Source organism: Nostoc sp. UIC 10630, assembly GCF_010747425.1.
GTDB lineage: Bacteria > Cyanobacteriota > Cyanobacteriia > Cyanobacteriales > Nostocaceae > Nostoc.
Genome location: NZ_JAAGOG010000010.1, coordinates 1 through 57671 on the forward strand (window position 1 = coordinate 1; position 57671 = coordinate 57671).

Annotated in this window: 46 protein-coding genes, 1 other RNA gene and 1 pseudogene; 17 read left to right on the forward strand and 31 right to left on the reverse strand. The window is 41.1% G+C overall.

Going from position 1 to position 57671, the window contains the following annotated elements:
* Positions 1–172 precede the first annotated feature (172 nt).
* The 5 genes from G1O98_RS04715 to G1O98_RS04735 form a co-directional block, all read right to left on the reverse strand.
* Complete coding sequence (locus tag G1O98_RS04715; protein ID WP_163927514.1) at positions 173–2335, reverse strand: tetratricopeptide repeat protein; 2163 nt, start codon at positions 2333–2335, stop codon at positions 173–175.
* A gap of 510 nt (positions 2336–2845) precedes the next feature.
* Positions 2846–3025: a ssl1498 family light-harvesting-like protein gene (locus G1O98_RS04720; RefSeq protein WP_163927515.1), complete on the reverse strand. Its 180-nt coding sequence runs from the start codon at positions 3023–3025 to the stop codon at positions 2846–2848.
* A 327-nt stretch (positions 3026–3352) separates the two neighbouring features.
* Complete coding sequence (gene thiO, locus G1O98_RS04725) at positions 3353–5371, reverse strand: glycine oxidase ThiO (RefSeq protein ID WP_163927516.1); 2019 nt, start codon at positions 5369–5371, stop codon at positions 3353–3355.
* Between the two features lie 113 nt (positions 5372–5484).
* Positions 5485–5889, reverse strand: a complete 405-nt coding sequence (locus tag G1O98_RS04730) for a hypothetical protein (protein ID WP_163927517.1) — start codon at positions 5887–5889, stop codon at positions 5485–5487.
* A 16-nt stretch (positions 5890–5905) separates the two neighbouring features.
* Positions 5906–6244, reverse strand: coding sequence for a 2Fe-2S iron-sulfur cluster-binding protein (locus G1O98_RS04735; RefSeq protein ID WP_163927518.1), 339 nt, complete (start codon positions 6242–6244; stop codon positions 5906–5908).
* A 75-nt stretch (positions 6245–6319) separates the two neighbouring features.
* On the opposite strand from G1O98_RS04735, the gene cimA reads away from it, so the two are divergent.
* Both cimA and G1O98_RS04745 read left to right on the forward strand, forming a co-directional pair.
* On the forward strand, positions 6320–8011 hold the full coding sequence (cimA, locus tag G1O98_RS04740; protein ID WP_163927519.1) for a citramalate synthase: 1692 nt from the start codon (positions 6320–6322) through the stop codon (positions 8009–8011).
* Between the two features lie 128 nt (positions 8012–8139).
* The gene (locus tag G1O98_RS04745; protein ID WP_163927520.1) at positions 8140–8610 is read left to right on the forward strand and encodes a cobalamin biosynthesis protein; all 471 of its coding nucleotides are present in this window, start codon (positions 8140–8142) and stop codon (positions 8608–8610) included.
* Between the two features lie 5 nt (positions 8611–8615).
* Here the strand turns inward: G1O98_RS04745 and G1O98_RS04750 are convergent, their stop codons facing one another.
* The 9 genes from G1O98_RS04750 to G1O98_RS04785 form a co-directional block, all read right to left on the reverse strand.
* A complete protein-coding gene (locus tag G1O98_RS04750; RefSeq protein WP_163927521.1) occupies positions 8616–8969 on the reverse strand; it encodes a phage holin family protein in 354 nt (117 codons plus the stop codon).
* 29 nt (positions 8970–8998) lie between these two features.
* A complete protein-coding gene (locus G1O98_RS40595) occupies positions 8999–9121 on the reverse strand; it encodes a hypothetical protein (protein WP_265578516.1) in 123 nt (40 codons plus the stop codon).
* Between the two features lie 348 nt (positions 9122–9469).
* On the reverse strand, positions 9470–10555 hold the full coding sequence (locus G1O98_RS04755) for a peptidoglycan-binding domain-containing protein (protein WP_163927522.1): 1086 nt from the start codon (positions 10553–10555) through the stop codon (positions 9470–9472).
* 91 nt (positions 10556–10646) lie between these two features.
* Complete coding sequence (locus tag G1O98_RS04760; protein WP_163927567.1) at positions 10647–11918, reverse strand: pitrilysin family protein; 1272 nt, start codon at positions 11916–11918, stop codon at positions 10647–10649.
* Between the two features lie 82 nt (positions 11919–12000).
* On the reverse strand, positions 12001–13266 hold the full coding sequence (locus G1O98_RS04765) for a pitrilysin family protein (protein ID WP_243458343.1): 1266 nt from the start codon (positions 13264–13266) through the stop codon (positions 12001–12003).
* A gap of 310 nt (positions 13267–13576) precedes the next feature.
* A complete protein-coding gene (locus tag G1O98_RS04770; RefSeq protein ID WP_167306181.1) occupies positions 13577–18985 on the reverse strand; it encodes an ATP-binding sensor histidine kinase in 5409 nt (1802 codons plus the stop codon).
* A gap of 352 nt (positions 18986–19337) precedes the next feature.
* Positions 19338–19521: non-coding RNA, 6S RNA (ssrS, locus tag G1O98_RS04775), on the reverse strand.
* A gap of 60 nt (positions 19522–19581) precedes the next feature.
* Positions 19582–20736: a 5-(carboxyamino)imidazole ribonucleotide synthase gene (locus G1O98_RS04780; RefSeq protein WP_163927569.1), complete on the reverse strand. Its 1155-nt coding sequence runs from the start codon at positions 20734–20736 to the stop codon at positions 19582–19584.
* A complete protein-coding gene (locus G1O98_RS04785; RefSeq protein ID WP_163927570.1) occupies positions 20733–21224 on the reverse strand; it encodes a pentapeptide repeat-containing protein in 492 nt (163 codons plus the stop codon). Before G1O98_RS04785 ends, G1O98_RS04780 begins: the two co-directional genes overlap by 4 nt.
* A 762-nt stretch (positions 21225–21986) precedes the next feature.
* Here G1O98_RS04785 and G1O98_RS04790 point away from each other — a divergent pair.
* The 4 genes from G1O98_RS04790 to G1O98_RS04805 all read left to right on the forward strand — a co-directional run bounded on the left by G1O98_RS04790 (position 21987) and on the right by G1O98_RS04805 (position 25686).
* A complete protein-coding gene (locus tag G1O98_RS04790; RefSeq protein WP_012410419.1) occupies positions 21987–22310 on the forward strand; it encodes a hypothetical protein in 324 nt (107 codons plus the stop codon).
* Positions 22311–22867: 557 nt separating this feature from the next.
* Positions 22868–24922, forward strand: a complete 2055-nt coding sequence (locus G1O98_RS04795) for an FAD-dependent oxidoreductase (protein ID WP_163927524.1) — start codon at positions 22868–22870, stop codon at positions 24920–24922.
* A gap of 108 nt (positions 24923–25030) precedes the next feature.
* Positions 25031–25357 (forward strand): ATP-dependent Clp protease adapter ClpS, encoded by a 327-nt coding sequence (gene clpS, locus G1O98_RS04800; protein ID WP_114081844.1) that lies wholly within the window; start codon positions 25031–25033, stop codon positions 25355–25357.
* Positions 25358–25362: 5 nt separating this feature from the next.
* Positions 25363–25686 carry a DUF2103 domain-containing protein gene (locus tag G1O98_RS04805; protein ID WP_163927525.1) on the forward strand — a complete coding sequence of 108 codons (324 nt, stop codon included), beginning with the start codon at positions 25363–25365 and terminating at the stop codon, positions 25684–25686.
* Positions 25687–25706: 20 nt separating this feature from the next.
* On the opposite strand, the gene G1O98_RS04810 is transcribed toward G1O98_RS04805, so the two are convergent.
* A complete protein-coding gene (locus G1O98_RS04810) occupies positions 25707–26027 on the reverse strand; it encodes a hypothetical protein (RefSeq protein WP_163927526.1) in 321 nt (106 codons plus the stop codon).
* 225 nt (positions 26028–26252) lie between these two features.
* Positions 26253–26741: a molybdenum cofactor biosynthesis protein MoaE gene (locus G1O98_RS04815; protein WP_163927527.1), complete on the reverse strand. Its 489-nt coding sequence runs from the start codon at positions 26739–26741 to the stop codon at positions 26253–26255.
* Positions 26742–27004: 263 nt separating this feature from the next.
* Between G1O98_RS04815 and G1O98_RS04820 the strand changes: the two genes are divergently transcribed.
* Positions 27005–27202 (forward strand): GAF domain-containing protein, encoded by a 198-nt coding sequence (locus tag G1O98_RS04820; protein ID WP_163927528.1) that lies wholly within the window; start codon positions 27005–27007, stop codon positions 27200–27202.
* Here G1O98_RS04820 and G1O98_RS04825 read toward each other — a convergent pair.
* Positions 27199–27627: a KTSC domain-containing protein gene (locus G1O98_RS04825; protein ID WP_163927529.1), complete on the reverse strand. Its 429-nt coding sequence runs from the start codon at positions 27625–27627 to the stop codon at positions 27199–27201. The genes G1O98_RS04820 and G1O98_RS04825 overlap by 4 nt on opposite strands.
* A gap of 286 nt (positions 27628–27913) precedes the next feature.
* The gene (locus G1O98_RS04830) at positions 27914–29530 is read right to left on the reverse strand and encodes a 2-isopropylmalate synthase (RefSeq protein WP_345940525.1); all 1617 of its coding nucleotides are present in this window, start codon (positions 29528–29530) and stop codon (positions 27914–27916) included.
* Between the two features lie 95 nt (positions 29531–29625).
* On the opposite strand from G1O98_RS04830, the gene G1O98_RS04835 reads away from it, so the two are divergent.
* Both G1O98_RS04835 and G1O98_RS04840 read left to right on the forward strand, forming a co-directional pair.
* On the forward strand, positions 29626–30303 hold the full coding sequence (locus G1O98_RS04835) for a GntR family transcriptional regulator (RefSeq protein WP_163927531.1): 678 nt from the start codon (positions 29626–29628) through the stop codon (positions 30301–30303).
* A gap of 75 nt (positions 30304–30378) precedes the next feature.
* Positions 30379–30849 carry a (2Fe-2S) ferredoxin domain-containing protein gene (locus G1O98_RS04840; protein WP_163927532.1) on the forward strand — a complete coding sequence of 157 codons (471 nt, stop codon included), beginning with the start codon at positions 30379–30381 and terminating at the stop codon, positions 30847–30849.
* Positions 30850–30900: 51 nt separating this feature from the next.
* On the opposite strand, the gene G1O98_RS04845 is transcribed toward G1O98_RS04840, so the two are convergent.
* From G1O98_RS04845 to G1O98_RS04855, 3 genes are all read right to left on the reverse strand, one after another.
* Positions 30901–31563 (reverse strand): nuclear transport factor 2 family protein, encoded by a 663-nt coding sequence (locus G1O98_RS04845; RefSeq protein WP_163927533.1) that lies wholly within the window; start codon positions 31561–31563, stop codon positions 30901–30903.
* A gap of 422 nt (positions 31564–31985) precedes the next feature.
* Entirely contained in the window at positions 31986–37409 is a 5424-nt protein-coding gene (locus tag G1O98_RS04850) for an ATP-binding sensor histidine kinase (protein ID WP_163927534.1), read from the reverse strand.
* A gap of 172 nt (positions 37410–37581) precedes the next feature.
* On the reverse strand, positions 37582–38118 hold the full coding sequence (locus G1O98_RS04855) for a nucleotidyltransferase family protein (protein WP_163927535.1): 537 nt from the start codon (positions 38116–38118) through the stop codon (positions 37582–37584).
* Positions 38119–38313: 195 nt separating this feature from the next.
* Between G1O98_RS04855 and G1O98_RS04860 the strand changes: the two genes are divergently transcribed.
* The 3 genes from G1O98_RS04860 (at position 38314) to cobO (ending at position 41175) form a co-directional block, all read left to right on the forward strand.
* The gene (locus G1O98_RS04860; RefSeq protein ID WP_163927536.1) at positions 38314–39582 is read left to right on the forward strand and encodes a plasmid pRiA4b ORF-3 family protein; all 1269 of its coding nucleotides are present in this window, start codon (positions 38314–38316) and stop codon (positions 39580–39582) included.
* Between the two features lie 127 nt (positions 39583–39709).
* Entirely contained in the window at positions 39710–40162 is a 453-nt protein-coding gene (locus G1O98_RS04865) for a GFA family protein (protein WP_114081832.1), read from the forward strand.
* Positions 40163–40497: 335 nt separating this feature from the next.
* Entirely contained in the window at positions 40498–41175 is a 678-nt protein-coding gene (gene cobO / locus G1O98_RS04870; protein WP_012410434.1) for a cob(I)yrinic acid a,c-diamide adenosyltransferase, read from the forward strand.
* Between the two features lie 8 nt (positions 41176–41183).
* Here cobO and G1O98_RS04875 read toward each other — a convergent pair whose 3' ends face one another.
* The 4 genes from G1O98_RS04875 to G1O98_RS04890 all read right to left on the reverse strand — a co-directional run bounded on the left by G1O98_RS04875 (position 41184) and on the right by G1O98_RS04890 (position 46826).
* Positions 41184–41894 carry a hypothetical protein gene (locus tag G1O98_RS04875; RefSeq protein WP_163927537.1) on the reverse strand — a complete coding sequence of 237 codons (711 nt, stop codon included), beginning with the start codon at positions 41892–41894 and terminating at the stop codon, positions 41184–41186.
* Between the two features lie 671 nt (positions 41895–42565).
* Positions 42566–43549, reverse strand: a complete 984-nt coding sequence (locus G1O98_RS04880; RefSeq protein ID WP_163927538.1) for an RNA polymerase sigma factor, RpoD/SigA family — start codon at positions 43547–43549, stop codon at positions 42566–42568.
* A 598-nt stretch (positions 43550–44147) separates the two neighbouring features.
* Positions 44148–45878 (reverse strand): ATP-binding protein, encoded by a 1731-nt coding sequence (locus G1O98_RS04885; protein ID WP_114081999.1) that lies wholly within the window; start codon positions 45876–45878, stop codon positions 44148–44150.
* Between the two features lie 156 nt (positions 45879–46034).
* Positions 46035–46826 carry a glutathione S-transferase family protein gene (locus G1O98_RS04890; RefSeq protein WP_163927539.1) on the reverse strand — a complete coding sequence of 264 codons (792 nt, stop codon included), beginning with the start codon at positions 46824–46826 and terminating at the stop codon, positions 46035–46037.
* Between the two features lie 346 nt (positions 46827–47172).
* Here G1O98_RS04890 and G1O98_RS04895 point away from each other — a divergent pair, with 346 nt between their 5' ends.
* Complete coding sequence (locus G1O98_RS04895; RefSeq protein ID WP_163927540.1) at positions 47173–48003, forward strand: fasciclin domain-containing protein; 831 nt, start codon at positions 47173–47175, stop codon at positions 48001–48003.
* A 159-nt stretch (positions 48004–48162) separates the two neighbouring features.
* Here G1O98_RS04895 and G1O98_RS04900 read toward each other — a convergent pair whose 3' ends face one another.
* Both G1O98_RS04900 and hemL read right to left on the reverse strand, forming a co-directional pair.
* Positions 48163–49041, reverse strand: coding sequence for a polysaccharide deacetylase family protein (locus G1O98_RS04900; RefSeq protein ID WP_163927541.1), 879 nt, complete (start codon positions 49039–49041; stop codon positions 48163–48165).
* A 639-nt stretch (positions 49042–49680) separates the two neighbouring features.
* On the reverse strand, positions 49681–50979 hold the full coding sequence (hemL, locus tag G1O98_RS04905; RefSeq protein WP_163927542.1) for a glutamate-1-semialdehyde 2,1-aminomutase: 1299 nt from the start codon (positions 50977–50979) through the stop codon (positions 49681–49683).
* A gap of 106 nt (positions 50980–51085) precedes the next feature.
* Between hemL and G1O98_RS04910 the strand changes: the two genes are divergently transcribed.
* Positions 51086–51274 (forward strand): ChaB family protein, encoded by a 189-nt coding sequence (locus G1O98_RS04910; RefSeq protein ID WP_012410442.1) that lies wholly within the window; start codon positions 51086–51088, stop codon positions 51272–51274.
* Positions 51275–51375: 101 nt separating this feature from the next.
* Positions 51376–52026, forward strand: coding sequence for a bifunctional phosphoribosyl-AMP cyclohydrolase/phosphoribosyl-ATP diphosphatase HisIE (gene hisIE / locus G1O98_RS04915; RefSeq protein WP_163927543.1), 651 nt, complete (start codon positions 51376–51378; stop codon positions 52024–52026).
* Between the two features lie 27 nt (positions 52027–52053).
* On the opposite strand, the gene G1O98_RS04920 is transcribed toward hisIE, so the two are convergent.
* A complete protein-coding gene (locus tag G1O98_RS04920) occupies positions 52054–53325 on the reverse strand; it encodes an MFS transporter (RefSeq protein WP_163927544.1) in 1272 nt (423 codons plus the stop codon).
* Positions 53326–53468: 143 nt separating this feature from the next.
* On the reverse strand, positions 53469–53927 hold the full coding sequence (locus G1O98_RS04925) for a hypothetical protein (RefSeq protein WP_163927545.1): 459 nt from the start codon (positions 53925–53927) through the stop codon (positions 53469–53471).
* Between G1O98_RS04925 and G1O98_RS04930 the strand changes: the two are divergent.
* A pseudogene (locus G1O98_RS04930) lies at positions 53926–54117 on the forward strand (DUF2811 domain-containing protein); the annotation flags it as partial. The gene G1O98_RS04925 and the pseudogene G1O98_RS04930 sit on opposite strands and share 2 nt — an antisense overlap.
* A gap of 658 nt (positions 54118–54775) precedes the next feature.
* Here the strand turns inward: G1O98_RS04930 and G1O98_RS04935 are convergent.
* Complete coding sequence (locus G1O98_RS04935; protein ID WP_041565535.1) at positions 54776–55495, reverse strand: response regulator transcription factor; 720 nt, start codon at positions 55493–55495, stop codon at positions 54776–54778.
* Positions 55496–56117: 622 nt separating this feature from the next.
* On the opposite strand from G1O98_RS04935, the gene G1O98_RS04940 reads away from it, so the two are divergent.
* Positions 56118–56747, forward strand: coding sequence for a CPP1-like family protein (locus tag G1O98_RS04940; RefSeq protein WP_163927547.1), 630 nt, complete (start codon positions 56118–56120; stop codon positions 56745–56747).
* 147 nt (positions 56748–56894) lie between these two features.
* Here G1O98_RS04940 and G1O98_RS04945 read toward each other — a convergent pair whose 3' ends face one another.
* A complete protein-coding gene (locus G1O98_RS04945) occupies positions 56895–57587 on the reverse strand; it encodes an HAD family hydrolase (protein ID WP_163927548.1) in 693 nt (230 codons plus the stop codon).
* Positions 57588–57671: the final 84 nt, after the last annotated feature.

Below are 57671 nucleotides of genomic sequence, written 5' to 3' on the forward strand. Positions count from 1 at the left end.
GCCCCTAAAAGAAATTAGGTCACTTTCTCTTGCCTTCTATATCATTGCTACTAAATGCCAATTAGTCCAAACTCAAGTATGAAATAGAGATACCCGAAAAAGTGAGAACATCTACTTGGCCAGAAAACCTTAATTGATACTCTGAGTAATTATCAAGTTAATCCTCAATACCTTATAACTTTGACAAAATCTCTGGTAACAACTGACTAGGAACTTTAGACAAAGCTAGAGTTTGTCCCTGTATCCCTAATTCATTATGAAAAGCACGAATAGTTTTCACCACATAAGTGAAGGTTGTTTGATAAGCCTCTGATTGTTTGCTCAATCCGTTTAAGGCTTGCAAATGGTAGTCTAAAGCTACTTCTAAGTGTTGAGAATGTGTTGCTTTGTCACCATTAAACGACTTATCTATTACTAGCTGATAATGTGCTAGTGCCAAGTTATTATAAGAGGCAAGTAAATCAAAGCTTAAAGGAGTACCGCTAAGTGAGCGAGCCAAAGCTATAGCCTCTTCATAAGCGCTGATACATAGTTGCAAATACTTTTGACGTGCCTCTTTAGTTGTCTGAGAAAGGTTGGCTAAGTGCCAGTAGGCAGTACCTAGATTATTTTGTGTAGCGGCGCAGGCGCTGGGAACATTAGCTGGAGTGCGATACTTAAGAGCTTTGCTATAGACATTAATAGCTAGTAGGAGATTTTGGGCAGGTTGCTCATATTGTGCCAGATTCCAACAGGCAGTGCCGATGTTGTTTTGAATCATGCCATACTTGAGCGGTTCCTCTTCGGGGTTGTAGTATACGAGTGCTTCGTTGTAAGCTGCGATCGCTTTCTTTAAATGCACAATCGGTTGGTTGTATTGCCCTAGATGCCAGTAAGCAGTACCCAAATTATTCTGGCAAGCTGCATACTTTAATGAATCCATATCGGCTGTACGGTAGCTGAGTGCTTCGTTGTAAGCTAATATTGCCTGCTGCCAATTTTCAGATGGGTAAGAAAAACGAGCTAAATCACCATAAGCCGTCCCCAAATTATTTTGCACACGAGCGTAAGTTTCTCGATGCGTATGCGGTGAAATCATCTTTAACGCCAACTGATAAAATTCTATTGCCTGCTCTATATAAGTTTGTCCCTCCTCAGAATTGGGTGGTGTACGGTATAGCATCCAGTAGAGTGTACCCAAATCATTCAAGATATCTGGAAGTTGTGGTGAGCTTTCGTCATAGCTAATAGCCTCCTGATAGGCAATAATTGCCACCATCAGGTTTTCTAGGGTTGACTCTCCTTGCTCAATGCGAAGGCGGTATAAAGTGCCCAAGCGATGATAAGCTTCTGCCAGTACATCCCCTGAAGCTTGCTTTTCGTGTAATTCTTCAATCTCCAACAAAATCTGCTGCGGTTGTAAATAATTTTCAGTATTTTTATCACTACTTGCGTTAATTGTTGCGAGTACTAGCTCTGTTAACTCACTACTTACATAAGATAAAGACAACAGCGATTGATTATTTTTACCACTACCAGACCTATTAGTAGATTCCGGGGTTTTGTGTATGCCATTCCCTTGTATCTCTGCTGGGAAACCGGAATTATTCTCAAACTTGAACTCAGAAGTTGTGGTTTTGAGTTCTGCTTGGTTAACTGATTTATCTAAAACCGACTGCTCAATATTCCCTAAATCCAAGTTTCTGGAAGGTGAAAAACGTTCTGGATAGCCTGCATTTTGAGTCGCGGGTGTGGGTTCTCCAGCAAACACAAATACACCAGTCCGGCAACGCCAAAATTGTGGTGCTGATTGCTTAATGGCAGATAACCAAGGACGCGGTATCCACAACAGTAAGTTAGATTCTAGGAATCGACTGGATTCTTGTGTAGAAAAATATTGCTCACTTAAGCGGAGATAGTGTAAAAATAAACGCTGTGTTGCTACTGTTTCCTTGGTGAGATGTTCCACGCCGACAATCTGAAATGCTGGTACTGGAAAAGGTCTTCCAGGGGTATCTTTTGATGCTCCAACAATTGGTGGTGGATAATTAGCTAACCATTGATTTATTTGAACTATGGGATTGGGTTCGTTTAAATTTAAACGCAATGTAACTAATCGCGGATAAGCTGGAGTGCTATTTTCTTGGGCATTTGATGACTGATATAGCACCTGTCCAACAGGATAAGCCAATGTAGAATGCAAGCGAGCTGCTACTTGATTTCTTAGGTGTAAATCATCACATACTGCTAAAAAAAGTTGTCGTCGTAAGCCAAGGCTGAGGGCAAGTTTCAGGCGGTGGTATACTTGCCGATTCAAAGTAGAATTATTGTTGTGTGCAGTATCATTCACGCTCATAGCGGCTAAAAAGCCAAAACATAGTACATATCAACGTTTTGGGTATATCTAAATGGGCTAAAGTCATACAGCAGTTTTCTTTTGTATGAAGTACAAAGCTACGGGTTTGGAGGCTGGAGGTAGGAAGCAGAAATTTTTGATATGCGATTTTGAGTTCTATATTTTATAGCTCACTTATTTGCAAACTGCTGTGATAAAAATTATTTTTAAGTAGATGTTGTGTCAATACGGTTCGGATAAGCATTTTTCACTTTCCTTGTGGTCTGGGTAAAGGGTAAGGGGTAAAGGATGTATTCAAAACATGAGTCCCTTTCCCCTTTAACCAAACCGTATTGGATGTTGTGCTGTTCAGAATAAATTTAGCCTTCAATTCTAACAGTCATAAAAAGTATAATTATATACTTTAAATGGCTAGTTCAATTTTAACAAAAAATAAAAAAGCAGGCCCCTCTTAAAATCGGAACCTGAAAAACGATAAAGAAGATTAAGTTTTCTGAAAATATTTTATGATTAACTGCTCTTAGAAACGAAGAAGGCGACTAGAATCAAGCCGACAACCAAAGCTGTAGCGGCAATTCCTAGTATGAGATAAGTTCGTTTTTGCCCTTGTGTTGGAGGTTCTGCTTGATAAATCTTTGGTTCCCGGGCAAAATTATTTAGAAGGCCGCCTTCTTCATTGGTATAGGGCATGAATTAATTCCTTTATCTTGATACTTCATTTAATGTTACATAAATGCTAAATCCGCTCTGAAACTGCTAGACAAATCGTTACATTATTGGGAATTGGGAATTGGGCAATACTTCTCAGTTAAGCATTTTTAACTCGGAATCGGGTTTGGGGTAAAGGGTAAAGGGTAAGGGTTAAAGGTTTTTTCTTTCCCTTTTCCCTTTCCCCTTTTCCCCTTAACCGAGAAGTATTGGGGTATTGGGTATTGGGCATTGAAAAGAGCCAGAGGTGTGGGGTGCTGCTCTTGCTGAGGGGAAAAACTCCTCTCCCCATTCCCCATTCCCCATTCCCTAATTAGTAATCGTCCCCGTGAGAGGTGAACTAGGACTGGCGTAATCTTTAATCGGCATCCTGCCAGCAAGGTATGCTAAACGACCGGCGACTGTTGCTAAATTCATGGCACGAGCCATTGCTGCTGGGTTTCGAGAAAGAGCGATCGCACTATTAATCAATAAAGCATCTGCTCCCAATTCCATTGCTTGAGCAGCTTCTGAGGGTGAACCAATACCAGCATCTACCACCACTGGCACATTCGCATTTTCGATGATGATTTGGATGTTGGCGGTTGTTTTTAGACCTTGTCCAGAACCAATGGGCGATGCCAAAGGCATTACCGTCGCACAACCTACTTCTTCTAAACGCTTGGCTAACATGGGGTCAGCGTTAATATAAGGCAACACTGCAAAACCTTCTTTAACTAGTTGTTCTGCGGCTTGCAGCGTCCCAATTGGATCTGGGAGTAAATATTTAAGGTCAGGTATCACTTCTAACTTGACAAAGTTATTATCTTCCTGCCCTAACAATTTCGCCATTTCTCGCCCCAAACGCGCCACCCGAATCGCTTCTTCAGCAGTTTGGCAACCTGCGGTATTGGGCAACATCCAAATTTTTGTCCAATCCAAAGCTTCGGCTAAACCTTCATGTCCGGGGGCCTTGGTTTGTACCCGTCGTACAGCCACGGTGACAATCTGGCAATCACTGGCGGCAACGCTTTGCTGCATTTCTTCGATGCTGCGATACTTACCGGTTCCCGTCATTAAGCGGGATTGAAAGGTTTTGCCAGCAATAATTAGCGGCGAGTCTTGAACTGGGAGGGAGGATATAGCAGGACGATTCCCGTTTGAGAAGTTGGCAGAGTGAGTCAGCATTGGAGTGGGGGTAGATGGCTGAGATTGAAAGCGCGAATAGTGAAAATGAGCAAGTAGAGGATCGGGCTTTTGTTCTAAGATTAAATCGGCAATCAATGTGGCTGTTATGGGTGTAAGTAGAATTCCGTTACGGTAATGACCTGTAGCAAGGGTTAAATTTTGACAGTGGCTAGTACCAAGGATGGGTAACTCATCGGGGGTGGCTGGGCGAAATCCCCACCAGAACTCTTGGATGGGATAATGCCTTAATTGAGGATACAGCCGGATGGCAGCTTGTAATAATTTTTGAATGCCGTCTGGGGTGTTGTTGGGGGTGAAGCCAACGTCTTCGCTTGTTGCCCCGATAATCAGGCGATCGCGTCTTGGTACGATGTAAATATTCTGCCCAAACAAAATCCGCTTTAAGGGCACTTCCGGCGCAAATTCTGGTAGCCGTACACTCAGCATTTGTCCTTTTCTGGGTAGCACAGGTAGCGGCAATAACTCATTTGACCAAGCACCTGAAGCTAAAACATAGTGCGCGGCGCGAATTATCCCAACATTGGTTTGCACGCCAACCACTTGTCCTTGCTGCTGTAAAAATGCTTCTACTGTAATACCGTCTTTGAGTTCAACACCAACACACTCAGCCGCCGTCCGCAATACTTGAGCTAAAGCCTTATTATCAACTTGTGCATCTTCAGGATACCACCAGCCACCAACTACCTCTGCTCCCAATCCTGGCTGATATTGATGAATTGCCTCTTTATTTAACCAGTAAGCCGGGGAAGAGGCAGGGGGGCACTGGGAAGGGTGCAAAGGAGAGATTTCCCCCTGCTCCCTGCTCCCTTGCCCTCTGCTCCCCTGCCTCCTGCTCCCTTGCGCCTCTTCAAAGACGGGTGCGAGAATACCACAGGCACGGTAGCTAGTATTTAAACCAGTTATTTCTTCTAGTTTAGTTGTCCAGTCGGGATATAAAGCACGCGATCGCCAACACAATGAACGCATTGCCTCATTAGTGATGTTTTCCGCGTCTGGTGCTAACATCCCGGCGGCGGCGTGGGTAGCGGCAGCTTGAAAGTCACGACAAAGCACGGTGACGTTTGTCCCGCGCATTTTTAGTTCAATAGCGATCGCTAAACCAATAACGCCGCCACCAATAATTACGATCTCACTAGTCATTAGTCATTAGTCATTTATCATTAGCCATTTATCATTAGTACATAACTAATAACTCATAACTAATTAACTCATAACTTATAACTTATAACTCGTAACTAAAGACGGATATATCGTTACCACAAGGCGCGAATTGGTTCGTTGCCTTGATTGACATCGCTGGATGGCGTGTTTTCGGAACTATCTGTACTGCCGTCTGTTGTACTGTCAGCAGGTGATGTTGAGTCATCAGAAGGGTTCTGAGCAACGCTGCTTCTGTTGTCAGGTCTTGGGGCTACAATACTACGTCTGTTTTCGTTTGTTTCGGTTGTTTCGGTTGTTTCGTTTCCTTCCGTTGCAGTTTCTTCATTTTTGCTGCCAGCACTGCTATTAACATTGATATTAGCTGGCAGAACTTTTGCTGCTTTACCACTGGGAGCGTTAGCACTTTGCACGCCCATAGGAAAATTAATGCCTAGTAATGTACCAAGCAGAATGGCCAAACCTCCAGCCATTAAAATTAGGGGTGTCCATCTACCCATCTTGTCTTACTCCTTTTTAACCTTTTGGTGTCCACACTATTCGAGAACCTTGTCCCCAAAATCCATCAAACTTTGTCACTTTCACATCGCCTAAAACCTGAGTTTGGCAGGCTAAACGCAAGTCTGTTGTAGGAGAATGGGGAGGAAGCGAACGCCGGGCTCGATCGCGCCAATTCGCTGCTGATACTTCGCCCTCTACCTTAACCGCACAGGTTCCGCAACTGCCAATGCCCCGACAGTTTATTACCTTAGCACCGTCATTGTAGAGGTGAATACCATTTTGCAGCAAAATTGTTCGGAGATTGCTTCCGCTTACGCACTGAATTGTTTTACCTTCAGCTAGTACTTTAGGCATTTTTAAATTGCCAAACTGGCTTTTTGTTGTATATTGACACATTGCCTCGAAAGTTGTCTCGTCGGTCCCAGTTTTATGACCACAAATTCCTCACCTCAACTTTGGCTCTATGACACTACATTACGGGATGGCACTCAGCGCGAGGGGCTATCTGTATCGATAGAAGATAAGTTACGCATTGCCAAGAGACTCGATCAACTGGGAGTTCCCTTCATTGAAGGCGGTTGGCCTGGTGCTAATCCCAAAGATGTACAATTTTTCTGGCAACTCCAAGAAGATCCGCTAAAACTTGCTGAAATTGTGGCTTTTTGTTCGACTCGACGGCCTAACTCCACTGCCGCAACCGAACCGATGCTACAGGATATTTTGGCTGCGGGAACTCGCTGGGTAACGATTTTTGGTAAGTCTTGGGATTTACATGTCACAACTAGCCTCAAAACGACATTAGAAGAAAATTTGGCGATGATTCGTGACACCATTGAGTACCTCCGTTCTCAAGGTCGTCGCATTATCTACGATGCCGAACATTGGTTTGATGGTTACAAGCACAATCCAGATTATGCTTTACAAACATTAGAGGCTGCGATCGCATCTGGTGCTGAATGGCTAGTCCTCTGTGATACCAATGGCGGCACTTTACCTCATGAAATTAGCCAAATTGTGCAAGATGTGGTAAGGATGACTGGGGAATGGGCAATGGGGAATGGGAAATGGGGAATGGGGAAAGACTCTTCCCAATCCCTAATCCCTAATCCCCAATCCCCAATTCCTCAAATTGGAATTCATACTCATAACGATTCAGAAATGGCGGTTGCTAATGCAATAGCCGCAGTCATGGCAGGGGCAAAGATGGTACAGGGCACAATTAATGGTTACGGTGAACGTTGCGGTAATGCTAACCTCTGTTCGTTAATTCCCAATTTACAACTGAAGCTGGGTTACAGTTGTATCACAGAAGACCAGCTAACACAACTTACAGAAGCTAGTCGTTTTGTTAGTGAAGTCGTCAACCTCGCGCCAGATGAACACGCTCCCTTTGTGGGACTTTCGGCTTTTGCCCACAAGGGCGGTATTCATGTATCAGCAGTAGAACGTAATCCCCTGACTTACGAACACATTCAGCCGGAACAAGTCGGGAATCATCGCCGCATTGTGATTTCTGAACAGTCTGGACTCAGTAATGTTCTAGCCAAAGCCCGCAGTTTTGGGATTGACCTCGAAAAGCTTAAGGCAGAAGCCAAGCAAATTCTCCAACGTCTCAAAGATTTGGAGAGTGAAGGATTTCAATTTGAAGCAGCAGAGGCCAGTTTTGCACTACTGATGCACGAAGCTTTGGGAGGTCGCCAGAAGTTTTTTGAAGTCAAAGGTTTTCAAGTCCACTGTGACTTGATTGAGGGGAAAGAAACTAGTAACGCCCTAGCTACAGTCAAAATCGCTGTTGACGGCAAAAATATTCTGGAGGCGGCAGAAGGTAATGGCCCCGTTGCTGCCTTAGATGCGGCTTTACGCAAGGCTTTGGTGAACTTTTATCCCCAAATAGCAACCTTTGATTTGACGGATTACAAAGTGCGGATTCTCAACGGACATACGGGCACTGCGGCAAAAACCCGTGTGTTAGTAGAATCAGGCAATGGTCGTCAACGCTGGACGACTGTAGGGGTTTCCACCAATATTTTGGAGGCTTCCTATCAAGCGGTGGTGGAGGGCTTGGAATACGGTTTGTTATTGCACTCCCAAGCAGAAGTGGCGGTGAAAGCTTCTACTTGAAAAACGGGATATTTAGTGTAGGGAAAGTTTGCGTTTTTCGATAATTGGGTGAAGCGATCGCCAAAGTGTGATCGCTTCCTATAAGCCAACACCAAATCTTGAAGAATTGAATTAAGGAAATACACCAAGTGCAACAGGTTTTCTGGGTAGGAATCGGTTGTAAGCGGGGAACCTCACGGCAGTTGATTGATTGGGCTATTGAAGAAGCCTTTCGAGAAAATCAACTTTTTCAAAGTGCGATCGCAGGGATTGCCACCATTGACACTAAAGCCTTGGAAGTTGGTTTAGTAGAACTTTGCCACCTACGCAATCTACCTCTAAAAACCTTTTCTGCGGAAATTCTTTGCTCTGTCTGTGTCCCCAACCCTGCCACAATTACTGACCACAAAATAGGTACACCTAGCGTAGCAGAGGCAGCTGCTATTCTTGCAGCGACTCAAGCCTCGTTGTTGACTGCTCCCCCCTTTACCAGCACAGAAGCATTGGGAGTGACGTTGTTAGTTCCTAAACAAATTTTCCAGCTACAAGGGCAACCAGGAGCTGTAACGTTAGCTGTTGCCCAAGCCTCAAATATTATGAGTATTACAAAAATTAACTAATTTTTCTAGTCAACAACTCTCAACAAATAGTTAATTATGCTAGAAACAATAGCTAGCACGATTGAACCTAACAAAGCAGGTAAAAAACCCTGAATCTCAAAACCAGAACCAGGGGTTAAGGCACTTGCCAACCAAAGTGTTAAAGCATTGATAACCAATGTAAATAAACCAAAGGTGAGTAAGGTAATCGGAAAGGTCAAAATTTGCAAAATTGGTCTAATAAATGCGTTAACCAGACCAATAACCAGGGCAGCAACTAAGGCAACCACAAAATTCTTGATAAAGAATCCCGGAACGATATTAGCAGTAAGAAATAACGCCACCGCAGTACCGAGCCAAGTTAATAAAAAGTGTTGCATAAGTTTTTTTAGAGGAATTAGCAGTAAGTTTAATTAATTTCACTGTTGCCAGCTGTGATTTGTAACACTATCAGGTGTCTTTCTGCTTGACTCATAAAGTTGCCATTATCTTTTGTCAGCCCAAAAGTAATGTAATTTTTCTGTCCTGGCATAGAGAGATATTTCTAATCGGTGTATCTTTATCGTATTGCAGGATGTACCGGATTAAATTCATAAAGAAGAATTCAGGAGTCAGAATTCAGTTGGATATTCTGACTCCTGAATTCTGTTTTGATAAAAAATGCTGTGAAGCGCAAAACCCCTACAGAGGTCAATACAGTTCAGTTAAGCATTTATTCCTGCTCTTCCTTTGCGTAACTGAACAATATTGCTACAGAGGTTTATTAAAGTTGAAAAACCTCTGTACTTTGGGGACTTCCAAAAAAGAAATAAGTTATCAGAACTTCGGAGCATCTTGCCCGCACAGGCAAAAGAGACGCTGGCTATGCTCCCTAGTCAGACTAACGCCGCAAAAGAACCTCCCAGGTAGAGCCGCCAACTACACCGTCAGCTTCTAAACCATAGCGCTTTTGTGCTGCTTGCACAGCAGCCTCGGTTGTCTCACCAAAGTCTCCATCGGCATCGCCTTTCAAGAAACCAAGCTTTTTCAGTTGTTGTTGCAACTTAACAACTTCAGAACCACGTAATCCTATACGTAAAATTGGCAATCCTTCAGAGGTGTATTGAATACCAGGAGTTCGCTGAGTAGTTGTGTTTTTCTGAGTTCGAGTAGTTTGCCCAGTCCGTGTAGCTGACTGAGTTCTAGCAGTGGATGTAGTACGATTTGGCGTTTTTTGTGTGTTTGAAGTTGTACCTTTTCTTGGGGTAGCAGGTCTTGGCTCAGGGCTAGTCGCAACTTGTGTTACAGCTTTTTTTGGGGTAGCAGGTCTTGGCTCAGAGCTAGTTGCAACTTGTGTTGCAGCTTTTTTTGGGGTAGTAGGTCTTGGCTCAGGGCTAGTCGCAACTTGTGTTACAGCTTGTCTTGGGGGGTTGGGGTTAGGATTTGCAACGTTGGTGAGGCTGCTAGCCTGGGTTGGAACAGGAAAATTCGTAGCTGAGTTAAATCTTGGCTGGGATGAAGGGATGGTTGATGTTGCTACTGGTTGATTAGGGAAAAGTCTTTGCCAAGTGCTGGCATCAACAACGCCATCTGGATTCAAGCCAGCTGCTTGTTTAAAACGGGCAACAGCACTGGCCGTATTCTCACTATAAATACCATCTACTGCACCAGAGTAAAAACCCAAAAGTTTCAGAGCCGCCTGAAGTTCAGATACGCGTTCGCCTTGGCTACCAACTTTGAGATTAGGGCGGCTGATGCTATCTCCAGGATTTATTTGGGCAATTTTTTGTGGCGCTGCTATTGATGTTAAAGGCGTTGAGGCAATAAGCAGAGGCGTTGCGGATAACAAGAGTATTTCAATGGCTGAGAAAGATTTAGACCTCTTTGTCCACCAACTTTTTTGCCGTTTTTCCATTCCACAGCGATTTACAGTGGGGTCTAGTAATTTTAAGTAACTCAAAATACTTGCTGTCAGGCTGCTTTGCATGGAATTTACTCCCAGAATATTCTCATGCTAATGGTACAGCCGCTTGGTCTAAAAAACAGCTGCTCTATTTACGATGTCTCGGACGGGCTATTTACGCGATCGCTCGATTAATTGCTTCTTCTTGACCAACTAAAGACAAATAAGGTGATTGTAAATACTTACTTGCAGCAGCGATCGCATCTTTGGCACTCACAGCCGCAATCAATTCTTGAAATTTGGTGTCAAAATCAATTCCTAAGCCCAAAATTTCATACCAGCCGTATATCTGAGCAATTTGCCCGTTGGTTTGTTTACCCAAGGCGTACTGCCCCAGAATCTTATTTTTCGCAGCTTGCAGGGCGCTTTCAGAGACTTCGGCGGTAGACAATAAATCTACTTCTGTATGCAGTCCCTCTAGGGCAATGCTGGTATTCTCCGGTGCTGTACCCATGTAAACTACAAATGAGGCTGGAAATAGCCTTGTGGAGTAAAAGGCGGATACTTCATAAGCTAAACCGCGTTTTTCGCGCAATTCGACAAACAAGCGACTAGAAAGCCCATTTCCCAAGTAGGTACACAGCAACTTCAGGGCGGCGTAGTCAACAGAACTTACCGATGTTCCCAAATAACCGAGCATCACGATTGATTGTTGTGTCTGTACTGGCTTAACCTTTACCTGCGGTTCCACTTTAATTTCAGGTAAATTCAGTATTGGCAGTGCTTGGGCTGGCGCTTGCCAATCAGTAAAAACTTCTTCCACCAACGCTGTTGCATCTGTGGGTGTGACTCTACCAGCAATACTAATTACTACATTATCTGGACGGAAATAAGTTTGATGATACTCTACCAAATCCGCACGAGTTAAGCTGCTCATACTGGTTTCATCTCCCAGCACTGACATAGAGTAGGGATGATTTTGGTACATTACCTGCCGCATTTGTTCAAAGGCGACATTGAAAGGTTGCTCTTTTTGCGAACGAATATCTTGGAGTGCTAAACGCCGTTCTAGTTCCACTTGAGTTTCAGGAAAAGTAGGCGATCGCAAAATCCGCGCTGCCAATGCTAAAATTTCCGCAAAATCTGATGTTACCGTCTTGAAAGATAGCAAAAAATAATCAGTGCCAGTATCCGCACTCAAACTTGCTCCTACAGACTCGACTTTTTCAGCAATTTCCAAACTAGAAAGTCCATCGCATCCCTTTGTCATCACTGCTGATAGCAAATGCGCTAACCCTGCTTGCTCCCGGTTTTCATTACAACTACCGGCACGCACAAAAATTCGTGCAGCAATAATATCCGCAGCAGGGTTTTCTGCTGCCAGCACGACAATGCCATTATTCAATACGGTGCGATGGATAGGCGATTTTTGCAGCAAAGTTGTCATTTGTCCTTTGTCATTTGTCATTTGTCATTTGTCCTTTGTCATTTGCCCAATGCCCCATGCCCTATTCCCAATTCCCAAATCACTAACACGGTTTAAGTACAGTAACCGCATAGTTCTGCGGTGAGAGATATTGTTTAGCTAATTTTTGTAGTTCTTGAGCATCAAAAGACTGAATCTGCTGGGGATATGTCACAGCTAATTCAGCTTGGGCGATGGTATTGTAATATCCATAAAGCCCTGTCAGTTGATTTGGTGTTTCGGTAGAAAACGCATACTCATTACATAGCAACCTGCGTGTACGAGCAAGTTCTTGTTCGCTAATTCCTTCAGTCTGCAAATTATCCAAATGAGCGCAAATTAAAGACTCAACTTCTTCCAGATTTTCTGGTTCCAACCAGGCAGTAATTGTAAATAAACTTGATTCCCGTTGTAGAGAAAAACTACTATGAATTCCTTGTACCAATTGCAAATCTTCTCGCAAATCACGCACTAAACGCGAAGTTCGCCCTTCTGCCAATAACACGGACAATAAATCTAGACCATAGCTAGTGCGAATTTCTTCTACTCCTGGTACCAACCAGGCCATCAGCAATCGTGCTTGCTCTATGCGTGGTAAACACAGTTCTTGACGGTGAATTCCTGTTATCGCTGGCTTTGTGACTTTCTCAAACTGCGGACAATTCGAGCGTTCGGCAAAATCACTAAATGAACGATTTACTAATTCCCAAGCTGGTTGCTGGGCTATACCCCCAGCAATTACCACTGTCATATTTTCCGGTTGATAGTGGGCATGGTGAAAACAGCGCATTGCTTCTGGAGACTGCTGCATCAGTTCTTGCTCAGTACCTAACACCGAACGCCCGTAAGGGTGATGTGGATAGATGCTTTGAATCAGAGCTTGAAATCCTATCCAGTCGGAATCGTCCTGACAAGAGCGAATTTCCTCTAGCACCACGTCCCGTTCGCGGCTAAATTCGTCTTCTGGAATTGCCGCATTGAGCAGTAATTCGCCCAAATAGGGCAAAGTATCCTTTAAATAAGGGGCCGCTGTGGTGAGTGAATAATTAGCATAATCATAACTTGTCGCCGCATTACTTACGCCGCCCCGGTTTTCAACTTTGGAATCGAACATTCCAGGGGGAAGTGTTGCCGTACCTTTAAAAATCATGTGTTCTAAAAAGTGCGCCATCCCAAACCACGGTTTTGGCTCTAGGCTTGCTCCAGCACGCACCCAAACATCAGCCACAACTACAGGAGTAGTGGGAATCTCTTGATGAATAAAAGTTAAACCACTCTCTAGTCGGAAGACTGAGGCTGGAAATACGGTATTAGTTAGTTGTTTTAACAATTTTTGTAGCTTTAACCACAATTCAACGCAATTGTGTAATCTTAACTCTGAACGATACCTCATTTAGAATCAAGTTATACAGATTTAGTAAAATTGTGCTATTACTGTCCTCCAGATTACCGAAAAATTAAAAGCGTTATGCATTGAGAGGAAAATCGCAATATTACAGAGACGCGATAAATCGCCGTCTCTACAAAGAATTTAATTCCTTGACAGACTACTATTTCCGACTTGTGTGTACACCGTAGCCCTTTACCAAGAGCAGGGTTGGGGAGGGGGATGTACCTCATGTACTTGCAAAACACTGTAGTTAAAACACCGGAATTTCAATGACAAATTCTGTTCCTTCACCAAGCACAGAATTGCACCTCAACCGCCCATTATGGGTTTCCTCGACAATTTGACGAGCGATCGCTAATCCTAATCCTGTTCCCTTCCCAACCTCTTTTGTGGTAAACAGGTGGTCAAAGATCCTTGCTCTAATCTCCTCTGGCATCCCCTGACCGTTATCTTTGATGCAAATTGTCACCTTGCTTTGATCACTGGATACTTCGGTGTTAATCAATATTTGGTGATGGTTAGCTTGCGCTTGGGCAAAAGAAAGGCCCTCACTGGATGTATCTAAGGCATCAATTGCATTAGCAAGGATGTTCATAAATACTTGATTTAATTGTCCTAAAAAGCACTTTACTAGTGGTAATTTACCGTATTCGGTGATAACTTCAATTGCTGGACGCTTTTCGTTAGCTTTGAGGCGATACTTCAAAATTAACAGCGTACTCTCAATCCCTTCGTGGAGATTACAAGCAACTTTTTCGGTTGTATCGGCTCTGGAGAAAGTGCGAAGACTAATGCTAATGTCTTTAATCCGTTCGCTTGCCACCTTCATTGAGCTTACGAGCTTTGGTAAGTCTTGAGTCAAGAATTCTAGGTCAATTTCTTCGCCATGCTCAATGACTGCGATCGCAGAAGTGGGATGATGTTGTTGGTAGCATTGGATATGGGCGAGTAAGTCTTGAATATACTCTTCGGCATTGTTAAGGCTGCCTTTCAAAAATCCAATGGGATTATTAATTTCATGTGCCACCCCAGCAACCAAATTACCCAAGGTTGCCATTTTTTCATTTTGCACCATTTGTAGTTGGGTATGCTCTAGTTCTTGTAGCGATCGCTCTAGTTGATGAGCATAATTTTGAGATTCTTGATAAAGACGGGCATTTTCTAGAGAGATAGCGGCTTGAGCGCATAGCAGTTGGATAATTTCGGTGCGATCGCTTGTAAATGCGCCAATCGTTAACTTATTTTCCAGATATAGTAACCCGATTAATTGGCCATGACGCAAAATCGGCGTACACAACACACTTTTGGGTTGTTGCTGCATCAAATATTGGTCAGTAATAAAATCGTTTTTTACTGTTGCATTATCCAGCACCACAGTTTTTAAGCTGTGTTTGACATAGTTTACCAATGCGATCGGAATGTTTTGGCTGCTTGACAATGGTACAGATACTAGAGTCACCCCTTCATTGATGGTGGCTACAGCTTTAACCACTAAGTTGCCCTGTTCGAGTACAAGTAGGGCAGCTTTTTTCGCTCCAGCATTTTCCATTACCACTTGCAAAAGAGTAGCGAGCAATTGCTCTAATTGAATTTCACTGGAGAGAAATTGTGCGGCTTTAAAGATGGTGGCAAAATCGAGGGCTTCAGAAATACTGCTGCTAGAAAGATTTGTGTGGATGGTTTGATGTGGGAATGACGAGCCATCAATGGTTGAACTCAGTTGTAAGTGATGATGCTGCCCTTGTAAGATGGGAGCCAGAAGTTGAGGATAGCGTTTTTCTAAATCCTCACTTTTGGTTTTAGCGCCCCAACGAGCATAACAGTAATAAGCTTCTTGCATATAAACTTGGGCGATTTTTTGTTTGCCCCAGTTTAGGTAGAACTTGGCAGCTAGCTCATTGCTCAAAGCTTCTTCTTGGATATATTCGTTTTCTTTCGCTAGAGTTATGGCGCGATCGTACAGTTCCATTGCTGCCATTTTTTCGCCCAGAACCCGATGGCGTTCTGCTTCCACCAAATCAAATTTGTGCTGGAAATTCATCGGTGCAAATTTGGCTCGAAACTGCAATTTTTCCTGATTTTCGCCAACCTTTAAGAGTAATTGTTCTTGTTGAGATGGTTCCGCCGTTAGATAGACAGCAAGCCGAGATAAAGAATCGTAGTAGTAGAAAACAGGCACAGATAGCATTCCTGCGCCACCATTGAGGTATTGCTCTCCCTGATTTCCATTTTCAACTGCCGCCGGAAAATTCTCAAACAAATAATTGAGTGTTAATTTACTTAGGAAAAATACATGAAGTGTTAATTCGTCATTTTCTTTAATGAGCGCAGATAATAGTTGCTCATCTTGATAATCTTCACCAATGAAGCACTCTGGATTATCGCTAGATTCGGTTAAATTGTTAATGCTTTGACAGATTATATTCGACCAATTTAATAAGCGCTGATTTTGGGCAAAATTAGACTCGTAAGCTTTGATATCTGCTAGCAAGACTTCCAAAACTTCTGTGCCACTTAAATAGACATAGAATAGCTTGAAAATCATCGATGTCAGCACATGAAAAAAATCGCCTGTTTCTAATCCAAGACTATGCGATTCCTGTAATAAACTAATTGAGGTGCGAACATGTTGTTTATTAAATTGATTCAATGCACTCACCTTAAATAGAGTCATGCTTTGAACAGATTTTGCTTGAAATCTATCTACAAGCATTAAAGCTAGCTGGCCAAATTCTGAGCCTGACTCGAGTTGGTTACAAATATTAAGTACAATTCCAAAATCTGCATACCCTGGTGCAGAAAGTGGTGCATTGCCGTATTTAAGAGATAAATTCACCTCTTCGCAGGCAATAATTGGGAACAGATAAGGCGCAGCCTGATGGATGGCGGGAGCGATGCTAGTCATAATCCGCAAAGCAACCAAAGCTTTGGGATCATTCATCAATGGCAAATCAATTAAGCCCTCAATACTTCTGCCAGCCAAGCTGGAGAGCGTGTTAACTACAGATTGCTGAATGTCTGGAGGTGTTACTGATTCAGGTAATGTTACCCCAAGTTGAGCTAGAAGTTCACGCCCAATTGCGATCGCTTTGAATGATTGATTCCGCACCTGATCGGCTTGGAGTTGCACTTCATAAACTTTCACCCTATCCAGTAAGGTGGTTGTTTCTTCCATGACGACCTGGATAAGAGATTCCATCTGCTCAAATTCATTGTTGAGAAAGGTAGCTTCGGCAGCTTCTTCGTATAAACTTCGAGTCAGTTCGTATGCAATTTCCCAACTATTAATTGTCAGCAATTGCATTCCCGACTTGAGATAATGAATTGCTGCACCATAAGCAGTAGCTTCTTTCGCTTTTCGACCAGCATTCAAATTTAACTGAGCTAATTGTTGACGTTCATTTGGCTGGGTGATTAGCGCTATTCCACAATTCAACTGACTGACAATCTCAAAAATTCGCTCCTCTTGCTGAGACTCAGAGGTATTTTGCAAGAGTAATTGGCCAATTTTAAGATGGGTAAATTGTTTCTCTTTATCTGGAATTAGCGAATAGGCAGCTTGCTGCACGCGATCGTGTAAAAATTTGTATATAGGGACTTGTAAATTGGAGTTTAGAGGATTTGAGTTACAATCATGCCCACTATCTTGAAAGAATTTATAAACTTCGCTAGTAGGTAAAACTAACCCTTCTTGCAAAGCTTTCCATAAAGATGCTGCTGTTTCAATTTCCGATTGTTCAGAAACAATTGCTAAGGTTAGCAAATCAAAAGAGTTGCCAATACACGCAGCTAATTTCAACACATTTTGCGTTGCTGCTGGCAACTTCTGCAACTGTAGCGCTACGAACTCTACCACATCATCGGTAAGAGCAAGTGCTTTCACAGCAGCAATATCACATTGCCAGTAACTTTGAGCAAAATTAAAAGTAATCAGTCCATCTTCATATAATGCTTTGAGAAATTGCGTTGCAAAAAATGGATTCCCTTGAGTTTTTTGATAGACGAGTTGCGTTAGGGGTTGGGCAATTTCACTTGAACAACTAAAGGTATCAACCATCAATTGATTTAAACTAGCTTTATTTAACGGAGCTAAAGCAATAGTATGAATCGTAGCATTGGCTTTGCGAATATCTGCTAAAGTCAACATTAACGGATGAGCGGTAGATACTTCATTATCTCGATAAGCTCCAATTAAAAGTAAAGCTCCACTTCCTGATTCGCTCATCAACAACTGCATCAATTTGAGTGATGCAGAATCAGCCCACTGCAAATCATCAAGGAAAATTACTAGTGGATGTTCTTTTGTGGTGAATACCTGAATGAATTTTTGAAAGAGTAAATTAAAGCGATTTTGTGCTGCACTTGGTGAAAGTTCAGTTGCAGGTAGTTGTTGACCAATAATTTGTTCGAGTTCTGGAATTACTTCAAGAATAACTTGCCCCTGATCGCCCAGCACTTGTAAAATTTCACTTTTCCAAGTTGACAATTGAGTATCACTTTCACTGAGCAATTGTCCCATTAAGTCTCGAAATGCCTGCACAAAAGCCGAGAAAGGAATATTACGATTAAATTGGTCAAATTTGCCTTTTATAAAGTAACCTCTTTGTCGGACAATAGGTTTGTGAACCTCGTTAACTAAAGCAGTTTTACCAATACCAGAAAAACCAGCCACTAACATTAGTTCCGTCTGATTGTTGGTAACGCGGTCAAAGGCTTTGAGAAGAGTTTCAACTTCAGGCTCACGACCATAGAGTTTTTCTGGGATAATAAAGCGATCGCACACATCCCGTTGAGCAATTGGAAAACTTGCAATTTCCCCCGTTTCTTTTAGCTGACGTAAACAATTTTCTAAATCATATTTCAGCCCAAATGCGCTCTGATAGCGGTCTTCGGCATTTTTCGCCATCAGTTTATTCACAATGGATGAGAGTACAGGCGCAATTTGCGGATTAATCTCATGTACTAAAAGCGGAAGTTTGGCAATATGACAATGTAGCAATTCCATCGGATCGTGCGATTGAAATGGTAATTGCCCTGTTAATAACTCGTAAAAAGTTACACCTAGAGAATAAAAATCAGTCCGGTAGTCAATTCCCCGATTCATTCGTCCCGTTTGCTCTGGTGATAAATAGCCAAGTGTTCCTTCTAGCACATTAGGACTCATCAAAATTTGAGTTTCCCGTGGCAACAGAGATGCAATACTAAAGTCTATTAACTTAACTTCTTTAGTTTGTGGATTGATTAAAATATTGGCGGGTTTAATATCTTTGTGAATGACCCGATGGCGAATTAAAATATCTAATGTATTGCACAGTGCGATCGCTACTTGTAAAAACTCTTGTAGAGACGCGATATATCGTGTCTCTACAGAGGTCAAATAATCTTTGAGAGAAATTCCCCCAAAGTCTTCCATCACTAACGCATAGCCATTCTGATAGGGTTCCAGGCTGTATGTTTGAATGATTCCAGGTAGATTTAAGTTTTTGGCGATGGTAAACTGGTTCCGAAACTGTATCAATTCAATGAAACTGGGATAAACAGTTTTCATCAGCTTAATCACCACAGATTTTTGGTCATTTTCTCGATTAGCACGATAAACCAAGGTTCGAGAACCATTGTAGAGTTCTTTGCTAACGTGATATCCGGGAATGCTGACCATACGGCTTAATTCTTGAGACTTCACTATTTAGTTTTCCCAAAAACATGGCAATATTTACTATCAGTTCACTCATTTTGAGATGGGAGAAGGAATTAATTTTATGATGGGAAAGGAATCGATCACTCATTGTATTGAACAACCTGGCAGCAGATGTTAAAAATACATCTCTAAAAAAGAATGTAGAGACATAGCAGTTCTATGTCTCTACAAGCGGAGTGGGATTATTCAAGTTTAGTAATCAACTAAACTTGACATCACGTTAGTTTAGGATTTCTGATTTTTACTACAAGTAATAATCATTTAAATAATTAAAGCTCCCAAATTCTAACTGATTTTGGAAGCTAATAATTTTAAGTTCACCGCGACGCCGTTTTACCTAAGTTTATGACCTGGGTTTATCCAGGTGGGAACCTAAATTCCTCGTTTAAAGTTTCCGGGTACATGCCCGGTATACTGCCACGAGAACAGTTGACTCCCTTGTCATTAAAGGCATAGATCAAAAAACTTGATGGCAGTCACCAACGTCGTAGTGCAACTCACTCATTATAGCTTTTCAAAAGATGTTGTGTGTTCAACATCGAAAGTTTCTGCTTAATTTACCTGGGATACCAGATAGATTCTATAGTGTGGGCGATGGCACTTGCCGATTCTCTATTCTGATTATCCAGCAAAACCGTAACATGTCCCAACTTCCGCCCAGGACGTGATTCTGTCTTCCCATACCAGTGAACGTGCGCCTGGGGAATCTGCGCTATTTGTTGACGCTGGCTTTGGTAGTCGCTGTGAGAATTTTCATACCCCAGCAGGTTGACCATCACAGCACCAGCACACTGCAAAGCTGGATTCCCTAAAGGTAAACCACAAACTGCTCTGAGGTGTTGCTCAAACTGAGAAGTTTCACAAGCATCAATAGAAAAATGCCCAGAATTGTGGGTACGAGGCGCTATTTCATTTACCAGTACTTTGCCATCAGCCTTGAGAAATAGCTCAATTCCAAAGATTCCTACTACTTCTAAGCTATTTAATAGAGTATGTGCGATCGCTTCTATTTCTGCTACTTGATTGGGTGTAATATCAGCAGGCGCAATTACCCGCCGACAGACTTGTTGTTCTTGTTGGGTTTCCACTACTGGGTAAGCTACAATTTCTCCCTCCACAGAACGCGCTGCAATTATTGCTAGTTCTCTTTCAAAAGGGACAAATTCTTCTAACAAGAAAAATGATCCATTTAAAGGTTTTGTTACAGTATCATAACTTAGCTTTTGCTCTAAAGTACCAAAATCTTGAATTATGAAAGTACCCTGACCATCATAACCGTGGCGGCGAGCTTTGAGGACTGCTGGAAAACCTAAATATTCTATTTTTGATTGGAGATGTTCCACCTCGTCAAGGGCGAAAAATTGAGGAACTGGTAAACCCAAATCGCGTAAGTAGCAACGCTGATGATATTTATCTAAAAGTGGAGCTAAAGCTTTTAAGCTGGGACGGAAACAAACGCCTTGCTGTGCTAAAACAGATAAAGCTTGCAAGTTAACAAATTCATTTTCAAAGGTGATGACATCACATTTTTGAGCTAATATTTTCGTAGCACTTGCATCATCAACTGGCGCGAAGAGAGTTTCCTGAGCGATTGACACGGCCGGGTCGTGAACGCTTGGAGTTTGTACTACTAATTCTACTCCTAGCTTCTCTGCTGCATCCGCCATCATCCAGGCAAGTTGTCCACCACCAATTACACCAACACGTTTCATTGACATCCTAGAGATTCACGAGTTTGCACACCTGTTTTGGAATTCACACCACTGGCTTTTTGACACAGTTCTTTGATTTGTGCCCGATCCAAAATTGCATCTGTAAAATCTGCACCGTCTATATTCACATCATTAAAGATGGCACGGAGCAAAAGAGCTTCTTTGAAAACTGCATCACTCAAATCGGCCTTAGTCAAGTTTACCTGATCGACCATTGCATTCGTTAAATCAGCTCCGTGGAGATTTACTTTTGTCATCACTGAAGCACTCATGACTGCTCCCCGCAAATCAGCGTTTGAAAAGTTAGCCAGTTCCATATTGGCGTTAGAAAACTCCGCAGCTTGCAAACTGTCACCAGAAAAATCACGTCTTGACAACTCTGCGTTACTAAATGACAGTGGATGAGTCCAGTCTACTGCCAGTGCGGGGTCAGCCACGCACCAGATAATAATTCCGAGAAGGAACGCCAACCCTTGCCGCCAAAACATATCGAGAGTCAATTTGGTGTCTAATCGCTGCATTTAAGCTTACCGCATTTGAATATTAGCAAGACTGGCTGATTCTAATTGAGACTCGCAGCCTTGCTACTGGATTTGGGGGATGTGTATTTCCCTTGCTTAATATTTTGTAACGCAAAAAGGGCATAAGCTCCTCACCTTGAGCAAAATTATGCCTCCGACTTTGGGTAGAGAAAGGCAATCTAGGAGCGTTCGCACTAAAGCAGGATAATAATTACAAAATAGCGATTGCAATGATTGAGTATAAATTACTTGTCACATCAAGCAAGCTTTAACAAAACATCGAAGGGGGAGCATAATATCACTCTTAATGATGATAAAATTTGAAATCTCTAACTCTCAAGGAATATTTTTGCTAGATAAAAAATATCTACAACAGACGATGCCTAACACTTGTTGATTTGTTCACAATTATTAATTTCTAGATTTGAATTTCAGGATATAAAGGATTTTATTAAGCAGTAATACTCACCAACTTATTTACAATTCTTGACTTACAACTTTCCAAGTAAAGTTTATTGTCTTTTAAATTAAACAGCCGCCATCAACTGCTAATCTTTTAATTAGTGAAAGTAAGGTTTGAGCGCAATTATAAGCGTTCCCAGTGCTTAGCAAAGCTTAAAAATTGGATAATTAGCGTTAATTTTATAGCGATTAGTTAGTTCTTCAGGAATCTCTAAGAGTTTACATTCACCGAGTACACAACTTCTACAAACCGAACTCCCAAACCCGATGATGAATCATTACTCACTTCAATGGATTGAGGCATGGTGCCAAGAAAATGGCTGGACAGATTTATTTGTTGAGCGACGTAACAACTTCTGGGCTTTTCCTCCGGGTGGGGTAATGCCAGAACCAATCCCGGTTAATGTTCTCAGAGGAATTAAAGCTGAGAAGGGATTGACTTTTGAAGAAAGATTGTGGTCGATGTCCGCAGTGATTGGCACAATCATAGCTGTTCTTTTTACCTTTTGGTTTCAGTCGCCGATGCCACTAGTTTTAGCATTCGCTTTTAATGCTGTTACGGTGGCTCAATTTGAACTTGAAGATGCCTAAATTCTTGTTTTGGGCTTTGCGATTAAAAACTGCTCTTGTCTACTTTTAGCAAGAGCAGTTTTTAATTTCAGAAAAATAGATCAAATCAGCACAGTTTCAGCTAAACATTATTAGTTATTCTTAAAAATATTTGTAGGTTGAGTTGAACGTTCGCGTAGCGTACCGTAGGAAAGTGAAACCCTACAAACCCTACAAAATGTTGGGTTTCGTCCCTCAACCCAACCTACATATTTTTATTTTTTGCTCTTAACCGAACCGTATTAGCAGACAAGAGGCAACAGTTAAGGAGCCTCTATGAATTGTACTGAATGTTTTCAGAAATCAAATATGAATCCTATAGTTGTGTATGTCGTTGTGTTAGATATGAGGAAAAAGTACTCAGCAATCAGCACTGTTAACTGAGTTTTAATAACTTCAAGGTACATTGAGCCGACATACTGAGTATTTTAGGTATAAAACTTATATTTAAATATATTTACTATTATAAACTTGTGATGAACATTTCCTGGATGCTACCTTCTACAAGGTGACACAGGATTTGGAGCGGTTTTTTAACCATGAAGCACAGACAAAAAGTAGCTTATAGCTTGACATCGCTGATCGGTTTCAATTTAATATCTACCTTAGTTGCATTTGATCCCGCGATGGCTACGCCAACGTCAAAGGCGATCGCTACATTACCAAGAACCCCAGATAAAAGTGTGAACTGCGAGATTTTAGTTGTGGGTGGTGGACTATCTGGTGTCGCTACAGCTTACGAAGGTTTGCTAGCAGGACGAACGGTTTGCCTCACGGAAATTACTGACTGGCTGGGAGGACAAATTTCTTCTCAAGGGACATCTGCGTTAGATGAACGCCCAACTCAACGGGCTCTCAAATTCTATTCTCGCGGCTACCTAGAATTGCGAAACCGCATTGGGCGCAAATACGGTAAACTTAACCCTGGTGATTGTTGGGTAAGTGACTCCTGCTTTCTTCCCCGCGATGCTCACGCCATTTTGGTCGATATGCTCAAAGACGCCGAAAAGCAGGGAAAAGGGAAGTTGCAATGGTTTCCCAACACGGTAATTAAGGATTTGGAAATTGCTGCTGATGGCAAAATAATTAATAGTGCGATCGCTATCCAACATCAACCACCAAAAGGCGCACCACCTCTCAATACCTTTACTTTATCTCAAAGTATTGAAGATTCTTATAGTTACGAAAACTCTTCTCGATTTACTAAAACTATTCTCCGTTTTCTCCCCAAGGAAGCGAAAGGGGATGCTCCGAAATGGTACGTCGTCGATGCCAGCGAAACTGGAGAAATTATTGCCCTTGCTGATGTTCCCTATCGATTAGGTATTGATGCCCGTTCTTACCTAGAACCCTCTTCTTCCAGCACAAATAACGATCCTTATTGTCCCCAAGGATTTACCTACACCTTTGCAATGGAGGCAACTAAGGAACCGCAACCGCAGACGATGCCCCCCTTCTATTTACAATATGCGCCATATTTTAGCTATGAATTAACCCGACTGGCTAACTTTGATTTAGTTTTCACTTATCGTCGCATTTGGAGTCCAAACAAAGGGAAACCAGCAAAATTTGGAGGTGTAAGTTTTACTGCTGCGACACCAGGGGATATCTCTATGCAAAACTGGACTTGGGGTAACGACTACCGCCCCGGAACAGCCAAGGATAACCTAGTTTACAGTCGCCAACAGTTACAAGGAACTGGGCAGTTACAACCAGGAGGCTGGATGGGAGGACTGCGGACAGAAACCCTCCGCAAAGCTGAGGAAAATGCCCTCTCATTTTATTATTGGTTAGTAGCTGGGACTACAGATTCCCAACTGGGGGAGGGTGTAAAGCAGCAGCAAACCAATAACCGCTTTGTTTCTGGGTTAAATTCCCCGATGGGAACAGTGCATGGCTTATCGAAATATCCCTATATGCGCGAAGGACGGCGCATCATTGGCCGCCCCAGTTGGGGACAACCTGGTGGCTTTGGTATTTGGGAAATTGATATTTCTCGCCGAGATTACAATGATCAGTATTACTCCAAGACTCTGCCAGAAGATATGTATCGGAGGCTACGAGCAGCAGTTGCAGGTTTGGAAGCAATATCAGTAATTGATGGTAAAGTCCCACCAGACAAAGCAATGCGACGGACTCGTTCTACCATCTTCCCCGATGCTGTGGGTATTGGTCACTATGCTATAGATTTCCATCCTTGTATGGTGAATAGTCCTCCAGAAGCCCCTGGTAACACAGAACGTCCAGGTGAAAGGCGTGGTGCGGGCCTTGCTTATCCCTTCCAAATTGCTCTGAGAGCTATGATTCCCCAGAAAATTGATAATTTGCTCGTAGGAGGCAAAAGCATTGCTACTAGTCATATTGCTGCTGCTGCCTATCGAGTTCATTCTTTTGAATGGTCGTCTGGCGCAGCTGCGGGAACTGTTGCTAGCTTTGCGATCAAAAATGCGATCGCACCCTACCAACTAGTCGATAACTTGCCCAAACAAGAGCCACAACTCGAAGCTCTCAAACGGCTTTTACAACAAAATGGCAACCCCACCGCTTTCCCTGATACATCCATTTTTAACGAAAACTGGGATAATTGGCGGTAGATAGTCATTGGTCATTTGTCATTGGTCATTTGTTAAAACAAAGGACAAATGACAATGTACTAAACTAGTTACTTGTAGTTTTGTAAAATCTTATTGACCAATTGTTATATGGTTACGAACCTTTCAGCAGATGTTTACGGGATGACCACAGCACCAACTATAACTCCTGAACGGTCTAGTCAAGTTACCCGTAAGACTTATCCAAATTACAAAGTGATTGTATTAAATGATGATTTTAATACATTCCAGCATGTGGCTGAATGTTTGATGAAATATATTCCGGGAATGAGTGGCGATCGCGCGTGGGATCTGACTAATCAGGTACACTATGAAGGTCAAGCGATCGTTTGGGTCGGCCCTCAAGAACCTGCGGAACTTTATCACCAGCAGCTGCGCCGAGCAGGTTTGACAATGGCACCTCTAGAAGCAGCTTAATTATTATGGGCAAACCCACCGCAGATTCGCTCCGGGCGGCTTCACAAAAAGCTGCCAGACTAGTTTGGAATCACTCGACACACCTTTCTGGTCTTATCCCAATTTTAGAACGTCTTTGTCAGCAGGATGGCATCCAAACGGTAACGCCGGGAGTGATTGGGCGGGCAAGAGGTCATTGTCCAAAAATGCAACTGCGTGTCTCAGTACCAATTCGCGGTGGCTATAAAGTAATTGCACGGCAGGGGAAGACGGTACAAGAAGTGTTTATTTTAACTCCTTTGGCGCAGTCAGAACTGGAAACGGCATTAGCGATCGCAATGAAATCTTGATCGTTCCCCAGTCCCAATGTCTATTCTTCAACACGGTGGACTGCAAATTTGTGTAGTGGCAGACTAACAATACACGAAAAAGTTAAGAAATATGACAGAGCGGTAGTTATTTTCAAAGTCATAACTACAGATCCCCATTCGGGTAAAATTATTTTTTCTATGCCAAAAGCTACACAGTAAACTAGCCAGTAAGTAAAGCTCATTCTAAACAGAATCACTTCTGTTTCTTCCACGTCACTTTTTTGTTGCTTACTGTCCAACAGTAATACCAGTCCAACAATGCAAGCTACAAAGGAAACAGCAACTACAAATTCGTGACAAAATATATTTAACGAATGCATTTGTGTTTATTCCCACATTTTTCAGTTAAAGATCAGTCTAAAGGAATATTCCTTGGGGAAATACAAATTATTTACAAACCTCAATAGAGGAATGTAGTTTTTGTAAACAAATGCAACAAAAATTGTTGTTTTGCGAATATAAACACTGATGTAAAACTATAGACTGTAGAGGCAATTCATGAATTGCCCCTACGTGAATAAAGCGCAGCCTTACATAGAATTGGTCTAAGAACAATTTTCTGCTAACTGTTCGCAAGCACCGATACTTACCCAGCAACTAGAACCATCTTCCCAATGTTCTTTCTTCCATATAGGTGCATTGTGTTTGAGGGTATCAATAGCATACTGGCAAGCTTCAAATGCCTCACTCCGGTGAGGACAACCCACTGCTACTAAAACGCTGATTTCTCCAACTTGCAAACGTCCAGTGCGATGATGAATCACTACCCGATTTACATCAGACGTAGATAAGCGAATATCAGCAGCAATTTGATAAAATATCCGCAATGCCATAGGTTCATAAGCTTGATACTCTAGAGCAATTACAGGTTTACCATCAGTTTGATTGCGAACTACGCCACTCATCAGAACCACAGCACCGTTGGCTGGATCGTCAGACTTGGCATAGATTTCTTCAAGAGACAATGGTGCAAAGCTAATGGCAAAACTATCTTCGGCTTTTGGTTTAACAGCAGAAACAAGTGTAGTCGTCATAACTGCGTTTGATTATGTGGGCTTTCTCTATTGTCTCTGAAGAAAATACCACTGGTGTATGATCTTGTTAATGCTTTGGGTAACAACAAGAATTTTTTAGCTAAGTAATTTTATTTATCCAAAATTATCAGGGTATAAATCTTCCAATATTTACTGAAATTTACCAAAACTATGACTCATCCCTCTTAAGGGATATTAGTATAATTAAAGCCATCAAGTTAGATGCTTGCTTAGTTATTTAAACAGGATTCGGGGCGATTTGTATGGAAAGTGGCGAAGTTTTAATTATTCCCGAAACCTTAACTAATGAAAGATTTGCTACGAATCCTATAGTCATTGGTGCTGGACTTGTTGTGAGATTTTATGCAGGCGTACCTTTGCTAACACCAGGAGGAGAAGCGATAGGGGCTCTGTGTATGCTGGATCGCGTAACAATTGAAAACCCTACACGCAGTTATTAGTCAATAGTATAATCTGCATTATCTAGACGATCGCAGTCATATCTGCCTTTAATCTCTTGATTGAAAAAGCTGCCAACTGAATCAGAGGCGTGTAAATCTTCCCAGGTATCCTCGTCTACGCCTAAGTACTGGTAAACAGATCCACTTTGAAACTCAACTTGCAAAATTTGTTCGTCGCGATCGTATCCTACAGCGATCGCCATTGATGAGCTAACTGGTAGCATAGCTATTGGTTCTTCTTCAAAGGGTAATGCAGGCGTTTGGGCGATTGCCTCGTTCAGTTCTTGCAATCCTTCATAAGCTTGTATCGGTGCCGGAATTTCCAAAAACTCTAGTTCGTCACCTCGATCTAGCAACAACTGCAAATATCCATCAGAGTGAGCGATCGCTACTAAACCGCTCAAGTCTACCTTAGATAGCCTCATTAATTTTGCTCTCCTGTTGGCGCAATCGGGAGTGTTAAAGTTTTATGCAACAATTAAGTGCTTTAATGGTACAAACATACTATTAAAGCTTTTTGATGTCAAGTTTTTTGCCAAGGAAGAATTTAGTGGGGGCGCAAAGCCTTCAGCGATATGGAAATACTCACGATTAGGCTAGGGCAAATGGGCGTGTTTGAGTCACCTTAGTGGTGCAACCAAAACCCTTGTAGAGACGTAAAATTTTACGTCTCTACATGATTCATACATGTATTCAGCAACGCATCTGAATCTACCCAGACACAACAGCAGAGTTTATTTCATGGAAATGGGATCTCTCTGTTTGCAAATAACGATAAAGACGATTTAGGGCGTTGATATGAGCGTAAGCTGCGGCTACCACGATATCTGTATCAGATGCTTGTCCAGAGAATATCCGCTCTTGATGTTTCAAGCGAACTGTCACAGTTCCTAGTGCATCAATTCCTCCAGTCACAGATTGGACGGAAAACTCAATCAGTTGATTGGGAATCTGCACCAATCGATTAATTACTTGATACACCGCATCCACTGGGCCAGTGCCGACACTCGCATCTGTGAGGATTTTGCCATCGGGGGTAACAATTGTAATAGTTGCAGTTGGACAAGTGCAGTCACCACAAATTACCTGAACATGTTCGATTTGGAAGCCACTTTCTACTTGAATCTGCGTTTCATCTCGAACGATCGCTTCTAAATCCCAATCTGAGACTTCTTTTTTCTTATCAGCGACTTCTTTGAACCGATTAAAGGCTTTATTCAAATCCGCTTCGTTCAATTCAAAACCCAATTCTTTGAGCCTGGTACGAAAAGCATTCCTTCCAGAGTGCTTGCCCAAAACAATGCGATTTTCTGGCAAACCGATTGCAGCAGCTTCCATAATTTCATAAGTTTCGCGGTGCTTGATAATCCCATCTTGGTGAATACCAGACTCATGGGCGAAAGCGTTTGCTCCCACGATCGCTTTATTGGGCTGAATCAACATCCCAGTTAATTGGGAAACTAAGGATGAGGTTTTATAAATCTCCTGAGTCTTAATATTAGTCAGGGGTGTATCGGCATCAACCGGACGACCAAAGTAAGGGTTGAAAAATGGTTTGCGAACCTGCAACGCCATCACAATCTCTTCCAATGCTGCATTGCCTGCTCGTTCCCCAATGCCATTAATGGTACACTCCACCTGACGCACACCATATTCAATAGCTGCCAAAGCGTTAGCTGTCGCCAAACCTAAATCATTTTGAGTGTGAATGGAAAGAATTACCCCATCAATATTAGGAACATGGTCTCGAATTCCTTGAATCAGATTTCCGATTTCCTTGGGTGTACAGTAACCAACGGTATCAGGAATATTGATTGTAGTTGCACCTGCTGCGATCGCCGCCTCCAAAACTTGATACAGAAACTCTGGCTCAGTGCGGCTAGCATCCATTGGTGAAAATTCTACATCGTCTACAAACGACTTGGTGTATGCAATCATTTCTGATGCGATCGCTAATACTTCGCTGCGAGACTTTTTCAATTGATATTTCAGGTGAATATCAGAGGTAGAAATCATCGTGTGGATTCTCGGACGCTCTGCTCCCTTCAAGGCTTCGGCGGCTGCGTGAATATCCTGGCGAATGGCTCTAGCTAAACTGCAAATGATTGGCCCACCGGGTATTCCAACTTGTTCAGCAATGGTTTTGACAGCTTGAAAATCTCCAGGACTAGCAACGGCAAAACCTGCTTCAATCACATCGACACCAAGGAGAGCTAGTTGATGAGCGATCGCCAGCTTTTCTTCTACATTGAGGGTTGCGCCCGGTGACTGTTCGCCATCCCGTAGCGTGGTGTCGAAGATGATAACTCGGTCTGGTTGAGATGCGATGCTCATAAATGTCTCCCGTGGTATTGAAGGGATGTTTAAAAAACTTACTTTGGATATTGTATACAATTTTTTGTATTTTGTATACAATATTCAACATGAACTTAAATGACTTAGCAGCCAATGTGCTGCAACAACGCAGTACCCCAGATTTAATTGCCGATGCTTTGCGGGAAGCGATTCTGCGCGGCATTTTTCAAGAAGGACAATCTCTGAGACAGGATGAAATCGCCACTCAGTTTGGAGTTAGTCGTATTCCCGTGCGTGAAGCGCTCAAGCAGCTAGAAGCAGAAGGATTGGTGACACTGCATCTAAATCGTGGTGCGATCGTATCGGTGTTGACAGCACAAGAGGCGCAAGAAATCTGTGAAATTCGCAGCGCTTTAGAAGTGAAAGCGATGCAATTGGCAATACCCAAGTTCAAAGAAACAGATATAGAAAAAGCTGCTGTGATTCTAGAAGCGACAGACCAAGCAACTGATGCAGGTATGTTGGCAAAACTCAACTGGGAATTCCATGCGACGCTGTACGCCACTGCTGAACGTCCCAGGTTGTTGGGGATGATTAAGACTTTACACATTAATTGCGATCGCTATGTTCGCGTACAATTAGCGCAGATGGATTACCAAGAGCGATCGCAAAAAGAACACTATCAACTCTTAGATGCTTGTCAAAAGCAAGATACAAAAGCTGCTGTCAGGTTACTGAAACGACACATCGACACCGCAGGAGAACAGCTAATTGCATACTTGCTGCAAATTGGTCAGAAACGCTGATTATTAAACGATCTACCAGAACAGATTAAACGGTAAGTTTACACTATCCTATCAGAGAAATAGGTAGGATCGTCCATGAAAAAATTTATCAAGCGTATTAAAAGATTGCTCCAACGTATCTTTAAAAGTTTTGCATCTACTTCTCAGCAGACATCGCCCTTAATAAATTCTCGTCCGTTAGACACTTCTATTTCTATTCCGAGCGTTTCTCCCCGATGGGAATCTGGTTTAGTGCTTGTGTGTTCGCAATGTGCAAACGAGCGATCAAATAGTTTTCATCCAGCTAGCAGAAGCTCAACGGCTTCCGAAGACTTAGAGAATTGGTTAAAATCTCGTTTAAAAATTGAGGGATTATGGGGTGAATTTCGGGTGGTTAGCACCAGTTGTTTAGGAGTTTGCCCAAAAGCTGGTATTACTGTCGTTATTGTAAGTAATGGAAGTGGTGGTAATAGTCCATGTTTAATTGTAAATCCTCGGAGCGATGTCTACGACGGGCTACGCCTACGCGAACTTCTTTACTCATACATTAAACAGAATAAAAAGTAAAAAGTACTCTGTACTTTTTACTTTTTATTTTTGCCTGATCGCTGTGAAAGATTATTTATTGAAACCAGACATTTTTGGTCTTACAAAGTGAGCTGAGGAATTACTGCTTCGGGCATTAGCATTTGAGGAATCAACTGTCGGTGAACTAAGATTCAAGAAATCGATGAGTTTGAGAGTACGTTTACGAATTTTCCAGCGCCCATTTATGTTGACAACTTGATCTTCATAGGTGCCATTGGCAACATCAATGCTAGTTTCCGAACGCTTGTGAGTCGCATGTAGATAAGAGGTCATCATTGCTTTATTATTCTCAATTGAAATGTTGATCGTACCCATCAAATGTTGGGTAGCTGTATAACCATTTCCTTGGAATACTGAATAGACAAAATCTGCCCAAGCATCTGTCCCATAATTTGTTTGAGTTGTCCCATCAGGAAAAATAGCAGTCAGGACTGAATCTTGAGTAAAACAATCCCGATAAATATTTTTTCCCTCAAGGAGATTTCCTCTACCAATGGCATCAGTTCCCAGTGCGTAACAGGATGTTAGTTTTTGAATTTCTAATTCTGCGTTAGGTTGAGTTGCACTTGCTAATTCAAACCTACCTCCAATAAACAGCACAAGAATAACTGCAAGGACAATCAATGTAATCTGATTGAACAAAAACGAGATGGCCTTTGGAACTATTCGCCCACCTTCTCTTCTTCTTTCCACAATATAACCACCTTAATTTTTACAATTTTCGCATCTTATAACTTCTTCTCAACTCAATTTACGACTGATATTTTAGCTGATAAAAACTAGACTAAAGTTCTTGTATATTTAGTTAGAGTTTATTTTTATATCAGTTAGTAAATGAGAAAGATAGTACAAGATTTGATGTATACAATTAGTTATTATGATAGCAGGCATTACGTAAAGTTTTAAGTGCCAAATTAGACCAATTTTATATTGATTTGGTTAAGTAATGATGTTACCAGTTGCATAGTTTTTAACAGCAAAATAATCTTTACTTTAGCAAGCTTTAAAAATAGGATGTAATGAATTATTCCTGACAAACAAAATACCCGAATTATCAAATAATTCGAGTATCAGTTGCTATAGCTTTGCTAATCTATCTCTATCATGAGAGATTATTATCCCAGAACGGGAATAGAAACTATAAATCCTGTTCCTTGTCCCAAAACTGATTCACAAATCAAACTTCCACCATGATTTTCTATTATAATTTGGCGACTAATAGATAATCCTAATCCTGTACCTTTTCCTACGCATTTGGTTGTAAATAGATTTTCAAAGATACAAGCTTTAACTTCTTCTGACATTCCTTTAGCGTTATCTTGAATCTTAATTATCAGATTATTATTCTCTTCTATCTTAGTTAAAATAGTAATAATATTTGGATAGCTTTCTTGAACTTCCATAAAACTACGGCCGATATTTGCTTCTTCTAAAGCATCAATTGCATTTGCAATAATATTCATAAATACCTGATTCAATTGTCCTAAATAACATTTCACTAATGGAATATTTCCATACTCCTTAATGACTTGAATCGCTGGACGGTTATGATCGGCTTTCAAACGATGCTGTAAAATCAACAAAGTACTATCAATACCTTCGTGGATATTAGCTAATACTTTAGAGGTAGTATCAGCGCGTGAAAAAGTACGGAGAGAAGTACTAATATTGCGAATGCGCTGTGTTCCTACCGTCATACCATCAATCATTTTGGGTAAATCTTCTAGTAGAAAATTTATATCTATTTCTTCGGCTTTTTCTTCAATCTCAGCACCAGGATTCGGGAACTTTTCTCGGTATAGTTGCAGATAGCCTATTAAATCATTAACAGTATCTTTTGCTTGGGCAATACTACCTGTAATAAACCCAACTGGATTGTTGATTTCATGTGCTACACCTGCAACCAAATTTCCCAAAGAAGACATTTTTTCACTTTGAATAAGTTGTAGTTGTGCCTCTTGTAAATCTTTGATTGACTGTTCTAATTCTCTAGATTTGTCTTGTTCTCTTGTGTACAAACGGGCATTTTGTATGGCAATAGCCATTTGAGAAACCAAGACTTTTAATATTTCTATTCTTTCTGGAACAAAAGCACCTGATGACAAGTGATTTTCTAAATAAATAATCCCTGTAAGCTGTGATTGGTAAATTATTGGCAAGCAAAAAATTGATTTTATTTTATATTTCTGAATATAAATATCAAGGTTAAACGGTTCTGTAGTTATTGCATCATTCAACACAAGATATTGCTGAGTGCGAAAAACGTAATTAATCACAGAGAGCGGTAAATCCTGATAGTTTTCAACAGTAATAGAGGGTAAAACTGTCACTACATTGACGGTAGCATTTCCAGAAGCTTCGATATATAGTTGATTATCTTTAAGTAGGAGTAGTACTGCTTTTTGTGCGGCAGCATTTTCTAATAAAATTTTGATTAGCTTGCTCAACAAATTCTCTAAAACAATTTCATTGGTAATCGCTTGCGAAAACTTGATGAATGTATTAAAGTCTAAAAAATCGCTTAAGCTACTACTATTAGTAGTTGTGGTAGTGGTGAGGTGAATTGTATCTATTTTGGAAGTAGTAGTTTCTACAGTAGTAGTTTGTCCTACTAGAAAAGTATATTTTGATTCCAAGTATTTAACTTTAGCGATCGCACCCCAACGAATACAAGCATAATAAGCTTTAGTTATATAGATTTGATGAATTAACTCTTTACCTAGAGATTGATAAAATTTTCCTGCTAACTCATAAGCTAAAGCTTCTTCTTGGAGAAAACTATTCTCTTGAGATTTGGCAATAGAATTTTCATAGTAGTCCATTGCTTCCAGCTTTTGGCCTAAAATCCGACACCGTTCTGCCTCCACGAGATAAAATCTATGTAAGTGATTCGTCGGAGCATGAGTAGCCCAGAGTTCCATTTTTTGCTGATTAGCTTGGACTTTTTCTAGAATAGCTTGCCTCTCCGACTCTTTAGCAGTATGATATATAGCCAAGTGTGCTAAAGAATCGTAGAAATAGAACAGTGGAACAACAAATAATCCTGTAACACCACCTAAAGATTTTTCTGCGATCGCAGCATTTTCTACAGCTTTAAAATACTCTCCAAATATGTAAGCGAGCATTAGTTTATTGACAAATAAATGATTAATTGTGTAAAGATCATTTACTTGCTGATGAATTGGCAGCATACTTTGCTCATCGTAGGCTTCTCCAATTAAACAATCTACATTTTCGTAATTTCCTTTCAAATTCAAAACTGTTTGTAGATATACTAAATTCCAAGTTAAAGCTACTTGCTGATTGATTTTTTTCAGCGATTCACAGTAAGCTATTAATTCCTTTTCTAAAACCCAAAGTTCCTTACCCAACCAAAAGGAATGATAAGGATAAATGTAACCACAATAACCAGCATATTCTAAATCTCCGGTTTCTAGACCACTAGCATATCCAGACATTGATGATGTTAATGTCTCCCTAATATGCTCTTTCCAGTGCATAACATGAGCGCTAACAACCGTTAGAATCTTAGCTTTGAGTTCTTCAGCATTAAATTGTGACACCAAACTAGAAGCTAATTTCCCAAATTCATAACCAGAATTAATTTCTCCTTGAACTCCACAAAGAAGTAAGCCATAAAGACTATAACCATACCCGGATACAGCCGTATTCCCATAGTTTAAGGACAAATTGACCATTTTACAGACAATAATTGGCATCATTACAGGAGCAGTTTGAAAAGCCGCAGGGAGAACCCCCATTAAGATTTTCATGGCTGCAATCTTGTTCGGATCAGACATTAATGGTAAGTTAATCAAATCTGCAATGGCTTTCCCTTTCAAAGAAACAGCAATATCATCCATCCCCTGCTGAATATCAGTTGATGTCGGTTCATCTGGAAAACTTATTCCTAACAATTTTAGAATTGATACTGCTATCTGAATGGCTTCCAGTTGTTTGCTTTGAATGATAGAAGCGATAATCTGTACTTCATAGACTTTCACTTTATCTAGAAGGATTTTGGCTTCTTGCTGAACCACCTCAGCCCATTGCTGCATCTGCTCAAAATTACCGCCCAGATAGGCTGCTTCTGCGGCTCCTTCATATAAACATAAAGTTAAGGTATATTCAGTTTGCCAAGAGTCTCTACTTAAAAGTTCTATCCCATTTGTGAAGTACTTAAGTGCAGCGTCATAAGCTGTAGAAGCTTTAGCTTTTCGCCCTGCAATTAAGTTTAATCGTGCCAATTCGGTTTTATCAGATTGTTCTATTAGGTTAAGAATACCTACATTCAACTGATTAACTATATCAAAAATATTAGCTTCTATTTCCTCCTTTGGGATATTTTGTAGAAGCAATTGTCCAATTTTTGAGTGAGTAGATTTCTTGAGTTCTTCTGGAATCAGCGAATATGCTGCTTGTTGTACTCTATCATGCAAGAACTTGTAACCCACTTGTGAAGTGTCGAAATTTAAATTAACCGCTTCTTCTTGATTAAAAACTAAAGGAATACGGTAAGCTTCACTTAAAGGTAGAATTAATCCCGCTTGCAAAGCTGAGTGTAAATCATTAGCTGTCAAAGAAGCTGATTTTTCATTAACTATCGATAAAACATCAAGACTAAATCTGTCACCTACACAAGCTGCTAATTTTAAAACATCTTGGGTAGATTTTGGTAGCTTCTCAACTCGACTTGCAACTAACTCAACTACATTTTTGTCGGTAATTCCAATTGCTTGAATATCTTTTAAACTCCATTGCCATTGAGCCTTAATAAAGTCAAACTTCAAAAGTTTTTCTTGATGAAGTGCCTGAATAAGTTGTGTGAGAAAAAATGGATTTCCACCTGTTTTATTAGAAATTAATTCAGCTAGTTGGATAATTCTATCGCTAAAAGTGCTGTATTCAGAATCAGGGTTAATATCTGCTTCTTGTAAAGTTTCTGCAACTAGTTGAGTCACATTATCTAAATTTAAAGGTTGCAACACAATATTATTAACAACTGTGCCAGCATCCTTAATCTCTTCTATTTTTTGAATTAAAGGATGTGCTGCATTAACTTCATTATCCCTATATGCACCAATGAACAATAGATGTTTGCTGTCGCTATCAGTTACAAGTAGTTGGATTAAATTCAATGTGGCTGAGTCTGCCCATTGCAAATCATCTAAAAATATGACTAAGGGATGTTCTTTTTGGGTAAAAACTTGGATAAATTCTTTAAAAACTCGATTGAAGCGGTTTTGTGATTCTGTTGCACCAATTTTGGCAACGTCTGGCTGTGTACCAATAATTAATTCTACTTCTGGAATTACGTCAGTAATGACTTTACCATTTGTTCCTAAAGCTGATAATATTTTTTCACGCCAGGTTTCTATTTTTTCATTATTCTCTGTCAGTAAATACCGCATTAAATAAGCAAAAGCTTGAATTAAAGAAGCATAAGGTATATTTCGTTTTAATTGGTCAAATTTACCAGAAATAAAGTAACCTTGTCTGCGAGTAATGGGTTTATTAACTTCGTTAACTAAAACTGATTTACCAATACCTGAATAACCAGAAACTAGCATCATCTCACTAGTTCCAGATGTAACGCGTTCAAATGCAGCTAACAGTTCATTAACTTGGCTTTCACGACCATATAATTTTTGAGGAATTAATAACTGGCTTAAGACATCTAAACGACCTGGAAAAAAATCAGTAATTATACCTTTAGATTTTAACTGATTAAGACATAACTCTAAGTCTGCTAATAATCCTGTAGCACTTTGATATCTGTCTTCAGCATTTTTCGCCATCAACTTCAGCATAATTTCTGAGATGGCGTTAGGAATTGTTGGATTTAATAACTGTGGATTTATCGGTTGAACAGCAATATGGCTATAAACTAGTTCTAAGGGGTCTTGACTAAAAAATGGTGTTTTCTCGGTGAGCATTTCATATAAAGTCACGCCGAGAGAATAAAAGTCAGTGCGATAATCAAGAATACGATTCATTCTCCCCGTTTGTTCAGGAGACATGTAGGCAAGTGTGCCTTCAACGCAGTTAGGGTTATTAAATTGAGGATTTTCCTTATTGAGGCGAGAGGCTATACCAAAGTCAGTAAGTTTAACAATACCTGTCTGGGAGTTAACAATTATGTTGCTAGGCTTGATATCTTTATGAATAATCTGATGTTTATGTAAATAATCTAGAGCTTTAGTCAGTTGAATAGCAATATTTAAATGGTTAATTAAGTCAAGTTTTTCTGTCTGAATAATTTGCGCTAAAGATTGACCACCAAAGTCTTCTAACAACAGTCCAACACGATTATCAAAGGTTTCTAGACTAATAGATTTCACTATGTTGGGATGGTCTAAACCTTGCTGAATTTGATACTCATTTTTCAGGCGAGTAAAGGCTTCAAGAGTAGGATATTCATTTTTAAGCAACTTGAGGATAACTCGCTGTTGCGTTTTTGGCATTTGTGTTTGATAAATAATTGTTTGGATTCCTTCGTGGAGAGTTGAGTTGATTGGGTATCCAGTACGATTTGGCATTGATTTTTGCCTATAAACTTACAAAATTAGTACTACCCCCCGTCTTCTCGTACAAGGGGTTCTACTTTAATTATTCCCAGTGGTAGAAAATTATTAACATTGTGATTCCGTATTCAAGGGTTATAAATTGAAACGCGATTATTCCCTTGTAACGGAAAAGCTACTCTAACTTTTACGCCAAACGCAGATTAGGACACTTCTGCAAGAATCCAGATGCCTTATTGTGGGCATCTATATTATGAGTATGTGCTGGTGTAGGTCGAATAATGCCATCAAACAGGTCATCCAATCCGTAGGGAGTGAAAAATTGCCATTGGCGTTGTGTATCTAGTCGAACTCCGACAGCAGTAGCGGTGTGCAGCCACTCCGTAATGGCATCTTCTGTACTAGTGTAGGGTCTGCTACCAAGCCGCCAACGAGCAAAACTGGCTTGATTTTTGACATCAAACTCGTTATGAGGAAATTGTTCTGTGAGAGTCGCCTTTGCTGCTAGTTCCTGAGAACGGTTCCCTTCTATATCAAAGAATGCAATATCAAAATCTTTAATACCTAACCCACAGTCATTCCCAAAAATCGAAGACCAAACAGTGTTTCGGACTGCACCACCGGCTAACCACCAGTTAGGTAGATTTAGTTGAGCGATCGCAGGTAATACTGTATCAATAGGTGTATCAGCTAAAATCATCTGTAGACGAGTGTTACTGTTCATATCAAACTCTTGGGATTGTCAACTAGAAGGTGAAAATATTATCATTCACATCTCATTAAGCTTACGGTCTTGATAGACCTACTATGACACTTATAGGGTTAAGGTTTATTAGGATAATTTCAGTAGTTATAGTATAAAGAGAACAAGATTACACAGAAGGTTAAATTGTGAATTGAGAATTTATAATTTTTATTTATGGAAGATTTATTTGCGCGGCTAGAACGCACACTCAATCCTGAACTACCTTCCTTAACAGAGTCACAACAACAACTCCTGCAAGAACTCAGTATTGATGAAAATCAACCCGGTACAATTTTGCGTGATTTTCAAACTCTGATAGATTTATTACAACCGAATGGAGTGGAAGTTAGTAGTGTTAATAATCTTCTACCACTGAAAGTACTATCAGAATTGAATTCTCTGTTAAGTCACCCAATAGAAACTAAACTCAAACGCCCCGTACAGAAATCATACCCTTACATTAATGGACTATATCTGTTATTACGCAGTTCTGGGATAGCCCAAATTAGATCCCAAGGGAAAAAGCAGATTTTAGTTTTAGACGCAGCAACTTTGCAATCATGGTCAAACCTCAATCCAACAGAACGCTATTTCAATTTATTAGAAGCCTGGTTGATTTGGGGAAATAACGAAATCATAGGTGAACATCAAGATTCATTGGGTAATTTATTTCGATGTATTCAACTTTGGCCCCGCGTCCCAGATAAAGGTTTAAAATTCCCTAAATATGAACACCAACACGATATTAGTTATTATCCTGGGTTGCATAATGTTGCCCTGTTAGAGTTATTTGGATTTTTATCTATTAAACATGGCAAGCCAACAGAAGGCAAAGGATGGCGCATTACTAGTTTAGAACGCCTGCCATTTGGTGATGCTATGTTGCAACTACTATTTCCACTAGGTATACGAGCAGAATTACAGGATGAGGTCAATGTAACTTTTGGAAAGTTGCAGTCACATTTTCAACCATTTTTTCCAGAATGGGAGCATAATTTACTTGTTCCCAAGCAAGGTTTTACTGACGGGATTTATATTTTTAAAGTGTCCCTTTTTAAGGCTTGGCGGCGCATTGCCATACCAGCCAAAAAACCATTAAGCTGGTTAGCAGAGACAATTCTTGATGCTTTTGACTTTGATTACGATCACCTGTACGAGTTTAGTTATAAAGACCATTTTGGTCGCATCATAAAAATCGGTCATGCCTATATGGAAACACCCCCATTTGCCGACCAAGTGCAGATTGGTGATGTGTCTCTAGAACCGGGTGATAAAATGACCTATCTTTATGATTTTGGTGATAACTGGAAATTTGATGTGCAGTTAGAAGCAATTAATCCACCTGATAACAAAATCAAAAAACCAAAAATTTTAGAAGTTCACAGAAATGCCCCTCAACAGTATTGGAGTGAGGATGATGAATCAGATGAAGATGAAAGATAAAGAGAATTTAAGGAATCACAGAGAATTGTGTTCACAAGTCTTCTGTTTGTGTCTACTAAAACCCACTCTAAGATTGAGATAGTTTTAGTTACAATAAAGCAACACAAATTGTCAGGAGATAAAACTTGTGATTCCATATACTGGAGGTTGTCAATGTGGACAGATTCGTTATGAAATTCATGCCCAACCTTTAACCCTTTATCTATGCCACTGCAAGGAATGTCAAAAACAATCGTCTAGTGCCTTTGGTATGTCTCTTACAGTACTACGAGATGCTGTTGTAATTGTTCAGGGAAAACCGAAAGCTTGGACTCGGAAAAATGATAGCGGACGTGAAGTAAATAACCTATTCTGTGGCGACTGCGGAACGCGATTGTTCCATGAACGAACTTATAAAACCGATACTATTAATGTCAAAGCTGGAACCTTAGATGATACAAGTTGGTTACGCCCAGTAGGTAACATTTGGACACGCAGCGCCCAGTCATGGGTGATAATTTCAGATCAATTGCTCAACTATGATGGGCAACCAGAGGATACGCAGCCTTTATGGGAAAAATGGAAACAACAACATCCATAAATCTTCTGATATTAGACATCATAGCTTCTGACACTTAAAACATCTAACTCATGATTTTACTAAATGAGATAATAAGAAATTTTTATTGTTAAAATGCTTTAATGAACATATTAAATTATTTAAAACAGTAATAGTAAACTCAAATTATAAGTTCAGTTTGTGTATCATAGATATTTCCACTTGTCTGCAAATCATTAATAAAGCTAACATACTATTAATATTTCACATGAAAACTTACTGGACATTTCCAATCAAGTGATTTAAGTGAAATTGGATAAGTAAGAAGATTTTGGTTCATTCCCAACACTTTTAACAGTTATTTCTAGACAAGCTTAATGAAAAACGATACACCACAAGAATTAAACCAAGATCAAGAAATTGGGCGCTTGATTGATGAGGTAATGTCTTCATCTCTGACTGATGAACAGTACCGCAAAAAAATGCAGCGACGCAAAGAAGTGCAAGACAAGCGCATAGCAGAAGCTGTACCAGAAAAAGGGTTAATTATTGTAAATACTGGTAATGGTAAAGGTAAAACCACTGCGGCTTTGGGGATGGTGTTACGATCGCTAGGTCACGGCTATAAAGTAGCGATCGTCCAATTTATCAAGGGAAGCTGGGAACCTTCAGAAAAAAGGGTTTTCAGCTATTGGGAAGACCAAATAGAATTTCATGCAATGGGTGAAGGCTTCACTTGGGAAACTCAAGACCGCGATCGCGATCTTGACAAAGCTAGTGCCGCCTGGGAAAAATCATTAGAATATATTCGCAACCCAGACTTTCATCTGGTGTTGTTGGACGAAATTAACATCGCTCTCAAAATGGCTTACTTACCATTAGAGGACGTTTTGGCGGGTTTGGCGCAAAAACCAGCTAACAAGCACGTTATTCTCACAGGTAGAGGCGCACCAGCAGGTTTAATTGAGCGTGCTGACCTCGTAACCGAAATGACCTTAATTAAGCACCCTTTCCGCGATCAAGGCGTGAAAGCGCAACCAGGAATTGAGTATTAACTTAATGATTATTTGCACATTTGCAACGTGCGGCGATCGCTAGCTGTGATGGAATTTAATTGATAAAAGTCTTGCAGAGCCACTGAGTAAGGATAACTGCTGAACTCATCTTCACTGACTTTAGGTAGTTGACTGTTTGCAGCTACCTGATTTGACCGAGGAGTACTGGCTTCATTTGACGAACTATTGACCGTCATTGCCAACTCTCCTGACTTGTTGAGCGTACCTTGAAAACAATTAAATTCTGATTGGGGCATATACAATGCACCAGTTATCTTATCCTGCTGCTTTTGAAATATGATGTAACCTTGACCAAGCTGGTTTGATTTTGGCGATTGACCATAGAGATAAACCCCATCCTTGACAGGAAAATTCACTTTTGGTAAACCTTCTGCACCTTTTGTAGCTCCCTGAGAATCTGGAACCAGCGCTGTGGTTTTAGGGAGTGTTTTTCCGCTCTGATGTACAAAAATCCCTCTCTCTCCAGCAGATGCTCTCAGCTGACTTCTCTGCTCTCTAACTTTTCTGAGCTGCGACAAAAGGGAGTTTTCGGAGGTTGTGGTTTTTTGTTGAATCTGAGCCGATGATAATGGAGAATCTGTAACCGGTACGACTTGAGTCTGCTTGCCTATAAAGCCCAAACCGAGAAGTAAGCCTAAGCCCGCTAGGGAAATTCCCCACTGGCGGGGAGATAAGAACTGATAAAGGTTGTTAAGCACCCTACTTCTCCTGTTAAAAAATCAACTAAGTTCTTTAGAACTTACTTAAACTATAACCAAGTCTTAATTGCCAAAGACTTTGTTAACGACTTATATTACTATTGTCCAAAAAAGAAAACTGTCAAAAACCAAAGTTTTTATTTAATCTAGCCCAACAATCTTAGATTACCACCAGTTAAGGGAAGTAGAGCGGCGTAAACAATTAAAGGTTTGTAGTGTTCGCGCAGCGTCTCGTTGGCGTAGCCTCTCGTTGGCGTAGCCTCTCGTTGGCGTAGCCTCTCGTTGGCGTAGCCTCTCGAAGAGAAGAGAAGAGAAGAGAAGAGAAGAGAGGGCTTGAGCCCGTCAAATAGGACTAAACCTTTTACTACAAACTAATGTTAATTAACTTTACATTAATTAACATTAGTTTGAGTTATTTTTCATCCAATAGATTCATCTCGTTGGGTGAAGTTAATCAGAAATTAAATCCTTTCAATCAATATGGATTTCGTAGTACCTTGTTTTTTACTTTTTAATAAATAAAAATACTGATAGTATTTTCTCGGATTTGTCGCCGTAGAAACACAGCCTCAGATCCAAATATTTTTCCTGGCTATCAGTATAAAAAAATAGCCCCCTGAATTCAGGAGGCTCATCATGCTCTAGAGACGCGGGATTTCGCGTCTCCATCTTTAACTAGCAACGTATTCTTGGACATTGGCGCGACGGCGACGCAGATGAGCCAAAGCTTGATGCTCTAACTGGCGGACACGTTCGCGGCTGAGATTCAATCTCTCACCCACTTTCGCCAATGACATTTCGTTACCATCTTCTAAACCAAAGCGTAGAGCTAAAACTTCTCGCTGTTGCGGGGTTAGTTCTGCTAGTAGGTTGTTCAAATCTTGGCGTAAGAATTCCTGGTTGGTGTAATACTCTGGTGATGGCCCGCCATCTTCGAGCATTTCTTGCAACTCAGTATCCTGGTTATCGCCAACTTTAACATCCAAAGAAACTGGTTGACGCGCCATGTTCAGGTACTCGCGGATCTGAGCAGGTTCTAGTTCCAGTTCTTTGGCAATTTCAGCTGGAGTGGGCGATCGCCCCAAGCTTTGAGCCAACTCACGCTGTACTTTCTTGATTTTGTTCAGTTTTTCGGTAATGTGGATCGGCAACCGGATAGTACGTCCTTGTTGAGCGATCGCACGGGTAATAGCTTGGCGAATCCACCAGTAAGCGTAAGTCGAGAACTTATAACCCCTCATTGGGTCAAATTTCTCCACACCCCGCTCTAATCCTAGTGTTCCTTCCTGAATTAAATCCAGAAATTCCATATTTCGCTTTTGATATTTTTTCGCAATAGCAACGACTAAGCGTAAATTCGCTTCGATCATTTTTTGCTTTGCTCGCTTACCTTGCGCTACCGTTTGTTGTACTTCAGTTTCCGATTGTTGAACCACGTCAGCCCACTCTGACATCTCCGGTTCGCGGTGCAGTTTCTTTGCCAAAACCTCTTTGGCATCGATGAGCGTCATCATTTGTTGAACCTGCTTCCCATATACAATCTCTTGTTCACGGGTTAGCAGTGGTACACGGCCAATTTCTCGCAGATAGGTTCGCACCATATCAGCCGTGAATCTGGTGTTGAGATTTTCCGTTTGGGTATTGACAGTAGGCATTGGTGCGTTGTCCTCTACTCCGTAAATAAAATGTATGTTTTCTTACTAAAATGGATGGATAAAAGTAGTAAATCTATCACGAAATATCAGGAGCTACTAAAAACAATTATCAATTGATATAGACGTTTTTAAGACGTTAAGCCCCTAAGATAGGTTCCCCTACCTTCCCTAAATTTTCAATCTCTTATTAGCACACTGGTTATTTTTGAGAATTCTTACTTTAGGTAGTTACTGAGAGTAACTAGCAAATCCGAAGTCGGTATGAGTTTCACTTAGTTTTATAGTACGATAAATCAGGCAGATAGTAAAGTATCTTAAGATAAAACTTTCAATTATAATCCAAAATTGGTCGTTTGGAAAAAAATTTAGGCTTCCTTGAAATTACTGACTATATCTATAGTGACCCCAAAAACCCCTCTTCTGTTGCCAAAAAGTAGCCGGATAACCGAACTTAATTTCTTGTGAGAATGGAGGGATGTTACGAATTGGGAATTGGGAGTTGGTCGCTAAGGGATTAATCTTGATGTAGATTAAATCAGTGACTTCCCGTAGGGTAGGACAAATGACCAATGACCAATGACCAATGACAAATAACTATTTAAAATCCCAGGTCAGCTTTGGCGAGTTCAGCAGCTGCGAATACTTCCGCGTCAGGTTTTTCTTCCCACGCTGGCTCACCAATTTCTTCGTAAAAAGTTGCGTCGTAAGGACGGGTACGTACTACTACGGGCATGGGTACGGCATGACCCAAAATTAAAGCTTGTTGTTTAGAGTCTAACTTTGCCAGTACCGATCGCAGTCCGCTACCACCAGATACACCCGTAAAAATCGCGTCAATGTCTTTTTCGTCATTAAGCAAAGCGGTAATGCGAGTTCCAATCTGGGACATAACTTCATTATCTATGCCTGATGGACGTTGATCAACTACCAAAAGTGTGACAAAATACTTCCGCAACTCACGGGCAATAGTCCCAAAGATAGTACTTTGTACGATAGCCGGGTCAAGAAAACGGTGTGCCTCTTCAATGGTAATCATCAACGGAGTGGGGCGATCGCAAGGGTTTTTGCTTTGCAGGAATTTATCTGCTTTTTTGACGTAATGCTCATGGATACGTCGGGTGATCATGTTCGTCACCAACATATAAGAGAGCATATTAGACTGGGAACCAAATTCTATCACAACATTCTTCCCAGATTCCAGACATTGGACAATTTTACTAATGTAATTCTGGGGACAAACTGCTCGCATATACTTCAAGCTGTCCATCCGCAAGAGTTTGCGCTGTAATGCCATAATCGAGCCTTTGTGTCCGCGCTTCTCGTCGCAGAACATCTCGATTTCTTCGTTAGTCATGTTTAGCAATTGGACAATCCAAGACTTGCCAAACTCACTATATAGAATATTGGCGTTATCTAGGGCTGCGTCAGATAGCCCTAAATCTCGACTACATAACTTAATATCTTCAACTTCTATTTGCTCGTAACTCAAATAAAGTTCTTGAGCATCACGCACACCCCGGCGCTTTGTCGATTCGGGGTCAAGGGTATAAACTTCTACCTTACTTGGAAAAAGTTGCTTTAATCCCTTAACTGTATTGACGTTCTTTCCTTCTGCGACAGCTTCCCAGCCATACTCAGAGTGCATATCAAAAATCAAATTTACTGCCGCATTTTTACGGATAACGCCAGCTAAAAGTAGCCGAGTTAGAAAGGATTTACCAGTACCAGATTTCCCAAAAACCCCATTACTCCGTTCCACGAAGCGGTTTAAATCGATACAAACGGGCACATCCATATCCAAAGGTTTCCCTATGGAAAAATTTCGCCTTTGGGGGTCATCTTCCCAACCAAACACGCGGCGAAAGTCGTCAACACTGGCTTCGTAAACTTGACTAAAGTGGCTAGGAATAGTTTTAACAGGCAACAATTCCATCGTCGTGCTGGTTTGTGGCACAAAGGAAGCTAAACCCGTTACTGATGGGATAAAGGGATTTGCCGATTTGCCGTTTGTTGGGGAGAAAGATTCTTCCGCTTCGGGAGTGAACATCAACATCGGTGCGAGGTTGATAGTACCATAAGTACCACTTCCGGCTAAAACATCCCGTAAAAAAGTGTCTTCCCAACTGGGGGGATTAGCAATAATTCGGGCATTAGCAGCTCCTAATGCTACATCTGTCAGCATACAAAAAAAGCGCGATCGCATCCCTTGCACAACAAGAAACTTACCAACCCGCATATCTTCCACAGAAATGTCAGGATGCAATCGTACTTCTAAACCTTCAGTTAGAGAACCTTGAATAACCGAACCTAATGGCTGTCCCGAATTCATCTGATTAGTCATTTGTCATTTGTCATTGGTCATTAGTCATTGGTCATTTGTCACTAGTTATTAATTATTCTCCCTAATCTCCCTAATCTCCATGTCCCATACCCAATTCCCAATGCCCAATTCCTAACCCAATGCCCAATGCCCAATACCCATTCCCTAATCAATCTGAATCGAAGTTGGCGCACCCCCTGCTGAAGTGGTACTAATTAATGGTTTACGGAATTGGGCGTAAATGCGATCGCGCCAGGTAAAGAATGGTTCATAATCTATATTCTCTGAAAAGATTGGCAATCCTTTTCCTCTAATAGAAGCTGGTAAATCCAAATAGGGACCAGGGGGAAACTTGAGTAATATCGATAAGCCAGCCACTGCTAAGTCAGCTAAAGTCGGCTCATCTCCAGTTAAATAAGGACTATCTGCCAATAATAACGTTAGCGCTTCCAAGTCTTGTTTTAAAGATGCGATCGCTGACTGAATCACATCTGGACTATAACCTACTCCAAAACCCAACACTGTCAGTAAGTCAGTAGGTACTCCTCCAACCAGACTTTTAAATATATCTGGTGTTGAGGTGGGTAATAAAGACTTGCGGAAATTTTGATCTTGACTTACAGCTGCAAATAGCGCTTTCCTACCTTTGATGCCTATAGATTCATCCGCCCATTCTTCTATCAATAAAGTTAAACCCCGTTTTTTGGGATCTTGGGGTATTATGGGGCGATCGGGATACTCTAAGTCTAAATACTTAGCTATTTCCGTAGAATCCGCAATATATTTATTACGATCCTTTAATACTGGGACTTGTTTCTGACCAGTCAGCCGGAACAGTTCTACTTGTCCAATCCCAGGCGTAACTTCTATTTTGCGGTAATCTAGTCCTTTAAAATCTAGAATTAGGCGCACTTTCTCTGAGTATTGAGATAGTTCCCATTGGTATAATTCCAGCATGTCGTATACCTGATAACTGGTCAACTTCTTAAACTTTACAATTGTATCTTTAGTTAAAGTAATTTTTCTTTACATTAGTTGCTCTTCATACTCTTTTAGAGTTGAGGCTACACCAAGTGAGGCTTTTTAACTCTTTATCAGTGTGACTGAGAAAATATACTCATTACATAAAATATGTGGTAGATATATTTCATACCGATCAGCTTAATCCGAGGTTATATATTTTACCTCGCTAGCAAAAACTCTTCTGAGGAAAAATTTTACTTCCCTCTTTGGTTAGATTTTGTGCATAGCAAAATGTTATAAATCTTTATGTAATGTATGGACAAAAAGACAAACAAAATTTATGAAGACAAATAACAGCAAACTGCTGACCACGTTGGCAGGCATAGCAGGATTCACTAGTTTAAGCCTTCTCATTACTTTACCATCTGAAGCCAAAGAGGTACTAAATCCTAACCCCAGTATTTTCAGCGAAGCTCCCTATAATAAGGGTCAACGCCTTCAAGTAAACGCTCAATACACACCTACCGAGGCTGCTTCCGAAACACAAAAGGGCAATACCAAGCGCAAACAAGTAGCGCAGAAAGGTAGTGTAACAAATCCCAGACCCAGTATTTTCAACGAGCCTCCTTATAACCGTGGTGGTAGCGCTACACCTATTGAACCAAAACCCCCCACACCAGGTACTACCCCACAAACTCAACCTGGTGAGAAACCTACTACAACTCCACCAGGCCCAGGGGCAAGTGACAATCGAGGCAAAAACCTGTTAGCGTTGGCAGAGTCAAACGCTTCTTTTACAACCTTAACCAAGGCTTTGAAAGCAGCAGGGTTGACTGGAGCTTTGCAAGGCAAAGATAACTTAACTATTTTTGCACCCACTGATGCCGCTTTTGCTAAGTTGCCAGCAGATGCTTTGCAAGAATTGTTAAACCCAGCTAACAAGGAAGTATTGCTCAAGATTTTAACTTACCATGTAGTACCTGGTAAGGTATTGTCCACTGATTTAAAATCTGGTGAAGTTAAAAGCCTTGAAGGTGGCGCAATCAACGTTAAGGTTGATCCTTCTACTGGTGTAACTGTCAATGATGCTAAGGTTACACAAGCAGATATCACCGGCAGCAACGGTGTAATCCACGCAATTGATCAGGTAATTTTGCCTCCTGACTTGTAGCTTGTAGGTATTAGTACAATCAGTAACAGAATTAGGTAGAAATAAAGTATTAATACATAAAAATTCCGTTCAATGTTGATTTTGGACGGTTTTTTTGTATTGTAATAACGGTGAGCTAAATTGGCAACCCTACCTAATGGTTTTGCTTTTGTTCTGTAATCAGCTTTTGCTCCTATCTTGCATTTCTAAAAGTTCAGGGATAGTAACAAAGCTATAGCCCTGTTTCCGAAAGTTGGCAATAATTTCTGGTAAAGCTTGTACAGTTTTAGAGCGATTACCACCACCATCATGCATCAGCACAATTCCACCTGGCTTGGCTCTTCTGAACACATTATTAATTAACTTTGGTACAGCAGGACGTGAGTAGTCAATAGAGTCAGATGACCAGAGGATGATGGCATATTTGCTATTTCTAGCGTAATCAGCCACTCCATTGTGCATGATTCCCCCTGGTGGTCGAAATAGATTTGTTTTAATTCCTGTCACTTGATAAATCTGGTCTGCTGTATGGTCAATTTCATAAGCGGCTGCTTGTGGATTCAAAAACTGATACCAGTGATGCCAAGTATGATTACCAATTACGTGACCTTCAGCAATTTCTCGCTTCAGTAAGCCTGGATAATTTTTCACATTCTGCCCAATGACAAAAAATGTCCCTTTGATTTGATTTTGTTTGAGAATATCTAGTACCTGGGCAGTGCTTTCAGGCCATGGCCCATCATCAAAGGTGAGAGCAATTACTTTCTGTTGGGGACTAAGTTTCGCCGCACTAACTATTGCTCCTTGAAAGCTTGGTGGCACACCATAGGAAAGACCCTTTATTTGTGCTTGTTGCTGCCAAATTTTAAGCATCGTTGCTTTTAATTCTTCAATCTGCTGTTGGGCCCCAACTTTGGCTGGTAGCTTGTTTACATTTATATTTTCTGTACTTTTGGCCTCAGATGATCTTGACTTGATAAACATCATCGTGGTGGTACTCAAGACAAGCAAAGCTATTAATATTTTTTGCACACCAAAAAATGATTTATTGTCCTCCACTTCATAGCTCCTTCAAGGGTAGAACCAATTTTTTCACAATACTTCTGGCATTTTTTACACTCTTATAAGCCTAGTCATGCAAACTACAGCATGATTAGTAATATCTTTTAAAGTTAGCTCTAACCCTGACTCCGAAAAAATGCCTTACTCTACGGATATCTAAATATCTATAAACAAAACCCTTACCAGGAAGGTGAGAGCCTTATTGTGCCTTAATTTTCGTAGACTACGAGATGTGAAGGGAATTTAGATAACTATAAAAGGCAATTAATTTGCCTTGTTAACATGAATATACTTAATGCAGTTTAAATATTACATACTACATTGACAAAGCTATTACGAAATTATGACAAAGGTGTGACCTTATTTGAGTGATAACGGTACAGTACAGACCCGTTAAAAAATTTCTTTGCTCCCCTACTATACAAGATGAGTCAACAGCATTGGCTGATGAAAGTTCTGCAAATAAGGCTTTAGATTCAGCACTCTTGAATGACCAAGAGGGCAAAACAAGGGTATTAAAGTAAGGATTCATTTTTGTGGGGCGGGCAAGATTACCTACCCCGCAAAATGGTAGACAATATCCCCACCCCACAAGAGGTAACTGGATACTTGTTTATTTGGGAATCCCTTAACAGCTTACAGACTAGACATTACATCCCGTGCAATTGCTAAAGTTTGATCGATGTCTTCTTCTGTGTGAGCAAAAGATGTAAACCCAGCTTCAAATTGAGAGGGTGCTAGGTAAACACCACGTTCTAACATACCCCGATGGAAGCGTCCGAATTTGGCTGTATCAGACTTTTTCGCATCTTCGTAGTTATGAACTGGGCCAGATGTAAAGAATAAGCCAAACATCGCGCTTATTTGACCGCCGCAAGCTGCATGACCAGTTTCTTGAGCAATTTGTAGCAAACCATCTGCTAGCTTTTTAGTAATCCGCTCAAGATAATCGTAAGTACCTGGCTTTTGCAGCAATTCTAAAGTCTTAATACCAGCAGTCATCGCCAAGGGATTACCAGAAAGAGTCCCAGCTTGATATACGGGGCCAGCAGGGGCAACCATTGACATAATATCTCGGCGACCGCCATAAGCTCCTACTGGCAAACCACCACCAATAACCTTGCCCAAGGTTGTTAAATCGGGGGTAACGCCAAATTTTTCTTGAGCCCCACCGTAAGCAATGCGGAAGCCTGTCATCACTTCGTCAAATACCAATAAGGCTCCATACTCGTGAGTGAGTTCTCGTAATCCTTCTAAGAAACCTGCGTCGGGTGCAATAAATCCAGCATTACCAACAACTGGTTCAAGAATAACGCCAGCAATCTCGTCGCGGTTTTCTTCAAACAAAGCTTTGACGGATTCTAGGTCATTGTAAGGTGCGGTTAGAGTAGTGCTAGTTGCCGCTTTCGGAACTCCTGGTGAGTCTGGTAAGCCAAGTGTGGCAACACCAGAACCTGCCTTCACGAGAAAGGTATCGGCGTGTCCGTGGTAACAACCTTCAAACTTGATGATTTTGTCTCGGTTGGTGAAAGCCCGCATCAGCCGCAAAACTCCCATACAGGCTTCAGTTCCAGAGTTAACAAATCTGACCATTTCGATGCTGGGAACGGCATCGATGACCATTTCTGCCAAAACATTTTCTAGAGTTGAGGGAGCGCCGAAACTGGTACCTTTTTCTAAAGCTTCATGCAACGCTGCAATTACTTCTGGATGAGCATGACCGCAAATAGCTGGGCCCCAAGTACCTACATAGTCTATATATTGGTTGCCATCTACATCCCAAATATATGCGCCTTTAACACGATCAAAAACGATGGGTTGTCCACCTACAGATTTAAAGGCACGAACTGGAGAACTGACTCCTCCGGGCATGAGGTTTTGAGCAGCGGCGAAGACCTCTTGTGATTTTGTTGTTTTAATTGTGGTATTTACCAAGGTTCTCTCCTAACAGTGGACAATAAAAAGCTCTATCTCAGGATAGGGTTAAAAATTGCTTAGAATTTCTATCCTATAGAATTAACTGAACCAAAAAAATAACAATATGTTATACAAGTCCAACAAAGACTTGCCTCTAGATATTCAAACTCGATTATCTGAAGCATACCAGGATCTTTACCGAGCAGCTTTTAACTCGGCCATCCATTGGTATGGTGAGGCATCAAAAGCTCATAAAGTTGCTTTAAGTGCTGTAAAAATGCAGTCTGCAATGGAACACAATGCTCTTGTTTAGAGCTAGATAAGATAGTTAAATTCAAAAAAACATACCAGTTGCTCTATTCAGAATGGTATCGTGAATCCATAAGTTATTCTCATTAGAGCAAACTAGCTGGTATGTCTTCTAACGATTTGCGATCGCTACATTACGCCATCCCTGTTGAAAAAATTCACTACGATGAACGGGGTTTAGTGCCTGCAATTGTCCAAGATTATTTGGATGGTACTGTCCTAATGATGGCGTGGATGAATCAGGAGTCGTTACAAAAAACTTTAGAAACTGAAGAAACTTGGTTTTGGAGCCGTTCCCGGCAAGAATTATGGCACAAGGGGGCGACTTCTGGACACATTCAAAAAGTGCAAAGCATTCGTTATGACTGTGATAGTGATGCGCTACTCATAGGTGTAGAGCAATTAGGAGATGTTGCTTGCCATACTGGAGAACGCAGTTGCTTTCACCAAATAGAAGGGAATATTGTCCCACCACCAGGAGATACGTTGTCGCAATTGTTTCAAATAATATGCGATCGCCGCGACAATCCGACAGAAAGTTCTTATACCTGTAAGTTATTCGCAGGTGGCGATAACAAAATTTTGAAAAAGATCGGTGAGGAAACCGCCGAGGTGGTAATGGCTTTTAAGGATGATGAAGCAGATGCGATCGCAGGTGAAGTGGCTGATTTGCTATATCATACTTTGGTTGCCTTAGCTCATCATAAAGTTGATTTAAAATCGGTATATCGTAAGTTGCAAGAACGTCGCCAATGAGGAGGATAGGCGCATATCTGTGCGCCCTTACTCAGCTAAAATTCGATTCAGGTATTGTAAAATCGCTACAGCGATCGCCACACTTAAGATAAAGCATAGCCAGAAAGTATTGGTAATAATTTGCGGTTGATCTAATGCCCATCCACCCAAGGGATGACCAATAAAAGACCCAATCGCCCAACACACAGCATTGACGGAGAAATAAACGCCACGTTGATTTTCCGGGGCTAACTCAGTCACTAAAGAGGCGGCAGATGGAGTATAAGAAACAATTGCAACTGCAAATACTCCCAACGCCAATGCTACCCAAGCTAAATTATAAGATGGGGCAGTACCACTTACCCAAATAAGTCCAAAACCAACTCCCCAAAGAATGGCGGAAGCGGTGAGTGCCAGTGTGTGAGAACAACGTTTTAAGAAACTGGTGACAGGCAACTGACAAATGATAGCTAGCACCAGATGCCAAGCAAATAGAACGCTAATAGTAGTTTGAGCAAATCCTTCGGTAGTACTTTTGATAACAAAGTTTTTGAAGTAAAGCGGCAGGGTACTATGGATTTGAGAAATATAGATTGTAAAGAATATATTAACTGCGATGTAGACCAGGAAACGGCGATCGCTTAATACTGCCATCCAAGAAGCAAAATGTGCTGTCTTTTCAGATTCCCCTATCTGCTGTTGTTCGGTTTTACTAATTCCCGCATAGACAACCCCAAAAAACATCAGAAAAGAGATGGCATCAATGATAAATAGCCATCGATAACTCCCAATTACGGCGATCAACAACCCAGCAAGCATAATTCCGATCGCTAACCCCAGATTATCAGCCAGTCGTGCGATCGCAAAAGTTTCGCGGCGATTGTCAATCTCGCTAGCGTCAGCCACAACAGCTTCAGCCGCCGGCCAATAGAAACCTATACCTAAACCGCTAATCAAGCTACCAATTACCAAAATAGTAAAATCATTGGTTGTAGCTAAAACCAGAGAAGCAATTGCTGAAATCGCCGTCGCTAACAACAAAGTGCGGCGGCGACCCCAGTGTTCAGAATCAGCCAAAGAACCACCTACAATCCTCCCGACAATGCCGGAAATCGAGGCGCTACCCAAGGCTACCCCAACACTGGTTGCAGATAAACCAACTTCATTCACAAAAAAAATGGGGGCGTAAAACACGGTACAGCCGGTTCCAACTTCCGAGAGAAATCTACCTATTGCAAAAATCCAGACTTGAGGATGTATTGAGGGCAGCCACGATGATAGCTGAGATTGAGAAGCTAATTTCATGAGTTTAGATGTCATAGTTTGGTGACATTTTTGTAATTCTTATCATTGGCTGCGATTTTTCTCACTCATTCCACAGGGTTTCCACAGGGATTTTAGCAGTTTTCCACAGGTTCACTACGAACTAATGGGCTTCTTACCCTCTGGCTGGGGATTGTTAATTAACAGTGGCGAATAACTTCAAGGACTGAGTTTTTATAAAGTAAAGTAACGAAAAATAGGCTATAATGCTTATTCTCTCGTTCGCATTTATTTTTTATACATTCATTTTTAACATTTCGCAGCATTGACAAACCCACCCCCTCTTGGCGCACAATGATTCGGCTTGCTTTTGTAATTCCTTCAACCGTTGGCATCAAATGTGTAAAATATATTACCTGAGATGTGGGCGTAGATTGTCGGGATGGCAAAAGAGTGGTGAGGTAGTTCGGTCTTCTCCCAAAGGGAGAGGCTAGCGCCTTCGTGGAGCGTCTCGTAGAGAAGGGGGTTTCCCCTCTTGAGTTACTACCGTTCGCCCTTGGCGTGCCGGAGGCATCACCCGTAAGGGTGAGGAAGCCATAAGCCGCTTCACCGCAAGCAACTTGTCCCTCTTGATTATCCTCATAGGAGGAAAATCTCATGAAATCAACGGTTAGCATCTTTACAGAAATTCCCGAAACACTCCACGAATCCTTAAAAAACTACTTAGAAACCCATCCTGATTGGGATGAAAATAGGGTATTGACGGCGGCACTATCATTGTTTTTACTCCAAAATGGAGATAGCGATCGCCGGGCTGCCCGAGTCTATCTGGAAACTTTATTCCACCACTCCTCAGTAGGAACGCCCAGTATCGATTCACCCGCAACAGCTAATCTATTAGATACTCCATAAGTACGGGCGTTATTCTCGCTCATACTCTAATGTGGGCACGGGAAACCGTGCCCCATAAATGGGATTTGATCCAATAGCGATTAAGCATATCGGGGCAATATTGCAATAAAAAGGATCAGTAGATTCTGCTCTATAAGCTTGCTCAAAACTATACGCAGCAAGGGCAATTCATTAATTGCTCTTACTGCGTATAGGTATTTTTGCATTAGTGTCAACTTAGAGCCTGGGCAAGAAAAAACAAGGGGCTTAAGCTCCTTGTAATTAAACCTGCAAAGGCAGGTAAAGTTCCGTGTAGATGCGGTTTCTAAGCGCCGATTTCAGGTTAAATTGACAAGCTATGCGCCCCTAAAAACTTCACCTAAGCACATATTTGCCAAAACAGTCAGATCCAAAGAAATATTTTTGAGTGGACTTTCTTTACTGTCCACTGTCTTAAACTGATAAACCAATATTTCAAATAACTGTCTGACCAGTATTTGAGCAATTCTATCTATGTTTAATTGTCTAAATTTGTCTTTTACTAAAGCTAAACAAATTCACTAATCACTACTCCAAGAGTCAACAGTCAAGAGTTAAAAAACTCTAGACTATAGACTCAGGACTTGGCTTCCAAATGTTGGGGGTGAGCAGGAGATTCAAACTTATACCCTACGCCACGTACAGTTTGAATTAATGCTGGCTGACTAGCATCAATTTCAATCTTCTTGCGAATTTGACCAATATGTACATCTACAACCCGTTGGTCGCCGACATATTCATAGTCCCACACCTCTTGGATTAGTTCTGCCCGTCGCCAAACTCGACCTGGATGACTTGCTAAAAAATGCAACAAGTCAAATTCCAGCGCAGTTAAGGGTACTGCTTGGTTATTAAGTGCTACCTCCCGTCGCACCGGATCAATCATCAGTTTTTCAAATACCAAGCGTTTCTGCTCGGCAGTGGTTATCACTCGCTGCCGTCTCAAAATCGCTCCGACTCTGACTTCTAGCTCTCCCAACCCAAAAGGCTTGGTGAGATAGTCGTCAGCACCTTTGGCAAAGCCGCGAATTTTGTCAGCTTCGTCAGCACGGCTAGTCAACATCAGAACAAAAACACCATTACGACTTTGCATCTCTTGGCAAAGGTTAAACCCCGTTACATCTGGTAGATTCACGTCTAGAATCACCAAATCAGGGTTAAATTGCTCAAATAGAGCTAAGGCTGTCTTTCCATCTTCGGCAGCCTCCACCTGATAGTTCTGTTTAATCAAAAAGCGTTGGATTAAATTCCGAACCGCAGGATCGTCGTCAACTACAAGAATCTTGGCAGGAGCCATGACCATTACTTTGCACAAAAATTCGTAAGATTAACAAGAGGGTTGCGTAAAAACGCAGTTACCACTTTGGGACTAACTAAGAATCTACATGGCTACGGTATGGGAATCCCGATCATTCACAAATAAATACTGTAATCAGAAATGTGGGCGATGAAAACGCGAAACTTCTGTTAGCCACAGTAGATAGGCGCTCTGACTTTAGCCGTAATACTTCTAGTTAGATGGCAACTTAAAACGTTTCAATTTTAAATCGATATGCGGATATATACCACAAGCGATTATTCAGTATAATTAAAAAAATTCTATTAGGGCACAGTAATTTTGCCAAATTGAAAGCAGTAAAGTGAATTTTTTCATAAAAACTCTGGATTTTAGGTACTCTCCGTTCAAATTCTAGATTAAAGCCAGAATTAAGCAACGACATGAGGGTATACACGGAGTTATAGCGATATGTTAAAGTGACTATAGTTGAAATTACAAAGTCAATCAAACTAACCCGTGCTACTATCCTGGTAGGGCATAAAAGTAGGTCGAGACTTTAGTTTCGATTAAAACAAAACCTAAAACTGTTTTTTATTCGACAAAAGACTGCCGCTGACTGAGGCTGAAGTAACAAACTCCCATGAGCGATCAAAATCCCTACGAAAAACTTGGGGTATCAGAAGAGGCTAGCTTCGATGAAATTCAGGATGCTCGTAATCGCCTATTCGAGCAACATAGTGGCGATTCCAAGCATTTAGAAGTAATTGAAGCGGCTTACGATGCGATTTTAATGGATCGCTTACGGATGCGCCAGGAAGGTAAAATTAAAGTTCCTGAGCGCATCCGTTTTCCAGAGTTGCGAGTGCAATCACCTCCTAAAGAAAGTCCAACGCCTCGTGAGCAGTCACCTGCATGGCTGCAACGGATGCTGGATCAGCCAACACCTGCGGATATACTTTTACCAGGAGCTTGGTTTCTTGGTTTGAGTTCTATCAGCTTGTTTTACCCAGAGGGAGGCGAGCAGATTTTGCAGTTAGCATTGGTGGTTGGGGTAGGCACCAGTATTTACTTTCTCAATCGCAAGGAAGGCAAATTTGGCCGAGCAGTTTTGTTTACCCTGATAAGTTTAATCATTGGCTTAATCGCTGGGGGACTAGTTGCTAGCTGGCTCTTACCACAAATATCATCATTCACCAATCTGGGAACGAATCAGTTCTCTACTGTAGTAACGTTTATATTGTTGTGGTTGGTTAGTAGTTTTCTACGGTAAACCACTAGCTGCAAGCAAATTTCCATAAAGAATACATGGTTTATGTGTGTTCTTCTCAAATATCTAGAGTTAGGAGTCAGAATATGTATTCTGACTCCTGCTTTAATTTGTACGATTAATTCAATCTGTGAGAGCTACAGAGCCTTTCTAGACAAGGTGTTTGGGTTTTAAGACTAAATCTACAGCAGCGCTGAAATCTTTAACGATTAAGTCGGGGTGGTAAAGTTCCAATTGGGTGCGATCGCGGATACCACATTCCACAGCCATCACCTTAATATCATAATTTTTAGCTGCGGTAATGTCGGCTTCCGTATCTCCCACCATCCAGGTATCAGTAACCGAAGGCAGTTCTTTCAATGCCCTAGCCATTAACAAGGGCTTATCTTCAATATCACGAGTTTTAACGTAGTCGTTACTCAGGCAATAACAACGATTTTCCGGGAAGAATCTCCCTAAATCGTGTTTTTTAAAAGCATAATCTAGTTCTCGAACTCGGCGCATCGTCATAACTGCCAAATCAATTCCAGCTTCTTGAATTTTTAACAGTGCATCCACAGCACCAGGCGCGAGAGTGTCATAGTTGAAATAAGCTTCTGTATGCACAGTTTGCCGCCGCAACTGGGCAAATTCTTGGGCTTGGGCTTCGTCTAAACCGGAATTTAAGGCAATTTGTTTTTCGGGAACGCGCGATCGCTTTAACTGCCAAAATTCCGCTTTCGGAAGTTCTTGCACTACTTGATCTGGGCGACGGGTTTTCTCTAAACAAAATTGATAAACACGGTAGTATCGTTCGGAAACATCAATAATTGGGCCGTCGAAGTCAGTAATCAGTCTTAGCATCGGCGGAAAAAGTTAATTTTTATTAAAATTATCTCAGATGTATGGCTATTTTTTGAGGGTATCAAGTCTGGCTGAATTTCAATT

Excerpts from the sequence above, each read along its gene's own strand:
- G1O98_RS04715 (WP_163927514.1), bottom strand. The coding sequence starts at position 2,335 with ATGAGCGTGAATGATACTGCACACAACAATAATTCTACTTTGAATCGG.
- G1O98_RS04720 (WP_163927515.1), bottom strand. The coding sequence starts at position 3,025 with ATGCCCTATACCAATGAAGAAGGCGGCCTTCTAAATAATTTTGCCCGG.
- thiO (WP_163927516.1), bottom strand. The coding sequence starts at position 5,371 with ATGACTAGTGAGATCGTAATTATTGGTGGCGGCGTTATTGGTTTAGCG.
- G1O98_RS04730 (WP_163927517.1), bottom strand. The coding sequence starts at position 5,889 with ATGGGTAGATGGACACCCCTAATTTTAATGGCTGGAGGTTTGGCCATT.
- G1O98_RS04735 (WP_163927518.1), bottom strand. The coding sequence starts at position 6,244 with ATGCCTAAAGTACTAGCTGAAGGTAAAACAATTCAGTGCGTAAGCGGA.
- cimA (WP_163927519.1), top strand. The coding sequence starts at position 6,320 with ATGACCACAAATTCCTCACCTCAACTTTGGCTCTATGACACTACATTA.
- G1O98_RS04750 (WP_163927521.1), bottom strand. The coding sequence starts at position 8,969 with ATGCAACACTTTTTATTAACTTGGCTCGGTACTGCGGTGGCGTTATTT.
- G1O98_RS40595 (WP_265578516.1), bottom strand. The coding sequence starts at position 9,121 with ATGCCAGGACAGAAAAATTACATTACTTTTGGGCTGACAAAAGATAAT.
- G1O98_RS04755 (WP_163927522.1), bottom strand. The coding sequence starts at position 10,555 with ATGCAAAGCAGCCTGACAGCAAGTATTTTGAGTTACTTAAAATTACTA.
- G1O98_RS04760 (WP_163927567.1), bottom strand. The coding sequence starts at position 11,918 with ATGACAACTTTGCTGCAAAAATCGCCTATCCATCGCACCGTATTGAAT.
- G1O98_RS04770 (WP_167306181.1), bottom strand. The coding sequence starts at position 18,985 with ATGGTCAGCATTCCCGGATATCACGTTAGCAAAGAACTCTACAATGGT.
- G1O98_RS04780 (WP_163927569.1), bottom strand. The coding sequence starts at position 20,736 with ATGAAACGTGTTGGTGTAATTGGTGGTGGACAACTTGCCTGGATGATG.
- G1O98_RS04785 (WP_163927570.1), bottom strand. The coding sequence starts at position 21,224 with ATGTTTTGGCGGCAAGGGTTGGCGTTCCTTCTCGGAATTATTATCTGG.
- G1O98_RS04790 (WP_012410419.1), top strand. The coding sequence starts at position 21,987 with ATGATGAATCATTACTCACTTCAATGGATTGAGGCATGGTGCCAAGAA.
- G1O98_RS04795 (WP_163927524.1), top strand. The coding sequence starts at position 22,868 with ATGAAGCACAGACAAAAAGTAGCTTATAGCTTGACATCGCTGATCGGT.
- clpS (WP_114081844.1), top strand. The coding sequence starts at position 25,031 with ATGGTTACGAACCTTTCAGCAGATGTTTACGGGATGACCACAGCACCA.
- G1O98_RS04805 (WP_163927525.1), top strand. The coding sequence starts at position 25,363 with ATGGGCAAACCCACCGCAGATTCGCTCCGGGCGGCTTCACAAAAAGCT.
- G1O98_RS04810 (WP_163927526.1), bottom strand. The coding sequence starts at position 26,027 with ATGCATTCGTTAAATATATTTTGTCACGAATTTGTAGTTGCTGTTTCC.
- G1O98_RS04815 (WP_163927527.1), bottom strand. The coding sequence starts at position 26,741 with ATGACGACTACACTTGTTTCTGCTGTTAAACCAAAAGCCGAAGATAGT.
- G1O98_RS04820 (WP_163927528.1), top strand. The coding sequence starts at position 27,005 with ATGGAAAGTGGCGAAGTTTTAATTATTCCCGAAACCTTAACTAATGAA.
- G1O98_RS04825 (WP_163927529.1), bottom strand. The coding sequence starts at position 27,627 with ATGAGGCTATCTAAGGTAGACTTGAGCGGTTTAGTAGCGATCGCTCAC.
- G1O98_RS04835 (WP_163927531.1), top strand. The coding sequence starts at position 29,626 with ATGAACTTAAATGACTTAGCAGCCAATGTGCTGCAACAACGCAGTACC.
- G1O98_RS04840 (WP_163927532.1), top strand. The coding sequence starts at position 30,379 with ATGAAAAAATTTATCAAGCGTATTAAAAGATTGCTCCAACGTATCTTT.
- G1O98_RS04850 (WP_163927534.1), bottom strand. The coding sequence starts at position 37,409 with ATGCCAAATCGTACTGGATACCCAATCAACTCAACTCTCCACGAAGGA.
- G1O98_RS04855 (WP_163927535.1), bottom strand. The coding sequence starts at position 38,118 with ATGAACAGTAACACTCGTCTACAGATGATTTTAGCTGATACACCTATT.
- G1O98_RS04860 (WP_163927536.1), top strand. The coding sequence starts at position 38,314 with ATGGAAGATTTATTTGCGCGGCTAGAACGCACACTCAATCCTGAACTA.
- cobO (WP_012410434.1), top strand. The coding sequence starts at position 40,498 with ATGAAAAACGATACACCACAAGAATTAAACCAAGATCAAGAAATTGGG.
- G1O98_RS04880 (WP_163927538.1), bottom strand. The coding sequence starts at position 43,549 with ATGCCTACTGTCAATACCCAAACGGAAAATCTCAACACCAGATTCACG.
- G1O98_RS04885 (WP_114081999.1), bottom strand. The coding sequence starts at position 45,878 with ATGAATTCGGGACAGCCATTAGGTTCGGTTATTCAAGGTTCTCTAACT.
- G1O98_RS04890 (WP_163927539.1), bottom strand. The coding sequence starts at position 46,826 with ATGCTGGAATTATACCAATGGGAACTATCTCAATACTCAGAGAAAGTG.
- G1O98_RS04895 (WP_163927540.1), top strand. The coding sequence starts at position 47,173 with ATGAAGACAAATAACAGCAAACTGCTGACCACGTTGGCAGGCATAGCA.
- G1O98_RS04910 (WP_012410442.1), top strand. The coding sequence starts at position 51,086 with ATGTTATACAAGTCCAACAAAGACTTGCCTCTAGATATTCAAACTCGA.
- hisIE (WP_163927543.1), top strand. The coding sequence starts at position 51,376 with ATGTCTTCTAACGATTTGCGATCGCTACATTACGCCATCCCTGTTGAA.
- G1O98_RS04920 (WP_163927544.1), bottom strand. The coding sequence starts at position 53,325 with ATGACATCTAAACTCATGAAATTAGCTTCTCAATCTCAGCTATCATCG.
- G1O98_RS04925 (WP_163927545.1), bottom strand. The coding sequence starts at position 53,927 with ATGAGATTTTCCTCCTATGAGGATAATCAAGAGGGACAAGTTGCTTGC.
- G1O98_RS04935 (WP_041565535.1), bottom strand. The coding sequence starts at position 55,495 with ATGGCTCCTGCCAAGATTCTTGTAGTTGACGACGATCCTGCGGTTCGG.
- G1O98_RS04940 (WP_163927547.1), top strand. The coding sequence starts at position 56,118 with ATGAGCGATCAAAATCCCTACGAAAAACTTGGGGTATCAGAAGAGGCT.
- G1O98_RS04945 (WP_163927548.1), bottom strand. The coding sequence starts at position 57,587 with ATGCTAAGACTGATTACTGACTTCGACGGCCCAATTATTGATGTTTCC.